The sequence below is a fragment of the Limimonas halophila genome (genome assembly GCF_900100655.1).
In the GTDB taxonomy this organism is placed as follows: Bacteria; Pseudomonadota; Alphaproteobacteria; order Kiloniellales; family Rhodovibrionaceae; genus Limimonas; species Limimonas halophila.
This window is the reverse complement of record NZ_FNCE01000014.1, coordinates 1-42,530: the sequence shown is the minus strand read 5'-3', so window position 1 is coordinate 42,530 and position 42,530 is coordinate 1. Positions and strand designations below refer to the sequence as shown.

Annotated in this window: 41 protein-coding genes; 15 read left to right on the top strand and 26 right to left on the bottom strand. The window is 69.7% G+C overall.

The annotated features are described in order from the left end of the window. The 3 genes from lysA to argH form a co-directional block, all read right to left on the bottom strand. Positions 1–1,271: diaminopimelate decarboxylase (gene lysA / locus BLQ43_RS13065; RefSeq protein WP_090021842.1), on the bottom strand; the 1,271-nt coding region annotated here is incomplete at its 3' end. Further along, positions 1,268–1,465: a hypothetical protein gene (locus tag BLQ43_RS13060; protein ID WP_090021838.1), complete on the bottom strand. Its 198-nt coding sequence runs from the start codon at positions 1,463–1,465 to the stop codon at positions 1,268–1,270. The genes BLQ43_RS13060 and lysA, both read right to left, overlap by 4 nt. Then, positions 1,462–2,874 (bottom strand): argininosuccinate lyase, encoded by a 1,413-nt coding sequence (argH, locus tag BLQ43_RS13055; protein WP_437123482.1) that lies wholly within the window; start codon positions 2,872–2,874, stop codon positions 1,462–1,464. The genes BLQ43_RS13060 and argH overlap by 4 nt, the downstream gene beginning before the upstream one ends. Before the next feature lie 21 nt (positions 2,875–2,895). Between argH and BLQ43_RS13050 the strand changes: the two genes are divergently transcribed. Both BLQ43_RS13050 and BLQ43_RS13045 read left to right on the top strand, forming a co-directional pair. Continuing rightward, complete coding sequence (locus BLQ43_RS13050) at positions 2,896–3,483, top strand: TlpA family protein disulfide reductase (RefSeq protein ID WP_090021831.1); 588 nt, start codon at positions 2,896–2,898, stop codon at positions 3,481–3,483. 77 nt (positions 3,484–3,560) lie between these two features. Further along, positions 3,561–5,438, top strand: coding sequence for an ATP-binding protein (locus BLQ43_RS13045; protein ID WP_090021827.1), 1,878 nt, complete (start codon positions 3,561–3,563; stop codon positions 5,436–5,438). Positions 5,439–5,450: 12 nt separating this feature from the next. Here the strand turns inward: BLQ43_RS13045 and BLQ43_RS13040 are convergent, their stop codons facing one another. From BLQ43_RS13040 to BLQ43_RS13030, 3 genes are all read right to left on the bottom strand, one after another. Further along, entirely contained in the window at positions 5,451–6,365 is a 915-nt protein-coding gene (locus tag BLQ43_RS13040; protein WP_090021823.1) for a 3-hydroxybutyryl-CoA dehydrogenase, read from the bottom strand. A 93-nt stretch (positions 6,366–6,458) separates the two neighbouring features. Then, a complete protein-coding gene (locus BLQ43_RS13035) occupies positions 6,459–7,406 on the bottom strand; it encodes an FAD-binding protein (protein WP_090021819.1) in 948 nt (315 codons plus the stop codon). 137 nt (positions 7,407–7,543) lie between these two features. Further along, entirely contained in the window at positions 7,544–8,110 is a 567-nt protein-coding gene (locus BLQ43_RS13030; protein WP_090021815.1) for a cob(I)yrinic acid a,c-diamide adenosyltransferase, read from the bottom strand. 318 nt (positions 8,111–8,428) lie between these two features. On the opposite strand from BLQ43_RS13030, the gene BLQ43_RS13025 reads away from it, so the two are divergent. Next, the gene (locus tag BLQ43_RS13025) at positions 8,429–9,133 is read left to right on the top strand and encodes a DUF6134 family protein (RefSeq protein WP_143006287.1); all 705 of its coding nucleotides are present in this window, start codon (positions 8,429–8,431) and stop codon (positions 9,131–9,133) included. A gap of 14 nt (positions 9,134–9,147) precedes the next feature. Continuing rightward, positions 9,148–10,479, top strand: coding sequence for an MFS transporter (locus BLQ43_RS13020; RefSeq protein ID WP_090021808.1), 1,332 nt, complete (start codon positions 9,148–9,150; stop codon positions 10,477–10,479). Between the two features lie 410 nt (positions 10,480–10,889). Here the strand turns inward: BLQ43_RS13020 and BLQ43_RS13015 are convergent, their stop codons facing one another. The 7 genes from BLQ43_RS13015 to BLQ43_RS12985 all read right to left on the bottom strand — a co-directional run bounded on the left by BLQ43_RS13015 (position 10,890) and on the right by BLQ43_RS12985 (position 19,358). Next, positions 10,890–11,843, bottom strand: a complete 954-nt coding sequence (locus tag BLQ43_RS13015) for a ferritin-like domain-containing protein (RefSeq protein ID WP_245659591.1) — start codon at positions 11,841–11,843, stop codon at positions 10,890–10,892. Between the two features lie 139 nt (positions 11,844–11,982). Beyond that, positions 11,983–12,396: an ATP synthase F1 subunit epsilon gene (atpC, locus tag BLQ43_RS13010; protein WP_090021805.1), complete on the bottom strand. Its 414-nt coding sequence runs from the start codon at positions 12,394–12,396 to the stop codon at positions 11,983–11,985. Positions 12,397–12,410: 14 nt separating this feature from the next. Next, positions 12,411–13,844: a F0F1 ATP synthase subunit beta gene (gene atpD, locus BLQ43_RS13005; RefSeq protein ID WP_090021802.1), complete on the bottom strand. Its 1,434-nt coding sequence runs from the start codon at positions 13,842–13,844 to the stop codon at positions 12,411–12,413. A 46-nt stretch (positions 13,845–13,890) separates the two neighbouring features. Beyond that, on the bottom strand, positions 13,891–14,820 hold the full coding sequence (locus BLQ43_RS13000) for a F0F1 ATP synthase subunit gamma (RefSeq protein ID WP_090021798.1): 930 nt from the start codon (positions 14,818–14,820) through the stop codon (positions 13,891–13,893). 36 nt (positions 14,821–14,856) lie between these two features. Beyond that, positions 14,857–16,386 carry a F0F1 ATP synthase subunit alpha gene (gene atpA, locus BLQ43_RS12995; protein ID WP_090021795.1) on the bottom strand — a complete coding sequence of 510 codons (1,530 nt, stop codon included), beginning with the start codon at positions 16,384–16,386 and terminating at the stop codon, positions 14,857–14,859. A 2-nt stretch (positions 16,387–16,388) separates the two neighbouring features. Then, positions 16,389–16,943, bottom strand: a complete 555-nt coding sequence (locus tag BLQ43_RS12990) for a F0F1 ATP synthase subunit delta (RefSeq protein ID WP_218119215.1) — start codon at positions 16,941–16,943, stop codon at positions 16,389–16,391. Positions 16,944–17,108: 165 nt separating this feature from the next. Continuing rightward, on the bottom strand, positions 17,109–19,358 hold the full coding sequence (locus tag BLQ43_RS12985) for a primosomal protein N' (RefSeq protein ID WP_090021788.1): 2,250 nt from the start codon (positions 19,356–19,358) through the stop codon (positions 17,109–17,111). 64 nt (positions 19,359–19,422) lie between these two features. Between BLQ43_RS12985 and fsa the strand changes: the two genes are divergently transcribed. Further along, positions 19,423–20,100, top strand: a complete 678-nt coding sequence (gene fsa / locus BLQ43_RS12980; protein WP_090021784.1) for a fructose-6-phosphate aldolase — start codon at positions 19,423–19,425, stop codon at positions 20,098–20,100. Continuing rightward, entirely contained in the window at positions 20,097–20,855 is a 759-nt protein-coding gene (locus BLQ43_RS12975) for a DUF484 family protein (RefSeq protein ID WP_090021782.1), read from the top strand. The genes fsa and BLQ43_RS12975 overlap by 4 nt, the downstream gene beginning before the upstream one ends. 144 nt (positions 20,856–20,999) lie before the next feature. Here the strand turns inward: BLQ43_RS12975 and BLQ43_RS12970 are convergent, their stop codons facing one another. From BLQ43_RS12970 to BLQ43_RS12955, 4 genes are all read right to left on the bottom strand, one after another. Next, the gene (locus BLQ43_RS12970; protein WP_090021779.1) at positions 21,000–21,899 is read right to left on the bottom strand and encodes a DUF1848 domain-containing protein; all 900 of its coding nucleotides are present in this window, start codon (positions 21,897–21,899) and stop codon (positions 21,000–21,002) included. A 175-nt stretch (positions 21,900–22,074) separates the two neighbouring features. Then, positions 22,075–22,557: a DUF29 domain-containing protein gene (locus BLQ43_RS12965; RefSeq protein ID WP_143006286.1), complete on the bottom strand. Its 483-nt coding sequence runs from the start codon at positions 22,555–22,557 to the stop codon at positions 22,075–22,077. Positions 22,558–22,814: 257 nt separating this feature from the next. Further along, entirely contained in the window at positions 22,815–24,563 is a 1,749-nt protein-coding gene (locus BLQ43_RS12960; RefSeq protein WP_090021776.1) for a bactofilin family protein, read from the bottom strand. 105 nt (positions 24,564–24,668) lie between these two features. Further along, on the bottom strand, positions 24,669–25,112 hold the full coding sequence (locus BLQ43_RS12955) for a hypothetical protein (protein ID WP_090021775.1): 444 nt from the start codon (positions 25,110–25,112) through the stop codon (positions 24,669–24,671). A gap of 127 nt (positions 25,113–25,239) precedes the next feature. On the opposite strand from BLQ43_RS12955, the gene BLQ43_RS12950 reads away from it, so the two are divergent. Continuing rightward, positions 25,240–25,503: a helix-turn-helix domain-containing protein gene (locus BLQ43_RS12950; RefSeq protein ID WP_090021773.1), complete on the top strand. Its 264-nt coding sequence runs from the start codon at positions 25,240–25,242 to the stop codon at positions 25,501–25,503. Positions 25,504–25,750: 247 nt separating this feature from the next. Here BLQ43_RS12950 and BLQ43_RS12945 read toward each other — a convergent pair whose 3' ends face one another. From BLQ43_RS12945 to dctP, 3 genes are all read right to left on the bottom strand, one after another. Next, positions 25,751–27,316 (bottom strand): TRAP transporter large permease, encoded by a 1,566-nt coding sequence (locus BLQ43_RS12945; RefSeq protein ID WP_090021771.1) that lies wholly within the window; start codon positions 27,314–27,316, stop codon positions 25,751–25,753. Next, entirely contained in the window at positions 27,309–28,022 is a 714-nt protein-coding gene (locus tag BLQ43_RS12940) for a TRAP transporter small permease subunit (protein WP_090021769.1), read from the bottom strand. The genes BLQ43_RS12945 and BLQ43_RS12940 overlap by 8 nt, the downstream gene beginning before the upstream one ends. Before the next feature lie 89 nt (positions 28,023–28,111). Beyond that, the gene (gene dctP / locus BLQ43_RS12935) at positions 28,112–29,239 is read right to left on the bottom strand and encodes a TRAP transporter substrate-binding protein DctP (RefSeq protein WP_090021766.1); all 1,128 of its coding nucleotides are present in this window, start codon (positions 29,237–29,239) and stop codon (positions 28,112–28,114) included. Positions 29,240–29,588: 349 nt separating this feature from the next. Here dctP and BLQ43_RS12930 point away from each other — a divergent pair, with 349 nt between their 5' ends. Further along, positions 29,589–30,386, top strand: a complete 798-nt coding sequence (locus tag BLQ43_RS12930; RefSeq protein WP_176758683.1) for a substrate-binding periplasmic protein — start codon at positions 29,589–29,591, stop codon at positions 30,384–30,386. A gap of 9 nt (positions 30,387–30,395) precedes the next feature. Here BLQ43_RS12930 and BLQ43_RS12925 read toward each other — a convergent pair whose 3' ends face one another. Continuing rightward, a complete protein-coding gene (locus BLQ43_RS12925; RefSeq protein WP_090021851.1) occupies positions 30,396–30,992 on the bottom strand; it encodes a uracil-DNA glycosylase family protein in 597 nt (198 codons plus the stop codon). Positions 30,993–31,256: 264 nt separating this feature from the next. On the opposite strand from BLQ43_RS12925, the gene BLQ43_RS12920 reads away from it, so the two are divergent. The 3 genes from BLQ43_RS12920 to thpR are packed head-to-tail and all read left to right on the top strand — an operon-like array spanning position 31,257 to position 34,543. Beyond that, positions 31,257–32,312, top strand: a complete 1,056-nt coding sequence (locus BLQ43_RS12920; protein WP_176758682.1) for an EAL domain-containing protein — start codon at positions 31,257–31,259, stop codon at positions 32,310–32,312. A gap of 29 nt (positions 32,313–32,341) precedes the next feature. Then, a complete protein-coding gene (locus tag BLQ43_RS12915) occupies positions 32,342–33,910 on the top strand; it encodes a PAS domain-containing sensor histidine kinase (RefSeq protein ID WP_090021757.1) in 1,569 nt (522 codons plus the stop codon). Between the two features lie 60 nt (positions 33,911–33,970). After that, the gene (gene thpR, locus BLQ43_RS12910; protein ID WP_090021754.1) at positions 33,971–34,543 is read left to right on the top strand and encodes an RNA 2',3'-cyclic phosphodiesterase; all 573 of its coding nucleotides are present in this window, start codon (positions 33,971–33,973) and stop codon (positions 34,541–34,543) included. A gap of 1 nt (position 34,544) precedes the next feature. Here thpR and BLQ43_RS12905 read toward each other — a convergent pair whose 3' ends face one another. The 3 genes from BLQ43_RS12905 to BLQ43_RS12895 are packed head-to-tail and all read right to left on the bottom strand — an operon-like array spanning position 34,545 to position 36,762. Continuing rightward, positions 34,545–35,450: a DMT family transporter gene (locus BLQ43_RS12905; protein WP_218119214.1), complete on the bottom strand. Its 906-nt coding sequence runs from the start codon at positions 35,448–35,450 to the stop codon at positions 34,545–34,547. Next, positions 35,447–36,301, bottom strand: coding sequence for a fructosamine kinase family protein (locus BLQ43_RS12900; RefSeq protein WP_090021750.1), 855 nt, complete (start codon positions 36,299–36,301; stop codon positions 35,447–35,449). Before BLQ43_RS12900 ends, BLQ43_RS12905 begins: the two co-directional genes overlap by 4 nt. Further along, positions 36,298–36,762, bottom strand: a complete 465-nt coding sequence (locus tag BLQ43_RS12895) for a low molecular weight protein-tyrosine-phosphatase (protein ID WP_090021747.1) — start codon at positions 36,760–36,762, stop codon at positions 36,298–36,300. Before BLQ43_RS12895 ends, BLQ43_RS12900 begins: the two co-directional genes overlap by 4 nt. A 69-nt stretch (positions 36,763–36,831) precedes the next feature. Here BLQ43_RS12895 and BLQ43_RS12890 point away from each other — a divergent pair, with 69 nt between their 5' ends. Further along, entirely contained in the window at positions 36,832–37,548 is a 717-nt protein-coding gene (locus BLQ43_RS12890) for an NAD-dependent deacylase (protein WP_090021742.1), read from the top strand. Between the two features lie 214 nt (positions 37,549–37,762). On the opposite strand, the gene BLQ43_RS12885 is transcribed toward BLQ43_RS12890, so the two are convergent. Beyond that, entirely contained in the window at positions 37,763–39,091 is a 1,329-nt protein-coding gene (locus BLQ43_RS12885; protein ID WP_176758681.1) for a pentapeptide repeat-containing protein, read from the bottom strand. A gap of 117 nt (positions 39,092–39,208) precedes the next feature. Continuing rightward, complete coding sequence (locus BLQ43_RS12880; protein WP_176758680.1) at positions 39,209–39,565, bottom strand: PilZ domain-containing protein; 357 nt, start codon at positions 39,563–39,565, stop codon at positions 39,209–39,211. A gap of 177 nt (positions 39,566–39,742) precedes the next feature. On the opposite strand from BLQ43_RS12880, the gene BLQ43_RS12875 reads away from it, so the two are divergent. The 3 genes from BLQ43_RS12875 to BLQ43_RS12865 all read left to right on the top strand — a co-directional run bounded on the left by BLQ43_RS12875 (position 39,743) and on the right by BLQ43_RS12865 (position 42,200). Next, positions 39,743–39,952: a hypothetical protein gene (locus BLQ43_RS12875; protein ID WP_090021731.1), complete on the top strand. Its 210-nt coding sequence runs from the start codon at positions 39,743–39,745 to the stop codon at positions 39,950–39,952. Positions 39,953–40,085: 133 nt separating this feature from the next. Next, positions 40,086–40,784, top strand: a complete 699-nt coding sequence (locus BLQ43_RS12870) for a hypothetical protein (RefSeq protein ID WP_090021727.1) — start codon at positions 40,086–40,088, stop codon at positions 40,782–40,784. An 18-nt stretch (positions 40,785–40,802) separates the two neighbouring features. Further along, complete coding sequence (locus tag BLQ43_RS12865; RefSeq protein ID WP_090021723.1) at positions 40,803–42,200, top strand: dipeptidase; 1,398 nt, start codon at positions 40,803–40,805, stop codon at positions 42,198–42,200. Positions 42,201–42,530 lie beyond the last annotated feature (330 nt).

The window sequence follows — 42,530 nt, the reverse complement described above, 5'->3', positions numbered from 1 at the left end:
GTCAGCCAGTCCGCCACTGGTTGCATCGCCATCACGGCGTCGTGGTCCGGCGGACGCTGGACGACGGCCCAGCGGTTGCCGTGGACCATCACTTCGGGCGCCGGCAGCCGCGCATTGTACATCGACGCCATGACCGCGCCATAGGCCCCGGCGGAGCGGATCGCCAGAAGATCGTCCTGGGCGATCGGCGGCAGGGAGCGCGCCGTGGCGAAGGTGTCGGCCGTCTCGCAGACGGGGCCGACGACGTCGACCGGCGACAGCCCCGCGTGGCCGTGCGGCTCGGCCACGGGCGTGATGGCGTGGTGCGCGTCGTAGAGCGCCGGGCGGATGAGGTCGTTCATGCCTGCGTCCACCACCACGAAGGGCCGCGCGCGGCCGGGCTTCACGTAGGTCACGCGCGTCACGAGGACGCCAGCGTTCGCCACCAGGAAGCGCCCCGGCTCGAACGCCAGCTCGGCGTCCAGCGTGCCCACGCTGCGCGCCACCACCTCGGCGTAGGCCTCGGGGTCCGGCGGCGGTGTGGCGTCGTCGTAGGCGATGCCCAGGCCGCCGCCCATGTCCAGGCGGCGCAGCGGCCAGCCCTCGGCGCGCAGCTCGCCGTACATCGCCGTCAGGCGGTTGAAGGCGCGCTCGAACGCCGAGAGGTCGTAGATGTGCGAGCCGATGTGGACCGCGAGCGCCACCACGTCCAGGCGCGAGAAGCGGCGTGCGGTTTCCAGCACCTCGCCGACGTCGGGCGCGTCGATGCCGAACTTGTCGCCCGCGCGGCCCGTGGCGATCTTGTGGTGCGTGCTGGCGTCCACGTCCGGGTTCACGCGGATGCCCACGGGCGCGCGCACCCCCATTTCGTTCGTCAGCTCGCCCAGCAGCTCCAGCTCGGGCTGGGATTCCACATTGATCTGGTGGATGCCGCTTTCCAGCGCGTAGGCCAGCTCGTCGCGCGTCTTGCCCACGCCGGAGAAGACGATGCGGTGGGGCGAGATCCCGGCCGCCAGCGCCCGGCGCAGCTCCCCGCCCGAGACGACGTCCGCGCCCGCGCCGCGCGCGGCCAGGGCGCGCAGCACCGAGAGGTTGCCGTTCGCCTTCACGGCGAAGCAGACCAGCGGCTTGCGCCGCGTGGCGCTTTCCAGCGCCCCGGCGAAGCGGTCGAAGGCCGCCTGCATGGCGTCCTGGCTGTAGACGTAGCAGGGCGTTCCCACCTGCGCCGCCACGGTGTCCAGCGGAACCGCCTCGGCGTGCAGGCGGCCCTCGTGGTAGGCGAAACCCGTCACGTGGTGCTCCCGGTCGGGGCGTCGTCGGTGCTGTCGGTGGAATCGGGGCTGTCGGTTTGGGGCACGACCGTTTCCGGTGCGGGGTAGGTGCGCGGGTAGGTCGAGCCCTCCGGCGGCTCCAGCGTGCCGCGCTTGCCGCAGGCCGCGGCCGCGAGCGCGGCCAGCATCAGCGCCGCGGCGACCCGCGCCGTCACAGGAAGCGCTCCCGCGCGCGGGCGGCCGCCGCGCGCACGGTGTCGGGCGCCGTGCCGCCGAGGGAGGTGCGGCTGGCGACGCTGCGCTCCACGGTCAGCACGCCGAAGATGTCCTCGGTGATCCGCGCGTCCTCCGCCTGCATCTCCGCCAGCGTCAGTTCCGGCAGGTCGCGGCCCGTGCGCTCGGCCAGCGCCACCAGCCGGCCGGTGACGTGGTGCGCCTCGCGGAAGGGCATGCCCGCCTCGCGCACCAGCCAGTCGGCGAGGTCCGTGGCGGTGAGGAAGCCGCGCTGCGTGGCCGCGCGCAGGTTTTCGGCGTTGGGCGTCATGTCGGCGATCATGCCGGCGGTGCAGGCGAGGCACAGCTCCAGGGTGTCGGCCGCGTCGAAGACGGGCTCCTTGTCCTCCTGCATGTCCTTGCCGTAGGCCATCGGCAGGCCCTTCATCACGGTCAGCAGGTTGATCAGCCCGCCGATCACGCGCCCCGCCTTGGCGCGCACCAGCTCCGCGCCGTCGGGGTTCTTCTTCTGCGGCATGATGGAGCTGCCGGTGGTGAAGGCGTCCGACAGCTCGACGAAGGCGAAGCCCTCGCTGCACCAGATCACCAGCTCTTCCGAAAGGCGCGAGAGGTGCGTCGCCGCGATGCTGGCGGCGCCGAGGAATTCCAGCGCGAAGTCGCGGTCGGCGACGCTGTCCAGGCTGTTCGCCGTGGGCGCGTCGAAGCCGAGGGCTTCGGCGGTCATCCCGCGGTCGATGGGGAAGGCCGTGCCCGCCAGCGCCGCCGCGCCCAGCGGGCATTCGTTGAGGCGCTTGCGCGCGTCCGCCAGGCGTCCGCGGTCGCGGCCGAACATCTCGACGTAGGCGAGCATGTGGTGGCCGAGCGTGACGGGCTGCGCCGCCTGCAGGTGGGTGTAGCCCGGCATCACCAGCTCGGCACCGTTTTCGGCCTGCTCGATCAGGGCCTTCTGGACCGCCGCCAGCTCGCCGTCCAGGCGGTCGATGGCGCCGCGCACCCACAGGCGCAGGTCGGTGGCGATCTGGTCGTTGCGCGAGCGCGCGGTGTGCAGGCGCCGGCCGGGCTCGCCCACCAGTTCCGTCAGCCGCGCTTCCACGTTCATGTGGATGTCTTCCAGCGCGGCCGAGAAGGTGAAGGTGCCGGCCTCGATCTCGCGACGAATGGTCTCGAGTCCGTCGCGGATGGCTGCGTCGTCGGCTTCGGCTATGATGCCCTGATGCGCCAGCATGGCGCTGTGCGCCTTGCTGGCGTCGATGTCCTCGGCGTACAAGCGCTGGTCGAAGCCGATCGACGGGTTGATGGCGCGCATCGCCGCGGCGGGGCCGCCGGTGAAGCGGCCGCCCCAGATGGCGCTCGGCTGCTCGTCGTTGGCTGTGGGATCGTCGCTCATGATGGGCAAGGGATAGCGAACGCGATGCGCGAAGGAAAGCTTGGCCTGATCGGTGTCTGCGCCGCGCTGCTGCTGGGCGTGGGCGTGCTCTCGGCCGTCCCGGCGAGCGCGGGGGGACCGCCGCTGAAGGGCAGTTTCGGCGAGCGCATGGAGCTGCGCAAGTCGCCCCAGAGCACGCCGGACGTGGCGTTCAAGACCCGCGAGGGCGAGCGGGTCACGCTCGCCGATTTCGAGGGCGAGGTGCTGGTCCTCAACTTCTGGGCCACGTGGTGTGCCCCCTGCGTCGAGGAGATGCCCACCCTGGAGGCCCTGCACACGGACATGCGCGACGCCGGGGTTCACGTGCTGGCCGTGTCGCAGGACCGCGGCGGCATGGACGCCGTGGGCCCCTTCCTGAAGAACCGCGTGGACGTGCCCGAGTTGCCCATCTACCTGGATTCCGACGGCAAGCTGGCGCGCGCCTTCGACGTGCGCGCCATGCCCACCACCTTCGTGCTCGACGCCGAGGGCCGGGTGATCGGCAACGTCACCGGCCCGCTGGACTGGAACAGCGACAACGTGCAGGCCTTCCTGCGGCACTACGCGGACAAGGCCGAGGGCAACGGGGGCTGATTCGCGCCGCGCGCGGTTATCGCACAGCTTTTCGAGCTTAAACGTATCGAAACCCGGTTGCCCGCACGCTCGGCGGCATGACGGTGGTGCCCCTGCGGACGGCCGGGCCCGATGTCGAAGCCCTCGCCGAAGCGCGCGCCCGCCTCGATTGGGCGGGCCTGATGGCGCGCATCCGGCCGCATGCCGCTGACGAGGCGGATGCAGGGGTTCTGGCGCACGCGATTCTCCTTCAGCACGCCCAGCGCCTGGGCGACGCGGTGTTCGCCGGTGAACTGGCCGACCGGCTGTCGTACCGCTGGTTTTGCGGGCTGAGCGCCGGGGACCCGACGCCGACGGCGGAGCAGCTGGCGCGGGCCCGCCGGGCGGCCGACGCGGACGGCTTCCTGAGCCGCGAGGCGGCGGCCGCGCTTGCCGGCCCCGTGGCCGAGGACGCTGAACCACCGGACGCGCTCGACGACCGGGTGCGCTCGCTGATCCGCGAGGCGCCCATTCCCATGGCCCTCGCGCGCCCCAGCGACGGCTGCGTCTACGTTGCCAGCCGGCGCCTGAACGCGCTGCTGCGCGCGCCGTGCCGCCCGGACTGCGAGCCGCTGGCCGGCTACACGGCCGGAGCCTTTCACGCCGTGCCCGAGGACCGCGAGGCGGCGATGGCGCGGTTGGCGGAACACGGCGGTTTCACGGAGCTGGAAACGGAGCTGTCGCGGCTGGACGGGCGCACCTTTCCCGCGCGGGTAGCCTACGCGCCCTTCTGGCTCGCGGGTCAGGCGTGCCTTCTCGTCACGGTCCACGACATCAGCGCGGAACGCAGCGCGCAGGCGGACCTGCGCTACCGCACGGCGTTCCACGAAACGCTGTCGGAGCTGTCGCCCGACGGCATCCTGGTGGTGGACGACCGCCGCCGCCCCATCTTCCACAACCGGCGTTTTCTGGAAATCTGGAACATGCCGCCGGAGCTGATCGACGAGAACGACGGCGACGAGCTGTTCCGCTACGCCCAGAGCCAGGTCGCCAACCCCGCCGCCTTTCTCGCCCGCATGCGCAAGCTCGCGGCCGACCCGGCCGAAATCGGCTACGACGAGATCGCGCTCACCGATGGCCGCGTCGTGGAACGCTACACCGGCCCGATGCGCGATCGCGACGGGGGGTATCTTGGCCGCGTCTGGTTCTTCCGCGACATCACGGCCCACAAGCGGCTGGAGCGCGAGCTGCGCGAGGCGCGCGACCGGGCTGCCGCGGCGGACGCGGCGAAAACCCGCTTTCTGTCCACGATGAACCACGAGCTGCGCACGCCCCTGAACGCGGTCATCGGTTTCGCCGACGTCATCCGGCGGCGCCTCTTCGGCGACGACGTGGCGACCTACGCGGGCTACGCGGAGACGATCCACGAAAGCGGCCAGCATCTGCTGGCGCTGGTGGACGACGTGCTGGACATGGCGAAGCTGGAGCGCGGCGCCTACAACCTCGACGAGGACTGGGTCGCGCCGCGCGAGGTGGCGGCGCCCAGCCTGCGCATGGTGGGACCCCAGGCGGAGCGGGCCGGCGTCGAGCTGGCGGACGAGCTGCCGGCGGACCTGCCCCACCTCTGGGCCGATGCGCGCGCGCTCCGGCAGATGCTGCTCAACCTGCTGGCCAACGGCGTCAAGTTCGCGGGACGGGACGGCGCGGTGCGCCTGCAGGGGCGGATGACGGCGGATGGCGGCGTGACGATTGAGGTTGCCGACACCGGCCCCGGCATCGCCGCGGAGGACCGCGAGCGCGTGATTCAGCCCTTCGAGCAGGCGGTCAGTCAGCTTTCGCGCGACCACAAAGGCGGCACGGGCCTGGGACTGAGCATCACACGCAACCTGATCGAACTGCACGGCGGGTCGCTGGACCTGGCGGGCGAGCCGGGCGCGGGCACGGTGGCGCGCCTCTATCTCCCGGCCGAACGGGTTGCCGCCGCGGGCGGAAGATAAAAGCGGCGCCCGTTACCGCGTCGGCACCGGCGTGTCGCCGCTGTAGTCGTAAAAGCCGCGGCCCACTTTGCGCCCGTACCAGCCGGCCTCGCAGTACTTCACCAGCAGCGGGCAGGGGCGGTACTTGCTGTCGGCGAGGCCGTTGTGGAGCACGTGCATCACGGCCAGGCAGGTGTCCAGGCCGATGAAGTCGGCCAGTTCCAGCGGGCCCATGGGATGGTTGGCGCCCAGCTTCATCGCCGTGTCGATGGATTCGACGCCGCCCACGCCCTCGTAGAGGACGTAGACCGCCTCGTTGATCATCGGCAGCAGGATGCGGTTGACGATGAAGGCCGGGAAGTCCTCGGCCACGGCCGGCGTCTTGCCGAGCTTGAGCGCCAAATCGCGCACCACCCGGAAGGTCGTCTCCTCGGTAGCGATGCCGCGGATCAGCTCCACCAGCCGCATGACCGGCACGGGGTTCATGAAGTGCATGCCCATGAACCGGCCCGGCCGGTCGGTCATCGCCGCCAAGCGGGTGATGGAGATGGAGGAGGTGTTGGTCGCGACGATGGCGTCGGGGCGCAGGTGCGGCACCAGCGCCTTCAGGATCTGGCGCTTGATCGCCTCGTCCTCGGTCGCCGCCTCGATGACGACGTCGCAATCGCCGAACTGGCTGTAGTCGAGGCCGGTGGAAATGCGCTCGATCGCCGCGTCGCGCGTTTCCGCGTCGATGCGCCCGCGCTCCACGCCGCGATCCAGGTTCTTGCGGATTCTGGCGAGGCCGGCGTCCAGGCTCGCCTGGTCCTGGTCCAGCAGGCGCACGCCGTAGCCGCACTGGGCCAGCGTCTGGGCGATGCCGCCGCCCATCTGCCCGGCGCCGATCACGCCCACGCGCTTAATCTCGTCCGAACCCACGATGGGCCGGTCGTCGGTCTGGTTGAGCATGGCGCCCGTCCGGCCGCGTGAAACCGCCCGGCGCGTGTGCCGCGCCCGGCCCCGGCACGGCGGCGGGCCGCGCCGGGGCCGTCAGCGTCGCGCTCAGGACTGGACGTTGTCCAGTTCCTTTTCCAGCTCCGGCACCGCCTCGAAGAGGTCGGCGACGAGGCCGTAGTCGGCCACCGAGAAGATCGGGGCCTCCTCGTCCTTGTTGATGGCGGCGATGTACTTCGAGTCCTTCATGCCGGCGAGGTGCTGGATGGCGCCGGAGATGCCCACGGCGATGTAAAGGTCCGGCGCGACCACCTTGCCGGTCTGGCCGACCTGGTAGTCGTTGGGCATGAAGCCGGCGTCCACGGCCGCGCGGCTGGCGCCCACGGCGGCGCCCATCTTGTCGGCCACGCGCTCGATGAGCTGGAAGTTCTCGCCGCTGCCCACGCCGCGGCCGCCGGAGACGACGATGCGCGCGGAGGCCAGCTCGGGCCGGTCGGACTGGCTCAGCTCCTGGCCGACGAAGCTGGACAGACCCTGATCGCCCGGTGCGGCGACCTCCTCGATGGCGGCGCCGCCGCCCTCCAGCGCGTCGCCCTCGAACGCCGTGCCGCGCACCGTGATGACCTTGGTGCCGGCGCCGGCCTGCACCGTGGCGATGGCGTTGCCGGCGTAGATCGGGCGGCGGAAGGTGTCGGCGCCGATCACGCCCGTGATGTCGGCGACCGGCTGCACGTCCATCAGCGCGGCGGCGCGGCCGACGACGTTCTTGCCGGTGGAGGAGGCCGGCGCGAACACGTGATCGTACTTGGCGCCGTGCTCGGCGACCAGCGGCGCCATGTTCTCCGCCAGCTTGTGCGCCAGCGACTCGCCGTCCGCCAGGAACACGGTTGTCACGCCGGCGGCCTGCGCGGCCTGTTCGGCAACGGCGCGGCAGTCGTGGCCGGCGACGAGGATGTCGATGCGGTCCGCGTTCAGCTCCTTGGCGGCCGTCAGCGTGGCGCGCGTGCCCGTCGTGAGCTGCTGACCGTCGTGATCGGCGATGACCAGGACGCTCATGGGTGTTCCCTTACGAGGTGTGTGGTGGGCGCGATGGTGTCGGCTGATGGGCGGGCGTGCCCCTTTGGGCCGCGCCGCAAAGCGCGGCGCACGATAGGGGGCGCCCGATGGGGCGTCAAGGCCGGCCAGATGCGGCTTTACGCCCGGTTTTCCCCGGGTTTCCAGAGCACGTCGCCGGCCCCGTCGGCGTTGGCGTGGCGCGCCAGCACGAACAGCAGATCCGACAGCCGGTTCATGTAGCGCAGGGCGTCCAGGTTGATGGCCTCGTCCTCCGCCAGCAGCGTGATGTCGCGTTCCGCCCGCCGGGCGATGCAGCGCGCCTGGTGCAGGTGGGCGGCGCCCGCGCTCCCGCCCGGCAGCACGAAGGACTTGAGCGGCGGCAGGTCCGCGTTGATCTCGTCCACGCGCGCTTCCAGCCACGCCACCTGATCCTCGGTGACGCGCAGCGGCGTGAATTCGGGCTCGTCCTGCTCGGGCGTGCACAGGTCCGCGCCCACGTCGAAGAGGTCGTTCTGGATGCGGACCAGCATGCGGTCGATGGCCTCGGGCACGTGCAGCCGCGCCACGCCGATGGCGGCGTTGGCCTCGTCCACCGTGCCGTAGGCGGTCACGCGCGGGTCGTGCTTGCGCACGCGCCGGCCGCTGCCGAGCGAGGTCTGCCCCTTGTCGCCGCCGCGCGTGTAGATGCGGGTGAGCTGCACCATGGCCTCGATTCCTTTCGATGGCGGGCGAGGAGAAGCGTAACGCCTGCGCGCCCGGGCTTCATCCGCGCCGTCCTGCGCTTTCAGACGTGATCTGGTGCGTGCCCGTCTGCGAACAAGCGGGTGCATCATCTTCGAGCATCGTGCGTGAGATCATGTTCGACGATCGAACGGAAAGCTTCGGGATAAGGTCCTGCTTTTTCCGTGCGAGCAGATTTGCGCACGAGCAAACGGAACCACGCCGGGATGGCCACGGCGGCGTGGGCGAGCGGAAAAAGCTGGTTCCGTTTTACGGCGATCTGCTCTGGGGGAGCGTGCGCGATGGCGCGAGGCGGATGGCTTGCGGCGGCGGCATTCGGGATGGCGGCTCTCGCCCCCGCGGCGGAGGCGGGCGCCGCGACCGAGGAAGGGCGCATGCGCTTCGCCGTCCACTACGACGGGGACCGCATCGGCATGCACGAGCTGCGGTTCACGCGGCTGGGGCCGGACAGCCTGCGCGTCGAGATCGCCATCGACCTCAAGGTCGGCTTCGCCTTCGTCACCTTGTTCCGCTACACCCACCGCAACGAGACGCAGTGGGAACAGGGCGAGCTCGTGCGCATGAGCGCGCGGACGAACGACGATGGCACCAAGCACCGCGTCCAGGCTGAGCGCACGGACGAGGGGCAGCTCCGCGTCACGGACGAGAACGGCACAACGCGCACGATGCCGGGCGACACCCTGCCGTCGACCTACTGGATGACGGCGACGGTCGAGCGCGCGCAGCTCCTCAACACCCAGAAGGGCAATCTGGCCGAGATCACCGTGGCGCAGCACCCCAAGACGGACTTGGTCCCGACGCCGGAGGGCCGCGTGCCGGCGCAGGGCTACACGATGTCCGGCGGGTTGGACGCCAAGGCCTGGTACGACGAGCAGGGGCGCTGGGTGAAGCTGACCTTTCAGGCGCGCGGCAGCACGGTGCGCTACGAACTGATCGAGCGCAGCGGTTTCGTGCCCACCTCGCCGAAGCTCGACTCCAAATCGTGACCGGACCTGCCGCGATGGACGAAACGCGGCGGCTGCTCCGGCCGTGGCAGCTGCTCGCCTACGCCGGGCCGGGCATTCCGCTGGCGGTGCTGCTGCTGCCGCTCTACGTCACGCTGCCCACCTACTATGCAGACGACCTGGGCGTGGGCTTCGCCGCCGTGGGCACGGTTCTCTTCCTCGTGCGCCTGTGGGACGTGGCGAGCGACCCTCTGATCGGCGTTCTCTCCGACCGCTCGCCGAACGCCTTCGGCCGCCGGCGGCCGTGGATGGTGGCGGGTGTTCCCATCCTGGTGCTCGCGGCGTGGCAGCTGTTCGCGCCGGCGGCCGGGGTGGGCTGGCCGCACCTGCTGATCTGGACGGTCCTGCTCTACCTTGGCGGCACGATGATCATGGTCCCCTACACGGCCTGGGCCGCCGAGCTGTCCCCCCACCACCACGAGCGCTCGCGGATCGCCGCCGTTCGGGAGGTGTCGCAACTCGTGGGCACGCTGCTGGCGCTGGGGATTCCGGCGCTGCTCGGCCTGGCCCGGCCCGACGTGATGACCGGCACGGCCCTGGGGCTGACGGTGCTGCTGCCGCTGGCCGTGGGGCTGGCGGTGTGGGGCCTGCCCGACCGGCCCATCGGGCCGGCGGCGAGCCATGCGGTCGCGCCGGGGCGCGCGCTCAAGCTGGTGTGGACGAACGGCCCCTTCCGCCAGCTGATCGGCGCCTACTTCATCAACGGCGTCGCCTACGGCCTGCCCGCGACGCTCTTCCTGCTCTACGTGGAGCACGTGCTGCGCGCGCAGGCGTGGGCGTGGCCGCTGCTGGGGCTCTACTTCGCCTGCGCCGTGGCGGCCGTGCCGGGATGGCTGTGGCTCAGCCGGCGCATCGGCAAGCACCGCGCCTGGATGGCCGCCATGGCGATGGCGGCGGCCGGCTTCTGGCCCGCGGCGCTGTTGGACGCCGGGCAGGTCGGCTGGTTCGTCCTCGTTTGCGTGCTGACCGGCGTGCCGCTGGGCGGGGAACTGGCCCTGCCGCCGTCGATGCAGGCGGACGTGGTGGACTACGACACCCTGCGCTCCGGTCGCCGGCGCGCGGGCCTCTTCTTCGCCGCCTGGGGCGTGGCGACCAAGGTGCCGCTGGCGCTCGCGGTCGGCATCGCCTTTCCCGCGCTCGACCTCGTCGGCTTCCAGCGCGAAGCCGCCGCGCAAACCGAGCCCGCGCTGTGGACCCTCGCCGGCCTCTACGCGCTGTTTCCCGTCTTCATCAAGCTGGCCGCCATCGCCATCGTCCGCGGCTACCCCATCGATGCCGCCGAACAAAACCGCATCCGCGACGCCCTCAACAAACATGAGGATGTTTAACCAAAAATGATCTTTGGAAACGACTGTCAGTCCAACGGACGCCTTCCAAGCGAGAGGTCGCGGAAATCTTGGGGAATGTGCCAGTCTCAACACAAAATGAGTTCGCACGATTGGTCGTGAGAGACCCATTCAGTGGCCGCGCGACGCCGGTGTCGAATGACAGATGGGATTAAACATCCTAGAGCATCGTGCGTGAAATCGCGTTTGCCGATAAAGCCGGAAACCTCACGATAGGTCCCCGTCTTTCCTGTGCGAGCAGATTCACGCACGAGCAAGCAGAATCACGCAGGTGATTCTGCTTTACGGCGATCTGCTCTAATGTTTACCGGCACTTTTCCCAAGACAGCCCCGATAATCTCGCTTGGAAGGCGTCCGTCTGACTGACAGATGCGATGAAACACGCGCGTGTTTCAGGCGCCTTTGCGGGCGAGGCTGCGGGCGCGGTGGCAGACGAACTGCCAGGCGAGCCAGGCGGCGGCGTCGGAGATCTTGGACTGCGGGTTGAAGCCGCTGGCCTTCCAGGTCATGGAGACGGCGCGTTCGATCTGCTTGGGCTGATAGTAGGTGAACGCCCGGCGCATGTAGGCCTGGTTGTAGGTGGTGCGGCTGTATTCGGCGTCGTAGGGGGCGTTCGCCGCGTAGTAGGCGTAGGACAACTCGTCGTCCTCGGTTTCGACGGCGCGGCCGAGCGCGATGCGGAAGCGCGACCACTTGGAGGGGTGCTCGCTTTCCAGATAGCGCTTCATGTGGGAGTAGAACATCTTGTAGTGCCGCAGCTCGTCGGCACAGATGCGCTTGCAGATTTCCTTGAGCACGGGCTCGTCGGTGGCGGTGCCCAGCGAGCCGTAGTAGGAGGACGTGCCGATCTCCACCATGCAGCGGGCGACCATCTCGCCGGAGCGGCTGCCGCGGATGGATTCCGTGGCGGTAATGTCGGGGCGGAAGCCCTCGACGAAGCGATAGAAGTGCTCGTTGTGGTCCCAGTTGGGGTCGGCGTACTCGCACCAGCGACCCAGCGATTCCCCGTGCTGGACTTCTTCGTACGCCCAGGCCTTGGCGTCCTCCTGGAAGTCGGGATCGTCGTGGAAGACGTTGCAGAGGTAGGTGGCGTAGTCGCGCGCGTTGTATTCGACGAGGCTGGCGGCCTTGGCGATCTTGAGGATTTCCGGATCGACCTGGGACGGGTCGAACTGGCTCCACGGAATGTCCGTCTCCATGTCCCAGTGGCGTTCGATCGACACCAGGGAGGTCTGGCGCTGATCATACTTGCCGGTGGGGCGCCCGTCCTTGTTGCCGCGGGGCATGTCCTGCGGCTGGGCCTGGGCCTGAACGGCGTCGTCCGTGGAAACCTGACTGTCGGCCATGTCGTCCGCCTCACGATTTCGGCGCGTTGGGATCACCGCGTGCTGTACGATGGGTTTCCCACCACGGGGATTTCAAGGCCCAACATGAAGAACCCCGCCAAAGGCGGGGTCCCTCGCAACGTCGGTTGGCCGGGCCGGGTCAGCCGGTGATGGCCCGCAGCCGGGCGTCGTTGACCTGGACGCGCCACGCCGCAGCGTCGCGCTCCTTCTCGTCCTTGGCGTCGTTGTAGTCGACGCGGGCGTTTTCGAGCGCTTTTTCGACCGCCGCCCGGTCGAGCTCGTCGACCTTTTCCGGGTGCTCGGCCAGGACGGTGCACCGCTCGCCGGTGACCTCGGCAAAGCCGCTGGCCACGAAGTAGCGCTCGTCCGGCTCGCGTCCGGACCGGCAGATCCCGATCACGCCCGGGCGGAGGGAGGAGATGAGCGGTGCATGCCGGGCCAGGACGCCGAATTGGCCTTCGGCGCCCGGCACGGTGACCATCTCGACATCCTCCGAGATCTCCAGCCGCTCGGGCGAGACCAGTTCGAAGGAAATGGCGTCGTTCGCGGCCATCGGCGTCCTCCCGGTCAGGCCGCCTCTTGGGCGAGCTTTTCGGCCTTCTCGACGGCTTCCTCGATGGTGCCGACGAGGTAGAAGGCCGCCTCGGGCAGGTGGTCGTAGTCACCCTGGCAGATGCCCTTGAAGCCCTTCACGGTGTCCTCGATGGACACGAGCTTGCCGGGCAGGCCGGTGAAGACCTCGGCCACGTGGAAGGGCTGGGAGAGGAAGCGCTGGATCTTGCGCGCCCGGGCGACGGTCAGCTTGTCCTCCTCGGACAGCTCCTCCATGCCCAGGATGGCGATGATGTCCTGCAGCGCCTTGTACTGCTGCAGGATGCGCTGCACCTCGCGCGCCGTCTCGTAGTGCTCCTCGCCCACGACGCGGCTGTCCAGGATGCGGCTGCTGGAGTCCAGCGGGTCGACGGCCGGGAAGATGCCCTGCTCGGCGATGGAGCGCGCCAGCACCGTGCTGGCGTCCAGGTGGGCGAAGGCCGTCGCCGGCGCCGGGTCCGTCAGGTCGTCGGCGGGCACGTAGATGGCCTGCACCGAGGTGATGGAGCCGGCCTGCGTGGAGGTGATGCGCTCCTGCAGGTTGCCCATCTCGGTGCCCAGCGTGGGCTGGTAGCCGACGGCCGAGGGAATGCGGCCCAGCAGCGCCGAGACTTCCTGGCCGGCCTGGGTGAAGCGGAAGATGTTGTCGATGAACAGCAGGACGTCCTTGCCCTCCTGCTCACGGAAGTACTCCGCCACCGACAGGCCCGTCAGGCCGACGCGGGCGCGGGCTCCCGGCGGCTCGTTCATCTGCCCGTAGACGAGCGAGGCGCGGGACTGGCCGCCGTCGGTCCGGATGACGCCGGAATCCAGCATCTCGTGGTAGAGGTCGTTGCCCTCGCGCGTGCGCTCGCCGACGCCGGCAAAGACCGAGTAGCCGCCGTGGGCCTTGGCGACGTTGTTGATCAGCTCCTGGATCAGCACCGTCTTGCCCACGCCGGCGCCGCCGAAGAGGCCGATCTTGCCGCCGCGCGGGTAGGGCTCGAGCAGGTCGATGACCTTGATGCCCGTCTCCAGGATCTCGGTCTCGGTGGACTGGTCCACGTACTCCGGCGCTTCCTTGTGGATCGACGCCGTTCCGGCCTCGGTCTCGATGGGGCCGCGCTCGTCGATGGGCTCGCCGATGACGTTCATCACGCGGCCCAGCGTCTCCGGCCCGACCGGAACGGAGATCGGCCCGCCGGTGTCGGTGACCTCCTGGCCGCGGACGAGACCCTCGGTGCCGTCCATCGCGATGGTGCGCACCGTGGTCTCGCCGAGGTGCTGCTCGACCTCAAGCACGAGCCGTCGGCCCTGGTTGTCGGTCTCGAGCGCGTTCAGGATCGCCGGCAGGTCGCCCTCGAATTGGACGTCCACCACAGGTCCCATGACCTGGGTGACCTTGCCGACGAGGTTCTTGCCAGTCGCCATCGCGTTGCTCGCTCCCCTCGTGGCGTGGCCGCGTGTGCGCCGCCAGTTACTTCATCGACTCCGCGGCGGAGACGATCTCGTTCAGCTCGGTCGTGATGACCGCCTGGCGCGTGCGGTTGTAGGTCATCGTGAGCTTATCGATCATGTCGTCCGCGTTGCGCGTGGCGCCGTCCATGGCGGTCATGCGCGCGCCCTGTTCGCCGGCGTTGTTCTCCAGCAGGGCGCGGTAGACCTGGACCGCGAGGTTGCGCGGCAGCAGGTCGGCCAGGATCTGCTCCTCGGCCGGCTCGAAGATGTAGCTGCCGCCGGCGCCGGCCGCATCGCCCTCGCTCTGGGCCGCGGACTCCGCGTCCTCGCTCTCGCCGGGTGCCGCTTCCTCGTGCACCGAGAAGGGCACCAGCTGCATCGTCGTCACGATCTGACGGATCGGCGACTTGAAGCGGGCGTAGATGAGGTTGCAGACGTCGAACTCGCCGTCGCCGTACATCTCGGTGATGCGATCGGCGACGCGCCGGGCGGAATCGTAGTTCAGCTCCGGCTTGGCGATGTCCTCCAGGGTGTCGACGATCAGGCTCTGGTAGCCGCGGCGGAGCTGGTCGCGGCCCTTGCGGCCGACGCACAGCACCTTGACCGTCTTGCCCTCTTTTTGAAGCGCGTCGATGCGCCGGCGCGCCTCGCGCACGATGTGCGTATTGAAGCCGCCGCACAGGCCCCGGTCGGTCGTGCAGACCACGATCAGGCGCGTCTGGTCCTGGCCCGTGCCCGCCAGCAGCGCGGGCACGCCCGGCCGGCCCTCGACGCCCGCAGCGAGCTCACCGAGCATGCGCTGCATGCGCACCGCGTAGGGCCGCGCCGCCTCGGCCTGTTCCTGGGCGCGGCGCAGCTTGGCGGCCGCGACCATCTTCATGGCCGAGGTGATCTTGCGCGTCGACCGAACCGAGTTGATGCGGTTGCGGAGTTCCTTGAGGCTGGCCACGGCGTGTCGCCTCCCGACCGTTTCACCCGAGCAGGGTTAGGCGAACTTCTTCGAGAAGTCCTTGATGAAGCTCTGAAGGCGCTCCTCGAGGTTGTCGGAGATCTTGCCTTCCTCGCGGATGGCCTTGAGCAGCTCCTGCCCGTTGGCGCGGAACTCGTCGAGCAGCTGCTTCTCGAAGCGCTGCACGTCCGAGGTCTGCAGGTGGTCCAGGAAGCCGCGCACGCCGGCGAAGATCGCCACGACCTGCTCCTCGACCTTGAGCGGCGAGTACTGGTCCTGCTTGAGCAGCTCGACCAGCCGCGCGCCGCGCTGCAGCAGGCGCTGCGTCGAGGCGTCGAGGTCGGAGGCGAACTGGGCGAAGGCCTCCATCTCGCGGTACTGCGCCAGGTCCAGCTTGATGCGGCCGGCGACCTGCTTCATCGCCTTCGTCTGGGCGGAGGAGCCAACGCGCGAGACGGAGATGCCCACGTTGATCGCCGGGCGCACGCCCTTGTTGAAGAGCTCCGTCTCCAGGAAGATCTGGCCGTCCGTGATGGAAATCACGTTCGTCGGGATGTAGGCGGCGACGTCGCCGGCCTGCGTCTCGATGATCGGCAGCGCCGTCAGCGAGCCCGCGCCGTGATCCTCGTTGAGCTTCGCCGCGCGCTCCAGCAGGCGGGAGTGCAGGTAGAAGACGTCGCCCGGGAAGGCCTCGCGGCCCGGCGGCCGGCGCAGCAGCAGCGACATCTGGCGGTACGCAGTGGCGTGCTTCGACAGGTCGTCGTAGGTGAGCATCGCGTGCATGCCGTTGTCACGGAAGTACTCACCCATGGCGCACGCCGCATACGGCGCCAGGAACTGCATCGGCGCGGGCTCGGAGGCCGTGGCCGCGACGATGATCGAGTAGTCCAGCGCGCCCTGGTCTTCCAGCGTCTTGACGAGCTGGGCGACGGTGGAGCGCTTCTGCCCGATCGCGACGTAGATGCAGTAGAGCTTCTTGGACTCGTCGTCCGTGTCGTTGACGGACTTCTGGTTCAGGATCGTGTCCAGCGCGATCGCCGACTTGCCGGTCTGGCGGTCGCCGATGATGAGCTCGCGCTGACCGCGCCCGATCGGGACCATGGCGTCGATCGCCTTGAGCCCGGTCTGCATGGGCTCCTCGACCGACTTGCGCGGCATGATGCCGGGCGCCTTGACGTCGGCGCGGCGCTGCTCGGTGGCGTTGATCGGGCCCTTGCCGTCGATCGGGTTGCCCAGGGCGTCCACGACGCGGCCCAGCAGCTCCTTGCCCGCGGGCACGGAGACGATGCGGCCGGTGCGCTTGACCGTGTCGCCCTCGCGGATGTGGCGGTCCTCACCGAAGAGAACGATGCCGACGTTGTCGGTTTCCAGGTTCAGCGCCATGCCCATGACGCCGCCCGGCAGCTCGACGAGCTCGCCGGCCTGAACGTTGTCCAGCCCGTAGACGCGCGCGACGCCGTCGCCCACGGACAGGACCTGCCCGACCTCGGCGACATCCGCCTCGGCGCCGAAGCTCTCGATCTGCTCCTTGAGGATGGCGGAGATTTCCGAAGCGCGGATGTCCATCGTCACCCAGCCCCTTTCAGCGCGTGTTCAAGGCGATTGAGCTTGCTGCGCAGCGAGTTGTCCACCATGCGCGAGCCCACGCGCACGACCATGCCCCCGATGAGGGAGCGGTCGACCGTGGTCTCCAGATGGACCTTCCCGCCCACGCTCTGCCGCAGCGCTTCTTCCAGCTGCTGCGCTTGCTTGTCCGTCAGCTCGCGCGCGACGGTCACCTGGGCGGTGATCTCGCCGCGCCGGCGCGCGAGTTCGTCCAGATAGGCCTGCGCCATCTCGGGCAGCGCGAACAGCCGCCCGTTGCGCGCCACGAGCTGGACGAAGTTGACCGTGACCGGATCGGCGCCGGCGTCGTCCATGACCCGCTTCATGGCCGCGACCTGCCGCTGCCGGCCATAGAGGGGATTGCGGATGAAGCGGCGCAGGTCGTCGCTGTCCGCGATGAGCTGCTGGAGCCCGCGCAGATCCTCGGCGACCGCGTCCAGCTTCTTCTTCTCGTCCGCGAGTTCCAGCAGCGCTTGCGCGTAGCGCGCCGCCAGCCCGCTCATCAGGGTCGATGCCACCGCGTCAGCCCCCCGAAGTATCCTGCGGAAGATGTCCGGTGCGTACCAGACCGCACAGGGATGAGCACGAACGGCTCTCCCGTCCGTGAGCATGCGCCGGGTACCACAGCACCATCGGCGGTGCAACACGCCGCCGTCGGCAAACCGGTTAGCCGACCCAAGGTGTTACAGAAACCCGTACGGGTCCACGTCCACGTACAGCCGCGCCTTGTTGGGAACCTCGATTTGGGCCAGCCACGCGCGCAGGAGCGGCTGCGGCGCCAAGTCGCGGCGCGTCTTGAGCAGCAGGCGCCGCCGGTGCCGGCCGCGCAGCACCGCCAGCGGGGCGGGCGCGGGGCCGAGCACCTCCACGCCCTCGCGCACGGGCGCCGTGCGGGCGAGGGCGCGCGCCAGGGAATCGGCCTGATCCTCTTCCGGCGAGGAGACGATCAGCGCCACCAGCCGCGTGAAGGGCGGCATCTCCGCCAGCTTGCGGTTCTCCGCCTCCACCGCGAGGAAGGCGTCGCGGTCGCCGGACACGAGTGCTTCCAGCACGGGGTGCTCGGGCCCGTAGGTCTGCAAGAGCACGCGCCCCGGCTTCTCGGCGCGGCCCGCGCGCCCGGCGACTTGGTGCAGCAGCTGATAGGTGCGCTCGCCCGCGCGCAGGTCGCCGCCCGCCAGCCCCAGGTCGGCGTCCACCACGCCCACGAGCGTCAGCCCCGGAAAGTGGTGGCCCTTGGCGACGATCTGCGTGCCGATCAGCAGGTCCACCTCGCCCCGGCGCACGCTTTCCACGAAGCGGGCGGCGGAATCGGGGCCGGTGACGGTGTCGCTCGCCATCAGCGCCGTGCGCGCGTCGGGGAAGAGCGCGCGCACCTCCTCCGTCAGCCGCTCCACGCCGGGCCCGCAGGCGGCGAGGCTGTCCGCCGCCTCGCACTCGGGGCAGGTGTCGGGCGCCTTCATGGCGAAGCCGCAGTGGTGGCATTGCAGCCGGTGGATCAGCCGGTGCTCCACCAGCCACGCCGTGCAGTAGGGGCATTGCAGCCGGTGTCCGCACGACCGGCACAGCACCAGCGGCGCGTAGCCCCGCCGGTTCAGGAACAGCATCGCCTGCTCGCCCGCCGCCAGGGTTTCCGCCAGGGCGTCGCGCAGGCCGGGCGCGATGTAGGAGGTGCCGTGGCCTTCGATGGGCGTCGGGCGGTCCGTGCGCATGTCGATGGGCTCGACCGCCGGCAGCGCCGCGCCCGCGTGGCGCTCGGGCAGGTGGACGCTGTCGTAGCGCCCGGCGCGCACGTTCTCGATGGATTCCAGCGAGGGCGTGGCCGAGGTCAGCACGCACGCGATCCCGCCCAGGCGCGCGCGCACCACCGCCATGTCGCGGGCGTGGTAGGGCACGCCGTCCTCCTGCTTGAAGGCGGGTTCGTGCTCCTCGTCCACGACGATCAGGCCCAGCGCCGGATAGGGCAGGAAGAGCGCCGAGCGCGCGCCCACGACCACCCGTGCCTCGCCGCGCGTCACCGCGCGCCAGGTGTCGCGGCGCTGCGCCTGGGTGAGGTCGGAATGCCACTGCGCCGGCTCGACGCCGAATCGGCGCTCGAATCGCTCCAGCCACTGGGCGGAGAGCGCGATCTCGGGCAGCAGCACCAGCACCTGCCGCCCCTGCGCCAGCGCCGCCTTCACGGCCTGGAAGTACACCTCCGTCTTGCCGGAGCCGGTGACGCCGTCCAGCAGCGTCACCGCGAAGGCATCGGCCTGGACCTTCGCCACGAGCGCATCCGCCGCCTGCCGCTGCGAGTCGGACAGCGGCGGGCCCTCGGGCAACGCCTCGGGCAGCGTGCCGGGGGCGTGGGGATAGACCGGCACCTGCTCCAGCGCGCCCGCGTCCGCCAGCCCGCGCACCACGGCGCTGCTCACCGCCGCCTCGCTGGCCAGCTCGCCCGCCGGGCGCGCCAGGCCGTCCGCCAGCACGTCCAGCACGCGCCTGCGCGCCGCCGTGAGGCGCACCGGCAGGGTCTCAGGGGCCATCGCCCGGCGGTAGGCGAGGCGCGGGGCGGGCGGCTCCAGCGCGGCCGGCACGGGCAGGCTCATCTTCAGCACCGCGCCCGGCTCGGCCAGGTAGTAGCGCGCCACCCAGTCCACGAACTGGCGCACCGGCAGCGGCAGGGGCGGCGCGTCGCACACCCGGAGGATGCGCTTGAGCTTGTGGGCGGGCACCTTCGCCGTGTCGGGATCGGTTTCCCACACCGCGCCGGCGACGCGGCGGCTGCCCAGGGGCACCTCCACGATCGCGCCCGGCGCGACGGCCGTTTCCGGGGGCAGCAGGTAGTCGTACGCCTCCCCCAGCGGCAGGGGCAGCAGCACGCGCACGCGCCCCGGCTGCGCCTCGAAGCCGGGCAGGTCGGCGCTGGCTGGCGGGTTGGCGGCTGCTCCGCCCATGCTCTAGACTTCCTCCGCCACGCGGGGCCCGATGACGCCCCGCCCGGAAACCCAAGGGGACGGCATGGAATTCTTCGTCGACACGGCCGACACCAGCGAGATCCGCGAGCTGGCCGCCACCGGCCTGCTGGATGGTGTTACCACCAACCCCTCGCATGTCGCCAAGACCGGACGCGACATGTTCGAGGTGATCCACGAGATCTGCGAGCTGGTGGCCGGGCCGGTCAGCGCGGAGGTCGCGGCCACCGACCACGACGGCATCGTGGCCGAGGGGCGTGTGCTCGCCGGCATCGCCGACAACGTCGTGGTCAAGGCGCCGCTGACGACCGAGGGCCTCAAGGCCACGCGCACGCTCACCGACGAGGGCATCCCGGTGAACGTGACGCTGTGCTTCTCGGCCGCGCAGGCGCTGCTGGCGGCGAAGGCGGGGGCACGCTACGTCTCCCCCTTTATCGGGCGGCTGGACGACATCGGCCACGACGGTGTGCAGGTGCTGGCGGAAATCCAGCGCATCTTCGACGCCCAGCCCGAGCTGGAAACCGAGGTGCTCGTCGCCTCCGTCCGCCACACCACCCACGTCACCGAGGCGGCGAAGATGGGCGCGCCCGTCGCCACGCTGCCGCCCAAGGTGCTGTGGCAGATGTTCCAGCATCCGCTGACGGACAAGGGCCTCGCGGCCTTCCTCGCCGACTGGGAAAAGACGGGGCAATCCATCATCCGCAGCGGGCAGGCGGGCGCATGACCAACGGCAAGCGCAACGATCCGCCCGCCAGCGATCCGGGCGCGAACGAGCCGGCGGCCGGCGGCGACACGACGCTGACCGACACGGCCGTTGCCGACTACCTGCGCCGCCACCCCGACTTCCTGGCCCGCCACCCCGACCTGCTGGACGTGCTGGAGGCGCCCGCGCGCGACCACGGCGAGGGGGTCGTCGATCTCCAGCAGTTCATGATGGACCGTCTGCGCGGCGAGATCACGCGCCTGCGCGAGAGCCGCGACGACCTCGTGCACACCTCGCGCATCAACATGAACGCCCAGGCGCGGGTGCATCAGGCCATGCTCACGCTGCTCGCCGCGCGCAGCTTCGAGCACCTGATCGAAACCGTCGCCACCGACCTGCTCGTCATCCTCGACCTCGACGCCATCACCATCTGCGTCGAGCAGCCCCACGACGGCGGCGTGCCCAGCCGGTTGCGCGGGGTGCACCAGCTTCAGCCCGGCACGGTCGAGGCCTTCCTGGGCGGCCAGCGGCAGTGCGTCTTCCTCGCCGACGTCATCGGCGAGCCCGAGCTGTTCGGCGAGGCCGCGGGGCTCGTGCGCTCCGCCGCGCTGCTGCGCCTGCACATCTCCGACGCCACGCCGCCGGCGCTGCTCGCGCTCGGCTCGCGCGCGCCCGATCAATTCGAGCCCGGCCAGGGCGGCGACCTGCTCTCCTTCCTCGCCCGCGCGCTGGAACGCACCATCCGCCTGTGGCTCGACCTGCCCGCGCCCCAATAAACACGGCGTGTTTAATCGCGTTTGTCAGGCCGACGGACGCCCGAGGAACGCGGTGTTTGGGGCTATCTTGGGGAAGGTGCCTGTCGACAGATGAGTCTCGTAATTTCGTAGGGCGGCATCGCCGTCAGGCATGCCGCCGCGATATCACCGAGCCGGTGGAACCAGGAATTCGCTGTCGGGGTCGTGCGCGCGGTAGCGCTGCTTGGCAACGCGCGGATGCTGGACGGCGTAGCAGTAGCAGCAGCCGTGCGGGCAGGTGTCGTAGGCGCCGATGTCGCGGGCCTGATGGCATTCGCAGCCCTTGCGCGCGCCCTTGGCCTTCTGCCGCCCGATGTCGTGGCCGGCGACGCAGGCCAGGCGATCGGCGTCGATGCAGCGGGCGGGTTCCAGCGGCGAGAACAACGGGTCCGGCCGCAGCTCCGGCTGGGCGCACAGGCGCGGGGCAAAGCCGTGGCGCTGGACCGTGCGCGCCAGCTCGTCCAACAGCGCGGTTTTGTCTTCGGCCGGCGGGTCCCACCAGGTGAAGCCGTGCCGTTCGGCGGCGGCGTTCGTGTTGCGCAGGGTCTTGCGGTAGAGTTGCGCGACGGAGAACACGGCCTCGTCGCTCACACCTTCCAGGCGTTCGGCCAGCCACGCCACGGTGTCGCGGTGCCACTGCGGCGGGGTGAGGTCGCTGAACAGCACGGGGTCGTAGCGCCAGACCAGCGTGGCCGGCCCGAAGCGCTCGGCGATCTCGTGCATGCGGGCGATGGAGCGCTCGGCGTCGATCACCGAGGTTTCCAGGGCGCGCGGGTAGGCCGTGATCGTGTACTGCACGACGAAGGGAAAGCCGCGCGCGTGCACCGCCGCCAGCGCGTCCATGAAGGGGCCGGCGTTCTTGGTCCAGAACACGAAGCCGTCGCAGCCCTCGGGGCTGAGATCGACGGTGTAGGCCTTGCCCGAGAAGGCGTTCACGCCCTTGCACCAGCCCGCATCCAGCCGCCGCCGGAACCACGTCGGGTAGAAGGCCGGAATGTCGGTGCGATGGCTGGCGGAGACGATCATGGCGGCGTTTCGCGAGCGCCTGTTCACAGTGCCTGGATGATCCCCACCCCCTCTGCCGGCACGGCGCGATGCCCCGCGCCGGCCTCTCCCCCTCCCCTTCGCCAAGGGGAGGGGGAGATCGTGTGGGGGTGGGGATGTCGCGACTTCATGTGGCGGCCCGCGTGGTCGGGCAGGGCTATCCGTCAGAGCCGAGTGCGTCGGCGACAGCATCGAGCGCCGCATCGCGGTCGAAGCGCTCGGCGATGAGCTGGTCCAGGGTGAGGGGGCACCGGGACGGCGCCGTGACCTGAACCTCGTCGTTCGCGGCGAAGCTGTCGTTCGCGTCGGCCACGGCGTCGCGCCAGATGGCATCCACGTCGAGCTGCCGGCGCATGCCGGGCGAGAAGGCGCGCCGGGCCTGGCGCTGATGCGTCCGGGCTTCCTTGCGCCAGTCGCGAGACGGTTCCGCCTCGGGCCGCGCGGCGGCCTTGATGAGATGGGCCAGGGTTTGCAGCAGGTGTTCTTCCGTCTTGTTCAGCTCGCTGCGCCCCAAGTCCGCCACCTCGTCGGACAGGTGCTCGACGTCCAGGCGGTTGTGCCCGCGCAGCTCGCGCAGCCGCGCGGCCTGCTCCTGCGTCCAGGTATAGAAGTCGCGCTCGTAGAGCGTGCCGGCGCCCATGCCGAGTCCCTCCGTCACACGCGCAAGGCTACTATGAATGCGCAACACGCGGAACCGACGATGAACCAAGGACGTATCCGCGGAACCTCGCCAGGGTTCTTTGCACGCTGAAGCGTGCGAGGCGCTGAAAGCGCCTGTCCACCTTCAGGAGGACAGCCCGTCGAAGACGGGCTCGCGCGCCGCAGGCGCGCAAAGACAGAATGAGGCCATGCCTTCCGCTTTTTGAGCGTCTGTATACCACACCGCCGGGCCCGCCCTCACGCCCGCTGCACCACGCCAGACACGATCGCGACCAGCATCAAGCCCGTGAACCAGCCGTAGAGGATGTTGATCCACTTCAGAACATTCAGCCACACCCAATTGGGCGTCCACATCGCCTGCTGCTCCAGCCCGACGATCGGGAGCAGGATGTCGAGCGTATAAAAGAATGCGCTGAAATCCGGGTAATCCTTCAGGATGGGGAGGTCGCAGTCGGGCCAGTCGCTTGCGCATGCGCCTTCCCACGCGGCATGCACCAGGATGTCGCCGTCCGTTGGCACCATCAGTCCGGCGCCGCTGGCGGCCCAGAAAACGACGAAACTGAGGCCGAAGAGGGCGAAGAAGACCGCGAACAGCGGCCAGACCCGGTGGCCGTAACCGATGAGCTGTTCCACGAACAGCCACTTCAACGGCGCGAGCCGTTGCCACGACGAAATGCGCGCGACCCAGGTTCGCACGCGCGCGTCCGCATCCATATCCGGCGATATGCCCACATCGTCGCGCAGCGCACGGGTGTGTTTCTCGCGCAGCACGCGGTGGTAGTCGCGGTGGTGCCCGATCGCGCGATAGACGTCGGCAAGCTGGTCGTAGGGCTGCGGGCGGAAGCGTGACAGCTCCGCCCTGCCGTCCGGGGAGCCGGCCGTGCCGCGTTGATGATGCGCGGGCTGAAACCGCAGCCACCGCAGGCGCGCGTCCACATTAAGCGTCGAGTTCCCGACAAAGCGCTCGTACCTGAATTGGTCCAGACCGATGACGCCGGGTGCGTTCTCGGGCTCGGTGTCGGCGAGCCGGTCCGCGAAATAGGCGACATGGGCGCCGCGCAGGTCAATGTGGCCGTCGATGCGGCCCGGTACCTTGCTGTCGTCACGCACTGAATCCAGGTGCAGCGTTCCCTCGACCCGGATGTCCCGAAGATCGAACGCCGAACCACGCGGCTGTTTGATCACACTGTCCGTGAGATCGAGGTCGCGGCGAACCGTGGCGCCGCGGAAATGTATCGTCCCGTCGCTCTTGAACCCGTTGGACAAAAGCGCCTTGCCTTCGATCACCGCGTGCTCGGTAACAAGCGCGATGCTGTGCTTGGCAGTCAAGGTGCTGTTGTGGGCATCGAGATCCCCCTCGATCCGGGCGCCACGGAAATTTACCGTCCCCGTAATATTTGCGTTTTCGCTCAGAAAAACGGTTCCACCGATCCGCGCCCGGTCGCAAAAGAGCGCGTCACCGTCCGCTTTGGTCAGCGTACTGCCCGAAGCGTCGAAATCGCCATGGATCTGCGCTCCAGAAAACCTTATTTCTCCCTTGATTCTCGCGCCGTTGCGAAGAAGAACACTGCCTTCGACGTTCGCGCGATCGGCATCGATGCCGCCCGGCACCGTGCTGCCTTGCAAGGACAGCAAGCTCAGGTGGGCATCCTGCGCCGTGATCGGCGCATCGGACGACAGGGTGCAGTTGTCCAGGTAAAGCGGCAGAACGTTTTTGCATCGGCTCAGGTCGAGCTGGCCCTCGATCGTGGCATTTTCGAGGTCGACACCCTTTTCGTGCACGGGCGCTTTTTCGTCCCCGCCCAGGGCGAGGAAACGGATGAAGGAAGCGCGGATCGGGGGTTTTTCATGCTCATCCAGAACGCAAGTCTCACCCTGTCGAGCAGCAGCGTGCAAGTCGTCTTCCGCCGGCAAGAGCCCGTTTTCGGTGTCCTGGTCCTTGAACTCTTTAAGGGTGCGGCCGGCGGGGCGGGCGGCTTGGGTCATGGCGGCCTCGTCGCGGGCTGGGCGTTTCGGTGTCGAACCGCTGCATGCCGCATACAGCCGTGAGTCGCAACCGCGCCGCGTGTGTCGCGTGAATAGGACCGCGCGTCAGGCCGGAGCGTTGTCGAGCGTGCTTTCCACCAGCCGCCGCAGCGAGGCGTTCGCGGCGACGGGTTCGGTCCGCCACAGCCGCAGCGTGCATTCCAGCGCCCGCGCGTCGTCCGGCAGCGGCGCGAAGGCGCGCGGGTCACGGGGCCAATCCACGGCCGCGAAGAGCGCGTCCATGAAGGTCGCGGCGTCCACGTCCGCGACGCGCAGCAGCCGCCCGGCATAAAGCATCGGCACACCGGCCCGCGTGGCTTCGAACGCGCCAATGCGGTGGTCGGGGAAGCCGGTGAAGTGCCCGGCGTCATCCCGGCTCAGCCCGGCCACATCCGCACGCAACCAGCGCACGCACGCGGCGACCCGTTCCGTTTCCGGCGGCACGCGGCGCGCGCCCGGCAACGCGAACGGCACCAGCCGCCCGCCCGTCGGGTTTTCTGTGTCACGCATCGCGCCCTTCCCGCCAAGCTCTGGCCGTTTTGCATATTAAAGTATGCACGCCGCGAACGTTCCGGGCGGCGCGTATGTGACTCATAGTCTGTAGACTGATCGGCGACAACCCGGGCCATATCCGGGTATGTCGGTGCTCGGCCACTTGGCGCGGAACGTGCGCGACCGCCGCCAGCAACAGGGCTGGTCGCAGGAGGGCCTTGCCGAGCACGCGGGGCTTCACCGCACCTACGTCAGCGGCATCGAACGCGAGAAACGCAACCCGACGGTGACCGTGGTGGAACGCCTCGCCGGCGCGCTTGAAACGCGTCCGTGCTGTCTTTTGTGCCCGTGCGCGCCGAGGGATGAGCCCCGATCGTGCGCGTGTGCGGCTTCAAACGAGGCGAGCTGACGCGGTTTCAGCGAAACGCGGTTCGATGCCGCGCCTCGGCCGCGATGGGCGGGATCGCCCGCCTGCGCGGGCGATGACGGGTGGGGGAGGTTCGGGCATCGCGGCTTCCCCCGCCATCGTCGTCACAGCGCTCATGCCGCCGGGCTTGATCCTGCGGTGTTGCGATGAGCCCACCCGGTGCGGGCGCCCCGCGATGTCGGGGATCGGGGCGCCGCCCCTCGGACGGCGCCCCGGGACACGTCGCTCGTCACATGCTTCCGAAGATCGCGCGTGGCAGGGCCAGGGGCACGTCGGGGAAGATGATGCAGATCGCCAGGCCCACGACCTGAAGCGCCAGGAAGGGCAGGGCGGCGGCGAAGATTTGCGTCGTCGGGATGGCGTTCGGCGTCACCCCGCGGATGTAGAAGAGCGCGTAGCCGAAGGGCGGCGACAGGAAGCTCATCTGCATGTTCACGAGGTAGATGATGCCGAACCACAGCACCTTCTCGTCGCCCGACACGCCGGGCAGCCCGAACAGCCCGGTGAACTCCAGCGATTCCACGATGGGGATGAAGATCGGCACGGCCAGCAGCAGGATGCCCACCCAGTCCAGGAACATGCCGAGGAAGACCAGGATCACCATCATCAGCACCAGGATCCCGTAGGGGCCGAGGCCGGTGCCCATGATCAGCTCCTGCACGAAGGTCTGGCCGCCCTGCAGGATGTAGAAGCCGACGAAGATCGTGGCGCCGAAGATGATCCACAGCACCATCGCCGTGGCCTTCATCGTGCCGAAGCTCGCCTCGCGAAGGCTCTGCACCGAAAGCCGCCCGTGCATCGCCGCCACGATCAGCGCGCCGAAGCTGCCGATGCCCGCGGCCTCCACCGGCGTCGCCGCGCCCGTGAAGATCACGCCCAGCACCACGGCGATCAGGATCACCGGCGCCAGCATCTTGCGCAGCAGCCGCAGCTTGTCCGCGAAGTTCACGCGCTCGCTGAGCTCAAGCGCCGGCGCCGCCGACGGCTTGAGCCACGCCCGGATCGCCACGTAGCCGATGTACAGCCCGGACAGCACCAGCCCCGGCAGGACCGAGCCCACGTACAGCTCGCCCACGGATTCCTGCGCCACGACGCCGTAGATGATCGCCAGGATGGACGGCGGCACCAGGATGCCCAGCGTGCCGCCCGCCATGATCGAGCCCAGCGCGATCTTGGGGTCGTAGTTGCGCTTGAGCATCGCGGGCAGGGCGATGATGCCCATCGTCACCACAGCGGCGCCGATGACGCCCACCATCGCGGCCATGATGGTGGAGGCCACGATCGTCGCCATCGCCAGGCTGCCGCGCAGGCCGCCGAGCCACTTGTAGATCGTGTCGAACAGCTCGTCGATGATCCCCGCGCGCTCCAGCATGGAGGCCATGAAGATGAACAGCGGGATGGCCGAGAGCTGATAGTTCGTCATCAGCGGGAAGATGCGCGTGGGGATGATGTTCAGCATGCCCTGGCCGCCCACTAGGTAGATGAACACCACGCCCAGCGAGCCGGTGCAGAACACCAGCGGCATCCCCGCCGCGAGCAGCACCAAGAGGGCGCCGAACATCAGGAACGACAGGGTCGCAATGTCGATGCCCTGCAGCGATCCCGCCAAGCGCCACAGGAACTTGGCGTCGCCGTAGGGGTCGTAGAAGGCGACGTTGATCACCTCCACCGCCAGCAGGAGGGCCATTGCCCCGGCGACGAGGGTGAGCAGCCAGCCCAGGCCGGTGGTGGGCACGGGCACGCCGGCGGCGGCGCGCCGCGCGGCGCTGCCGCGGCTGGAATGCGCTTCAGCCATGATCGGGCGCCTTCCGCTCGATCCCGTTGAAAACCAGGATGTCCTTGATCAGTCGGCTGACGCCTTGCAGCAGCAGGAACAATCCGCCCAGCACCAGCGTGAACTTCACCGGGTAGTACTGGATCGCCCACTCGGTGAAGGAAACCTCGTTGGACATGCCGCTGGCCCAGAAGAACAGTTCCTTGTTCATCGACTGCGAGAAGAAGGTCCAGGCCGTCCACACGAAGCCCAGCGCGAAGGCGATGAAGAAAGCCGAGGTCAGGATGTCCAGCGCCGCCCGGCCGCGCGGGCCCGCGTTGGAATAGAAGACGTCCACGCGTACGTGCGCGTCGTACAGGTACGCGTACGCCCCGGCGAGGACGTACTGCATCCCGAACATCAGGAACATGCTCTCGTGCGCCCAGTTCGTCGGCGAGTTGAACACCGTGCGCACGATGACCTCGTAGAAGTAGACGACGACCGCGATCACCGTCCAATAGGCCACGAAGCGGCCCATGAAGTCCGAGATTCCATCCACCCAACGCGTGAACAGCGTCGTCGGGATCAGGACGTCCTTGAAACGCTCGTGGCCCTCGGGAACGTCTTCCTCGCCCGCGGCGCCGGCGCCGCGGATCCGGACGATGAGCATGTAGACGAGGGGGAAGGCGATCAGGCCGCCCCAGTACAGCCAGTGGGGAAGGACGAACTCGATGTCCGCGTCGAACATGCGGTCACTCTGGATCGTTTTGAGGTGCGTGCCGGTAGCAGGCGGGCGGACGGGGCCGGGCCGCCACAAAAGCGGCCCGGCCGAGGCTGTCAGATGTCCAGCGAGTAGTCCTTGATGTCGGACTTCTCGATGAGGGCGACCGACGGGTTCTGCATCAGCTCGAGCTGGAGCTTGAACACCCTGGCGGCATTCTTGTCCTTGTTCGCCCACTTGAACCAATTCGGGATCGCCACCTTGCGGAACTCTTCCACATCCTGTTCGGAGAGCCGCGTGACCTCGACACCGGCTTCCGCGTACTTCTTCCAGGCCTTGTTGTTGGCTTCCTGAATGCCCGCGTAGTGGCGGCGCGAATAGGCGTCCACCAGCTCGGGGAAGAGCGTCTTCATGCGCTCGGACAGCGAGTCCCACACGCGCCGGGACACGGAAATGTCCATCAAGTCCACCGGCTGGTGCAGGCACGGCGTCGAGGTCGGGCCCATCATGATGTAGTCCGTGATCTGATGGAACCCGAGGTCGTAGTTGACCGCCGGCCCGACGAAGTCGGCGGCGTCGATCGTGCCCTTCTCCAACGCCGGATAGACGTCGGAGCCCGGCAGCAGCGTCGTCTGCGCCCCGATGTCGGAGAAGCAGTCCGCCACGATGCCGCCCGGGACGCGCAGCTTCAGGTTTTTCAGGTCATCCAGCGAGGTGATGGGTTTCTTGGAATGCACCAGATTCAGATCGTGGTGCACGTGACCGATGAACTTCAGCCCGAAGCCGCTGTACAGCTCGTCCGCGAGTTCGCGGCCGCCGTAGCTGTCGAACAGCATGTCCCACATGTGCGGGTGGTTCGGGCCCATGGGATAGGACGACAGGAACACGCCCGCGGGCATCCGCCCCGCCCAGTAGACGGTGAAGACGTTCATGCCGTCCAACACGTTGTTGCGCACGGCGTCCATGAGCTGGAAGTCGCCGGAAACGGCCCCCGCCGGAAACGGCTTGATCCCGATCTCGCCGTCGGTGAGATCGGGCATTTCCTTGGCCCACTGTTCGAATATCTTGTAGCCGGTCGTGCCCGGCTGCCACGAGGACTGCATGCGCAGCGTGCGCGCCGGGGCCGCGTTGACCAGGCTGGTCGAGGCCACGATGGCCGGGGCGCCCGCGATCGCGGCCGCGCCGCCTTTGAGGAAATTGCGGCGGCTGCCGGCCGCCGTCTGCGCCTTCTTCGTTTTCGTCATGACGTGAATCCTCCCCGTTCGTGCGTGCGCCACACCGCGATCGGCGGAGGGGCGCACGCTCCCTTTCGAAAGGCAAGGATATCGCAAACTGATCCGGAACCAAAATCCGGATCAACCATATGGCGTACGAATAATCCTTTTGTGATCGTTTGGCTTGCTAACGGCGCTCCGGTGGGCACCGACGAAACGCGCACTGGTCGAAAATGTTTTGCCGGAATGTGCGTGCGGGTAAATGGGCGCGCTGGACAGCGTTTGGACGCCACGAGGTGGCATCAATATTTTTTTAAACCGTTCGTTCCAGATTCCCCCGCCATCCCGCGACAGACGGGGCACGACAGGGAGAAGCACGATGCGTGGTTTCCGTTGGGGCGGCCGGTGCGTCGCCGCCCTCATTCTGGCGACGATGGCGATGGCGGGTGCCGGCGGGGCCGTGCACGCCGCAGACGCCTGCAAGACCTTCACCACCTCCGGCAGCAATTATCCGCCGGTCATCTACCGCGACGGCGACCGCTACGTCGGCGCCGCCGTGGACGTGGTGCGCGAAGCCTTCGAGCGCGCGGGCGTGGCTCTGGAGACGACGCACGTCGGGCCGTTCAAGCGCGTGCTCATGCAGGCGCGACGGGGCGAGCTGGACGGCCTGCCCGGACTGTACAAGACCGAGGAGCGCCAGCAGCACTTCCGCTACGTCGCGCCCATCGGCCCCGATCCCGTGGCCGTGTTCGTGCGCTCGGATAGCGGCATCCAGTTCACCGAGCTCGCGGACCTCAAGGGACATCGCGGGGCGACGCGCCTGGGCGACAGCTTCGGCGGCGACTTCGACAGCTACGCCGAGAAGCATCTGAACCTCTCGCGCCACGGCAAAGTGACGAACATCATGAAGATGCTGGATGCCGGGCGCGTGGATTACGTGGTCTTCGGCTACTACGCCGGCCTCAAGGCGGCGCGCGAGGCCGGGGTGTCGGACGGCATCGCCGCGCGCACGGACACCTGGGTCACCAACAACCCGCTGTGGCTGGTGATCTCCAAGAAGAGCGGCTGCACCGGCGTCGCCGACGCCGTCGCTGAGGCGTTGCGCGCCTTGCGGGACGACGGCGCGTTCCAGGGGGCCGTGGAGCGCCACATGGACGCGCTCGGCGGCGACGGCTGACCGTCACGCTCAGCCCAGAAGCGCGTGGACGCGCGCGCGGAGCTCGGGGAGCAGTTCGGTCTCGAACCAGGGGTTGCGCGCCAGCCAGGCGTTGTTGCGCCAGCTCGGGTGCGGCAGCGGCAGGAACCGCGGCAGGTGGTCGCGGTAGGCGCGCACTGTTTCCGTCAGCGTGCGTCTGCGCGTGGGGCCCAGGTGGTAGCGCTGGGCGTGCTGGCCCACGAGCAGGATCAGTTCCAGCCGCGGCAGCGCGGCGATCAGGCGCGGTTGCCACAACGGCGCGCATTCCGGCCGGGGCGGCAGGTCACCGCCGCGCGGGTCCTTGCCCGGGTAGCAGAAGGCGATGGGCGCGATGGCGATGCGCGTTTCGTCGTAGAAGGTCTCGCGGTCCAGGTTCATCCAGGCGCGCAGCCGGTCGCCCGAGGGGTCGTTCCACGGAATGCCGGTGGTGTGCACCTTCCACCCCGGCGCCTGTCCCACGATCAGGATGCGCGCGTCCACGCCGGCCCGTAGCACGGGGTTGGGGCCATGGGGCAGGACGTCTTCGCACACCCGGCACGCGCGCGCTTCGCGCAGAACGGTGGCCACATCCTCGCGCTCGCTCGACATGGTAAAGACGTGCCGGCCGTGGCGGCCGTTGTCCACCGCTTCAGGGTTTGCACCGCAGCACGGAAGGGCCACGTTCGAAGGTGGAAGCAGGGCGGCGCGCGGGCCGATGCCGGCCGGCTTCACGCTTTCTAAACAGGCAAGCCGGTACGGTTTCGACGCGCGGTGTTACAGCCAACGATGGGGCACGGTCGCAGGCGGCGCGGGCCACAACGAGCGGGAGCGACGATGACGGCGACGGGCCGACCCTGCCCGAAATGCGAGACGGTGCCCGGGATCCCGGGCCCGGGCTGGACCCTCTACATCTGGCCGCCCCTGGGGCACACCGGCGGCAAGCTGACCCGGCGGCTGGATGCGCTGCGGGTGCCGCGTGCGCAGGGCGCGGACGGGCGCGCCGTCGTGGTCGGCATGGACGATCTCCTGCGTGCCGGTGGGCTCGAGGCGCTCGCCGCCGACCTCTCCGCCGAGGAGCAGCAGGACAGCAGCGTCCTCGGGGTGCGCGGAACGGATGCGCCCGGCTTTGCCGACTATCCGCGGGTGACCTCGCTGTTTCGTCTCATGCGGCTGGAACAGAGCGAGACGCTGGCGCAGACGCTCACTGCTGGGCGCATCGGCGCGTCCTTCACGCCCATCACGGCGGCGGACGACGCCTCGGAGGTGGTGGCCTACCGCGCCAATCTGCACTTTCCGGACCTGGAAATCGCGTCGGGCGATGTCTTCACCCTGGCGACCGACGGGGGGCTGCTGTTCCAGCTCGACCGCGTGTGCCGGGTGGCCTGCATCCGCGAGGCCGCCAACCAGGGCCTCGACCGCCCGGTGTTCGTGCAGTTCCACCCGTCCTCGATCTACGACCCCGTCTACTGCCTGCGCACCACCGTTTCCGAGGTGGAGCGCACGGGGCTGGCGGCCGAGGACGTGGTCTTCACGCTCTCGCGCGCGGGCAGTCACCGGGACATCGGCCACCTCCAGACCATTCTGGGCTACTACAAGGACCGCGGTTTCCAGGTCGCTCTCGGGGAACTGGGCGCCGAGCGCGGGGCGCTGGAATTGCTTCAGCACCTGCGGCCCGAGTACGTCTGGCTGTCGCACGACGTCACCGCGGGCGTGAGCCAGGACCCCTTCCGCGCCGTTATCGCCCGCAAGCTGCTGGAGATGGCGCACCGCCTGCGCATCGAGACCGTGGCCATCGGCAGCCTCGGCGACACCGACCGCGAATGGCTGTATGAGCACGGCGTGAGCGCGCTGGCGATGCCGGAGCGGGCGACGCAGCCCGGCATCCCCGAGGGGCTCGCGCTCACCGCCAGCGAGGATGTCCCCGGCTGAACGCCGCGGGGGCGCATGGGGGAGCGGGTATGAACGGGTCCCGGACGCCTGCCGAGCAGCCGGTCGCGGCCGCCGCCAGCCAGGGCTTCGCGGCCGTGTGGCCGGCGCTGCTGGATCTGGCCGGTCCGGCGTATGTGGCCTCGTCGGACGGGACCATTCTGGATACGAACGAGGCCTTCGAGCGCCTCATCCGCCCGGCCGCCGTCGAGAACGGCGCGCTGGCCGAATCCCTGCGCCGGCGCATCGTGCGCTCCAGCCGCCGCGTGCGCCGGCTGGAGCGTGTCACCGGGGCCGACGGAACACCCTACGTCTTCGAGGGCCATCACCGCGCGGTCGCCGACGGGACCTATCTGGTGGGCGTGTATCGGGACGTGACGCGGGCCGAGGACGCGCTCGCCCGGCTACGCGGGGTGCGCGCCCAGGCCGAGGAGCTCCTCAGCACCGTCTCCGACTGGGTGTGGCACCTGGACGCGGACTGGATCTTCCGGGAATCCAGCGCGCGCAGTCAGCGCGTGCTGGGCTTCGATCCCACGGGCATGATCGGCCACGACTTCTTCGCCGCCGGCGAGCTGGTCGCGGACCCGCGCACGGGGGAGACGCCGCGCCTGCACCGGCGCCGGCGCGCGCCCTTCCGCGACGTCATCTACCGCGTCACCTCGGGCGACGGAACCGAGCGGCTGTTCCAGCTCACCGCCATCCCGACCTTCGACGAGGACACCGGCGCGTTCGCCGGCTTTCGGGGCTCGGCCCGCGACGTCACCGCCGAGATCGAGGCAGATCGCGCCGCGCAAGCCCGCCGCGCCGACCTGGAAAACACCCTGGCGGACCTGCGACAGGCCAACGCGGAGCTGGACGAGGCCCTGGCGCGGGCGCGCGCCGCCGACCGGGCCAAGAACGCCTTCCTCGCCATGGTGGGGCACGAGCTGCGCACGCCGCTGAACGCCGTGATCGGCTTCGCGGAGATGATGGAGAACGAGGTGCTCGGCCCGCTGGGCAACGAGCAGTACCGCACCTACGTCGCCGACATCGTTTCCAGCTCGCGCCACCTGCTGGGCGTCATCAACGACATCCTGGACGTCGCCAAGCTGGAGATGAACGAGATCAAGCTCCAGCTCGACGAGGTGCGCGTGCAGAAGGTCGTGGAGACCTGCCTCTCCTTCGTGCGCGAGAAGGCCGCCAAGCACGGCATCGAGCTGGACACCGAGATCGAGGACGGCCTGCGCCCCGTCGTCGCCGATCCGCAGAAGCTGCGCCAGATGCTGGTGAACCTCCTGGGCAACGCGGTGAAGTTCACCGACCGGGGCGGGCGCGTGCGCGTCGAGGCGTACCGGGCCGACGACGGCGGTCACGTCATCGCGGTCGGCGACACCGGCAAGGGCATCCCGCCCGAGCACATCGAGCAGATCCTGGAGCCCTTCACCCAGGGCGACGACTCCCTGGCGCGCCAGCACGAGGGGCTCGGCCTGGGGCTGCCGCTGACCAAGCGGCTGGTGGAGGCCCACGGCGGCGGCCTCGACCTGCAAAGCACGCCCGGCGAGGGTACGCGCGTGGCCCTGGTGTTTCCGCCCGACGTGGAAGCGGTGGCGCAAACCGGGTGACACCCCGGTCGGCTTGACCGGGACTCCCGGGGCTGCGACCCTTTGTTGGGGGTGATCGCCATGATGCGCCTGTTCGTTGCCATACCGCTGCCCGAGGCGCTGACCGACCGCTTGGCGCAGATGGGCGGCGGGCTGAACAACGCCCGCTGGGTCGATCCCGACAACATGCATCTGACGCTGCGCTTCATCGGCGAGGTCGACGGCCACCGGATGCGCGACATCGACACCGAGTTGAACGGCATCACCGCGCCCACCTTCGACATGGAGTTGGCCGGGCTCGGCACCTTCGGCAACGGCAAGAAGGTCAACGCGCTCTGGGTGGGGGTGGACGCGCCCGATCAGCTGGCGCAGCTCCAGCTCAAGGTGGAAAAGGCGATCCAGCGCGCAGGGCTGCCGGGCGAAGGGCGCAAGTTCCGTCCCCACGTTACGCTGGCCCGCTTCAAGGGTGCGCCCGGCGACAAGCTGGGCACCTTCCTGCGCGAGTATTCGCTGTTTCGCAGCGGCCCCTTCCACGTGGACTGCTTCCAGCTGATCTCCAGCCTGCGCACGCCCAAGGGGCCGATCTACCGCGTGGAGGCGGAATACCCGCTGGAACCCGCGATCCCGGAACCGGTGCAGGACGCGTCCGCGTGAGTCACCGCGCGTCGGTGGCGGGCGGCTCGGCGCGCCGGTGCACGCGCGTCTCGCGGTAGGCCACGTAGAGCCCCGCGGCGACGATCAGCACGGCGCCGGCCCAGGTCGCGGGCGTGGGCCAGTCGCGCCAGATCAGCCACCCCAGCGCCACCGACCAGATCAGCGCGGTGTAGTCGAAGGGTGCCACCACCGCCGCCGGGGCCAGGCGGTAGCCCAGCGTCAGGAAGATCATCGCCGAGCCGCCGAGCAGCCCCGCGCCCACGAACGCCAGCCAGTCCCAGCCCGCGGGCATGGTCCACACCGTTGGCGTGATCACCGTGGCGATCACGAGCGGCACCAGCATGTTGAACAGCACCATCGCCGGCGCGGTTTCGCTGGCCGCGAACTTGCGCGCCGTCATCAACAGCAGGGAATAGCTCAGCGTCCCGGCCAGCGCGAGCAGCATCGCCCACTCGAACCCCGCCGTGCCGGGCTGGATGACGATCAGCACCCCGGCGAAGCCCACCAGCACGCCCGCCCAGCGGCGGATGCCCACGGGTTCGCCCAGCAGCGGGCGGGACAGCGCGGTGACGATCAGCGGCGCGGAAAACGCGATGGTCCACACCGTCGCCAGCGGCATGTACCGAAGGGCGGTGAAAAAGAAGAGGATCGCGCCCGTGCCGAGCAGCCCGCGCAGCAGGTGCACCCACAGGCGCTCGGGCCGCAGCAGCTGGAACCCGCCCGAGACGTAGGCCAGCACAGCCACGGGCGGCAGCGCGAAGAGCGTGCGGAAGAAGACGATCTGGATGATGGGGTAGGCCTGGCCCAGCCACTTCGCCAGGGCGTCCATCGACGCCAAGCAGAGCACGCCCAGGCAGACCGCGCCGATCCCCAGACCCGGGCTGTTCGACCGCTCGCCGTCGCTCACGCGTAACGCTCCGCGACGCGGTGGACCTCCTGGGCGTAGCCGCCGCCGAACAACGCCGCGTGCACCAGGAGTGGGTAGAGGTTGTAGAGGTCGCGGCGCACCTCGAAGAAACCCTCGCGCACGCCCATCAGCGCGTCGTAGCGCCGGAAGAAGGGCTCGCCGAAGGTGCCGAAGAGCGTGGAAAACGCCAGCTCGATCTCGGGGTCGGCGTAGTAGATCGCGGGATCGACGAAGCCGGTGATGCGGCCGTCCTTCGCCAGGACGTTGCCCGTCCACAGATCGCCGTGGATCAGCGCGGGCGCCGCCGGCTCCTCGATGTAGCTTTCCAGCTTGGCGGCGAGGCGTTCCAGCACGCGCTTGGTGCGGCCGGGCAGGCTGCCGGCGTCGCGCGCCACCTCCACCATGTAGAGCAGGCGGTTCTCGCGGAAGAAGTCGACCCAGCCCTCGGTGGGCGGGTTGGGCTGGTGCAGCGGCCCGATCAGGGTGTCGCGCTCCAGCCCGAAATAGGGGCCGGTGACGCCGTGCAGCGCGGCGATGTGGGCCGCGGCGTCTTCCTGCGCCGCGCGGTCCAGCCGGCCGCCGGCGTCCAGGTGCTCCAGCACCAGCAGGTCGTCGTCGGCGCGCAGCACCGCGGGCACGCGCAGGGGCGAGCGCTCGGCCAGGGTGCGCAGCATGTAGGCTTCGGTGGAGAGCCCGCCGCGCGGCGCGATCTTGGCGACAACGCTGCCGCCGCTGTCGAGGTCGAGGCGCAGCACCTCGGCGATGCAGCCGCCGGGCAGGGGGCGGCGGCGCACCACCTCGGCGCCCGTCGTGGCGGTTACGCGCGCCGCCTGCTCGGCCGTCAGCGTCATGACCGCGCGACGTCCGCCAGCAGGCCGCGCGCGCTTTCCTCGATCAGGTCCAGCATGGTCTCGAAGCCGCGCGCGTCGCCGTAGTAGGGATCGGGCACGTCGCGGTGCGTGGCTTTGGGCGCGTGGGCAAGCATCATGCGCAACTCGGCGCGCGCCCCACGCGGGCACATGCGCTCCAGGTCGGCCATATGGCCGCCCGTCATCGCCAGGATGACGTCGAATTCCTCGAAGTCCGCGGGGCGCACCTGACGCGCGCGGATGCCGCGCAGGTCGTAGCCGCGCTTCTTGGCGGCCTTGACCGCGCGCGGGTCGGGCGCCTCGCCCACGTGCCAGTCGCCCGTGCCGGCGGATTCCAGCACGAGGTCGTGGGCCACGCCCGCGTCGGTCGCCATGCGGCGCACGACCGCCTCGGCCGTGGGCGAGCGGCAGATGTTCCCGGTGCAGACGAAGAGAAGACGCATGCGGTTGGCTCAAGGTCCGTGGCGCGGGGTTCCCCCACCTTGGGGACGTGCTTTAGCATCCGTGCCGCCATGTCGAAAGATGCAGGACCCATCGTTGTGCTGACGGGCGCCGGGATCTCGAAGGAGTCCGGCCTCGACACCTTCCGCGACGAAGGCGGGATCTGGTCCCGGGTGTCGCTGGAGGACGTGGCGACGCCCGACGCCTTCCGCCGCCAGCCCGACTTCGTCCACCGCTTCTACAACGACCGGCGGCGCCAGCTCTTGACCGGCGACGTGCGGCCCAACGCCGCGCACGACGCGCTGGTGCGCCTGGAGCGCGAGTGGCCAGGCGAGGTCCTGGTCGTCACCCAGAACATCGACGACCTGCACGACCGCGCCGGGCAGCAGAACCTGATCCACATGCACGGCGAGATCCTGAAGGCGCTGTGCCTGCACTGCCGCGCGGTTCACGACTGGCGCGCGGACATGGACACGGCCACCGCCTGCCCGAGTTGCGGCGAAGCCGGCGGCATGCGCCCCCAGGTCGTGTGGTTCGGCGAGATGCCGCTGGAGCTGGAGCGCATCTTCGCCGCGCTCGACACCTGCAGCCACTTCCTCGCCGTCGGCACCTCGGGCGCGGTTCAGCCCGCCGCCGGCTTCGTGCAGCAGGCCCGCTTCGGCGCCGGCGCCCACTGCGTCGAACTCAACCTCGAACCATCCGACGCATCCAGCGCCTTCCACGACCACCACCACGGCCCCGCGACCGAGGTGGTCCCCGCCTACGTCGACAAGCTGTTGGCAGCTTGACCCCGTCTGCTGGGCGCTCGCGCGGCGGCTGCACTGGCATCGGCCGCAGGTCGACCGTCTGCTCGACCTCAACCACGCCTCGCGCCTGGATCACCTTGATGCCGCCTTCGCGGAACTCGGCGCGCGGATCGAGGTTGGCGTTTGCGACGATCGCGTGGCCGAGGCGGGATAACCAGCAGCGGTTGGGCAGGCGTAAGCGGCCGCGGCCGCCGCGTCACCGATCCCGGTAGGCCTTGCGCAGGCTGCCCTTGTCCACCTGGGCGCGGGTCAGGTTGGCTTGGCGCAGGTCGGCGCGGGTAAGCTGGGCGCCCGTCAGGTCGCTGTCCGAGAGGTCGGCGCCGAAGAGGCAGGCCTCGTTCAGGTCCGCCCCGGCCAGGGTGCACTCCGCCAGCTTGGCGTGGGCCAGGTTGGCCGGGCAGGTGTGCTGGTCGCGGCCGACGTTGCGCACCGGTCCCAGGCGCGCTTCCCGCAGGTCCGCCCCGCGCAGCACGGCCCGCTGCAGGTCGGCGCCGCGCAGATTGGCCTGCGCCAGGTGCGCGCCGCGCAGGTCGGCGAACGCCAGCTGCGCCATGGGCAGCTCCGCGGCGATCAGCACCGCGTTCTTGAGCACGATGCGCTCCATCACCGCCGCGGCCAGGTTGACGCCCGGCTTGCGGAAGCCCCGAAGATCCGCGTCGGAAAGGTCCGCGCGTTCGCCCTCGCGCGAGGAGGTGCTCACCCAGGCGGCGTGGTCGTTGAGCATGCGGTCGATGCGCTGGACCAGCTCGGCCGACGTCGCCGGCTTCACCGCGTCGAAGAACTCGGGCGCGTCGCCGGCGTCGTCGTCAAGAATGGCGCCGCGGATGTCCGCGTTCTGGAACTTGGCGCCGCGGATGTCGGCGTCGGTGAGCACCGCGCCCGTGAGCTTGCACTCGCCCAGGTTGGCGCTGGACAGGTCCGCGCCCTCCATCGCCGCGCCCACCAGGATGGACCGGCGCAGGTCGGCGTTGCGGAAGTTGGCGTTGCACAGCCGCGCGTCGGAAAAGTCCGTCTTCAGCGCCATCGCCTGACCCATCTGCGCGCGCGAAAAGTCGGCGCCGCGCGCGGTGATCGACGACAGCTCGGCGGGCAGGGCCTCGAACTCCGTGGTCTGGGGGTTGCCGGCCTCGTCGTAGTGGGCGAGCTGCGCCTCGCGGATGTCGGCGTCGTAGACCACGGCGTCCGTCATGTCCGCGCCGCGCAGCGAGGCGCCGCGCAGGTCGGCCCGCGTCAGGTTGGCGCGGTGCAGGCGCGTCATGCGCAGGTCGGCGCCGAAGAGGTTGGCGCCGCGCAGCTGCACGTCGTCCAGGCGCGAGCGGCGCAGGACGGCGCCGGTCAGGTCGGCCTCGGAGAGATCGTAGCCCGAGAGGTCCAGGTTGCTCAGGTCGTGGAACTGCAGCATCGCCCGCTGCCCGCCGGGCTTGCGGTTCACGAACGCCTGGTGCGAGCGGAGGATGCGCTTGAGTTCCGCCGCGTTGAGTTCCGTGCAGCCGACCTGGTGGCTGGGGTCCGGTCGCCCGTTCATGGCCGCTCGTTCGCTTGTCGATTCGCCGCACACCATCAAACCGGTGCGCGCTTAATGGCACGTTAATCCGCGCGCCGTTTGCCGGGGTGATGACGCCGCTCAACCGTGGCGTGTCGCTCAGGGGTTCCGCAGGTCCACCGTCTGGCCCAGGCGCGCCGCCACGTCCGCCGCCGGGAGGTGGAACTGGACGCCCATGCGCCCGCGTGCGCACCACACCACCTCGGCTGGGATCTCGGCCGTGCCCGCGATGCTCAGGCGCACCGCCACGCCCGGCTCCAGCCGGTCCACGACGCGCGCTTCCTCGCCCGCGGGCCAGGCCACGTGCGTCAGCTTGGCGCCGCCGCCGGAGACGTTGGCGACCGTGCAGTTCAGCTCTGCCGTTTCCTCGGGGAAGCGCAGGCGCGCGCTCCAGAGCACGCGGACGCGTCGGTGTTTGCGGCGTTCGCGCGCGGTGGTCGGGGCATCCGGTGTCATGCGGTCGCTGTCTCCCCACGCCGGTTGGTCTCGACGCCCGCCAGGTCCACGGCAGCCGCGCATTGTCGCCCGACGGCTGCATGCGCCATGATGCGGACGGCGCGTATGCAAACTGTTAACGGCATGGCGCGTATGCGCGGGCGGCGGACACGCCACGCGCCGGAGGGAGGATCGGGCATGACCGACGAGCCGCGGCGGCTGGGCGACAAGATCGTCCGCGCGCACGAACAGGCGTACGAACAGGGCAAGGCCGACGTCGCCCGCGCGCTTTTGCGGGCCCTGGAGCTGGAGCTGTCCAGCTTCGGCAGCGCGCCCGAACAGCGCGAGGCGGACGCCGAGATCCAGGCGGCCTTCCAGCGCCAGCAGGAGCTGGATTCGCCGGGCTGACGGTCATCCGCCGGACGGGGTGACCAAACACGTCGGGTGGGTTGGCGAACCAGGCAGGCTGCGCCACTCTTTTTCGTGGGAAACCCGGCGGATGGGGGCGGACCCCACCGCCGCAGCGCAGGGGGTGCCAGCCATGGCCCACGACGCGGTGATCGAACGCTACCTGGACGGCGTGGAACTCGTGCGCAGCCGCGGCGACCCGGAGCGCCGCCGCGTCTGTGTGATGGCGCTGGTCGCGCATCTGGCCGGCGAGGCACACGGCGACCGGCCGGCGGTGGCCTCGCCCGCGGTCGCGGGGTTCGCGCGCGCGGTGAACGATGCCATGGACCGCCCCACGCGGCAGCGGTTGGTCCCCTTCGCGCCGCGCATCTCCGGCACCGCCGACGGCCTGGACGCCGAGCGGCAGGCCGTGCTGCACGCCGCGCTCTTCGACACCCTGCTGCCAGCCGCGGTGCAGGACCTGCGCGTCGCCGCCGGAAGCGGTGTGCGCGGCGGCGACGCCGAGGCGGCGGTGCGCCTCGCGGGGGAGCTGGCCGCCGCCGAGCCGGACGCCTACCCGCGCATCGTGCAGGACCCGGCCTGGGACCATGCCCTGCTGATCGGGCCGTTGCGCGCGGCCGTCTCCGCCCACCGCTCGGGCCACGCCGAACAGCACGCCGAGGCCGTCGCGCGCATTCTCATCGCGGCCGTCACCGGGCTGGCCCGGCCCAGCCGCCGGGCGTGGTACTGGAACCTTGCTGTGGACGTGCTCGACCGCTTGTGCGAGGTGGGCGCGGATGCACGGGACTCGACGCGCGCGCCGAACGGCGAGGACGCGGCCGTGTCCGCCTGACGGCTTTCGGAGGTGGCTGTGAGCGATCTGGACCGGGTTCTGGCCCGCGTGGACGCGGACTTCGAGGCGGCGCTGGAGCGCTGGACGGACTTTCTGCGCATTCCCAGCATCAGCACGGACCCGGCGCACAACGCCGACACCCGCCGCGCCGCCCAGTGGCTGGCCGAGCAGTTGCGCGAGCTGGGCTTCGACGCCTCGGTGCGCGACACGCCCGGGCATCCCATGGTGGTCGCCCACCATCCCGGTCCGGGCGGCGACGCGCCGCACCTCCTCTACTACGGCCACTACGACGTGCAGCCGCCCGATCCCGTCGAGGAATGGGACAGCGGCCCCTTCGAGCCCACGATCGTCGAGGGCCCGCACGGCCGCCGCATGGTCGCGCGCGGCGCCGTGGACGACAAAGGCCAGCTCATGACCTTCGTCGAGGCCTTCCGCGCCTGGCAGGCCGAGCACGGCACGCTGCCGGTCCAGGTCACGGCCTTCTTCGAGGGCGAGGAGGAAAGCGGCAGCCCGAGCCTCAAGCCCTTCCTGGAACAGCACAAGCAGGAGCTGGGCGCCGATGTCTGCGTCATCTCCGACACCGGCAGCTGGGACGTGGAAACGCCCGCGCTGACCACGCAGCTGCGTGGCCTGCTCTACACCGAGCTGGTGGTCGACGCCCCGGATCACGACCTGCACTCCGGCCTCTACGGCGGCGCGGTGCCCAACCCGCTCAACGCCCTCGGACGCATCCTCGGCCAGCTGCACGACGACCAGGGTCGGATCGCCATCCCCGGCTTCTACGATGCCGTCGTGGAGCCGGACGAAGCCACGCGCGCCAAGTGGCAGGCGCTGGACTTCGACGCCGACGCCTTCCTGCAGGGCGTGGGCGTCGACGCCGCCGGCGGCGAGCAGGACCGCGGCGTGCTGGAAAAGATCTGGGCGCGCCCGACCTGCGACGTGAACGGCATGCTCGGCGGCTACACCGGCACGGGCGCCAAGACGGTGCTGCCGGCGCGCGCCTCGGCCAAGATCTCCTTCCGCCTGGTGCCCGACCAGGACCCCGAGGCGGCGGCGGAACAGTTCCGCGCCTATCTACACGGGATCGTGCCCGCCGGCTGCAGTTGGGAGCTGATCGTCCACCACGGCGCGCCGGCTATCCGCGTGCCCACGGACTCGCCCTACCTGCGGGCGGCGCGCGAGGCGCTGGAGAACGCCTACGGCCGCGAAGCGCTGCTGATCGGCTGCGGCGGCTCCATTCCCGTCGTGGGCGTGATGAAGGAGGTGCTCGGCATCGATTCCCTGCTGATGGGCTTCGGCCTCGCCGACGATCGCATGCACAGCCCGAACGAGAAGTTCGAGGTCCGCTGCTTCGAGAACGGCATCAAGTCCCACGTCGCGCTGCTCGACCGCATGGCGCGCGGGGTTGGCACCTAGAGCATCGTGCGTGAAATCGTGTTTCCCAACGAACCAGAAGCGTCGGGATAACGCCATGTTTTTCCAGTGCGAGCAGTTTGCGCGCCTGCGGCGCGCGAGCCTTGCGGCTGTCCACGCACGAGCAAGCAGAATCACGCCGGGATGGCCACGGCGGCGTGGGCGTGACACCCCGAACAAGCTGATTCTGCTTTACGGCGATCTGCTCTAAGGCGGGCTTCACGGTCGGTTGCGGCACGCCGTGCACAGGTTTTCCACAAGAGTTGTGACGGCCTGGACGGTTCGCCGATCCGGCGGCGCTTCATAATGCCTTGATATACAACGAATTTTGGA

What these genes read in the sequence shown, in the direction of transcription:
- BLQ43_RS13050 (WP_090021831.1), top strand. Translation starts at nt 2,896, where the DNA reads ATGCGCGAAGGAAAGCTTGGCCTGATCGGTGTCTGCGCCGCGCTGCTG.
- BLQ43_RS13045 (WP_090021827.1), top strand. Translation starts at nt 3,561, where the DNA reads ATGACGGTGGTGCCCCTGCGGACGGCCGGGCCCGATGTCGAAGCCCTC.
- BLQ43_RS13040 (WP_090021823.1), bottom strand. Translation starts at nt 6,365, where the DNA reads ATGCTCAACCAGACCGACGACCGGCCCATCGTGGGTTCGGACGAGATT.
- BLQ43_RS13035 (WP_090021819.1), bottom strand. Translation starts at nt 7,406, where the DNA reads ATGAGCGTCCTGGTCATCGCCGATCACGACGGTCAGCAGCTCACGACG.
- BLQ43_RS13030 (WP_090021815.1), bottom strand. Translation starts at nt 8,110, where the DNA reads ATGGTGCAGCTCACCCGCATCTACACGCGCGGCGGCGACAAGGGGCAG.
- BLQ43_RS13025 (WP_143006287.1), top strand. Translation starts at nt 8,429, where the DNA reads ATGGCGCGAGGCGGATGGCTTGCGGCGGCGGCATTCGGGATGGCGGCT.
- BLQ43_RS13020 (WP_090021808.1), top strand. Translation starts at nt 9,148, where the DNA reads ATGGACGAAACGCGGCGGCTGCTCCGGCCGTGGCAGCTGCTCGCCTAC.
- BLQ43_RS13015 (WP_245659591.1), bottom strand. Translation starts at nt 11,843, where the DNA reads ATGGCCGACAGTCAGGTTTCCACGGACGACGCCGTTCAGGCCCAGGCC.
- atpC (WP_090021805.1), bottom strand. Translation starts at nt 12,396, where the DNA reads ATGGCCGCGAACGACGCCATTTCCTTCGAACTGGTCTCGCCCGAGCGG.
- atpD (WP_090021802.1), bottom strand. Translation starts at nt 13,844, where the DNA reads ATGGCGACTGGCAAGAACCTCGTCGGCAAGGTCACCCAGGTCATGGGA.
- atpA (WP_090021795.1), bottom strand. Translation starts at nt 16,386, where the DNA reads ATGGACATCCGCGCTTCGGAAATCTCCGCCATCCTCAAGGAGCAGATC.
- BLQ43_RS12985 (WP_090021788.1), bottom strand. Translation starts at nt 19,358, where the DNA reads ATGGGCGGAGCAGCCGCCAACCCGCCAGCCAGCGCCGACCTGCCCGGC.
- fsa (WP_090021784.1), top strand. Translation starts at nt 19,423, where the DNA reads ATGGAATTCTTCGTCGACACGGCCGACACCAGCGAGATCCGCGAGCTG.
- BLQ43_RS12975 (WP_090021782.1), top strand. Translation starts at nt 20,097, where the DNA reads ATGACCAACGGCAAGCGCAACGATCCGCCCGCCAGCGATCCGGGCGCG.
- BLQ43_RS12970 (WP_090021779.1), bottom strand. Translation starts at nt 21,899, where the DNA reads ATGATCGTCTCCGCCAGCCATCGCACCGACATTCCGGCCTTCTACCCG.
- BLQ43_RS12965 (WP_143006286.1), bottom strand. Translation starts at nt 22,557, where the DNA reads ATGGGCGCCGGCACGCTCTACGAGCGCGACTTCTATACCTGGACGCAG.
- BLQ43_RS12960 (WP_090021776.1), bottom strand. Translation starts at nt 24,563, where the DNA reads ATGACCCAAGCCGCCCGCCCCGCCGGCCGCACCCTTAAAGAGTTCAAG.
- BLQ43_RS12955 (WP_090021775.1), bottom strand. Translation starts at nt 25,112, where the DNA reads ATGCGTGACACAGAAAACCCGACGGGCGGGCGGCTGGTGCCGTTCGCG.
- BLQ43_RS12950 (WP_090021773.1), top strand. Translation starts at nt 25,240, where the DNA reads ATGTCGGTGCTCGGCCACTTGGCGCGGAACGTGCGCGACCGCCGCCAG.
- BLQ43_RS12945 (WP_090021771.1), bottom strand. Translation starts at nt 27,316, where the DNA reads ATGGCTGAAGCGCATTCCAGCCGCGGCAGCGCCGCGCGGCGCGCCGCC.
- BLQ43_RS12940 (WP_090021769.1), bottom strand. Translation starts at nt 28,022, where the DNA reads ATGTTCGACGCGGACATCGAGTTCGTCCTTCCCCACTGGCTGTACTGG.
- dctP (WP_090021766.1), bottom strand. Translation starts at nt 29,239, where the DNA reads ATGACGAAAACGAAGAAGGCGCAGACGGCGGCCGGCAGCCGCCGCAAT.
- BLQ43_RS12930 (WP_176758683.1), top strand. Translation starts at nt 29,589, where the DNA reads ATGCGTGGTTTCCGTTGGGGCGGCCGGTGCGTCGCCGCCCTCATTCTG.
- BLQ43_RS12925 (WP_090021851.1), bottom strand. Translation starts at nt 30,992, where the DNA reads ATGTCGAGCGAGCGCGAGGATGTGGCCACCGTTCTGCGCGAAGCGCGC.
- BLQ43_RS12915 (WP_090021757.1), top strand. Translation starts at nt 32,342, where the DNA reads ATGAACGGGTCCCGGACGCCTGCCGAGCAGCCGGTCGCGGCCGCCGCC.
- thpR (WP_090021754.1), top strand. Translation starts at nt 33,971, where the DNA reads ATGATGCGCCTGTTCGTTGCCATACCGCTGCCCGAGGCGCTGACCGAC.
- BLQ43_RS12900 (WP_090021750.1), bottom strand. Translation starts at nt 36,301, where the DNA reads ATGACGCTGACGGCCGAGCAGGCGGCGCGCGTAACCGCCACGACGGGC.
- BLQ43_RS12895 (WP_090021747.1), bottom strand. Translation starts at nt 36,762, where the DNA reads ATGCGTCTTCTCTTCGTCTGCACCGGGAACATCTGCCGCTCGCCCACG.
- BLQ43_RS12890 (WP_090021742.1), top strand. Translation starts at nt 36,832, where the DNA reads ATGTCGAAAGATGCAGGACCCATCGTTGTGCTGACGGGCGCCGGGATC.
- BLQ43_RS12885 (WP_176758681.1), bottom strand. Translation starts at nt 39,091, where the DNA reads ATGAACGGGCGACCGGACCCCAGCCACCAGGTCGGCTGCACGGAACTC.
- BLQ43_RS12880 (WP_176758680.1), bottom strand. Translation starts at nt 39,565, where the DNA reads ATGACACCGGATGCCCCGACCACCGCGCGCGAACGCCGCAAACACCGA.
- BLQ43_RS12875 (WP_090021731.1), top strand. Translation starts at nt 39,743, where the DNA reads ATGACCGACGAGCCGCGGCGGCTGGGCGACAAGATCGTCCGCGCGCAC.
- BLQ43_RS12870 (WP_090021727.1), top strand. Translation starts at nt 40,086, where the DNA reads ATGGCCCACGACGCGGTGATCGAACGCTACCTGGACGGCGTGGAACTC.